This window comes from Saccharopolyspora flava (assembly GCF_900116135.1).
In the GTDB taxonomy this organism is placed as follows: domain Bacteria; phylum Actinomycetota; class Actinomycetes; order Mycobacteriales; family Pseudonocardiaceae; genus Saccharopolyspora; species Saccharopolyspora flava.
This window is the reverse complement of sequence record NZ_FOZX01000002.1, coordinates 227186-283501: the sequence shown is the minus strand read 5'-3', so window position 1 is coordinate 283501 and position 56316 is coordinate 227186. Positions and strand designations below refer to the sequence as shown.

Below are 56316 nucleotides of genomic sequence, written 5' to 3'. Positions count from 1 at the left end.
ATGAGCGGATCGCGGCCGCGGCGAAGCGGTTGGGTGCTTGATCCCGACAGTTTTAGCCATAATTGACCATGATCGAAGTCCCTTTTGTCCGGTCAATTATGGCTAAAACTGTCCTCACACCGCGTCCCCGGCGGAGCTGAGCGCCTCCCAGGACTCGGGCCACCGCGCACGGCGGTCCGCCTTGCGGAACTCCTCGCGCTCCACCAGCCGCCCTGCCGCGAAGGCGATCGAGGCGTCCGGGCGCGGCCCGAGACCGTCGAGCAGCGCGCGGATCCGCTCCTCGGCCACGCACGCGTCCTGGTGCTCCCCGAGGACGTCCTGGAAGCCCTTCGTGGCCTTGATCAGCCGCTTCACCGGGGCGCCGAGCAGCGGTTCGGCGAGCTCCGCGGTGTAGCGGAGCCGCTTGCCGTCGATGCGCAGCGCGTGCAGCTCGGCGTCGGCGGGTTCGGCGGGCAGCGCGCCGACGGCCTTGCCCAGCTTGCGGAACTCGCGCCGCACCAGCTTGCGCAGCTGGGCCGCCGCGTCCGCACCGGAATCCCGGCCGGGAAGTTCCCGCGTCGCCCGGGCGAGTCGTTCCAGCAGCTCGTCGTAGCGGTCGCTGTCCAACGCCGCCAGCATGTCGTCCCGGGCCCGCAGGTAGTCGCCGTCCAGCCCCGAGATGAGCCGTTCCGCGGCGCCGCGCTCGGACTCCGGCAGGTCGGCCGACTCCGCCCGGAGCCGTTCCAGCAGCACGTCCAGGTCCCGGACCGGGCCCAGAGCCCTGCCCAGCCAGCCCAGCTCGGCGCGCAGCGGCTCGGACTCCTCCCGGTCCAGGAACGGCCTCGCCGAGCGCAGCATCGCCCGCATCCGCCGGACCGACACCCGCATCTGGTGCAGCTCCTCGGGATCTTCCCCGACCCGAGTCCCGGCCTCGTGCGCGCGCAGCGCCCGCAACCGCTGGTCCAGCCCGGCGCGAACGTGAGCCGCGATCGGGGCCTTGCGCCCCACCTCGACCGGCTCGGCGGCGAGCACGTCCTCGAGAAGCCGGGTAGCAGCCATCCCCCATGCTAAACCGGACAACTCACCCCGAGGCTTGCTCCGAACGGGCCAAAATCAACCCGAAGGGCCCCTCCCACCTGCGGCGGAAGGGGCCCTCGCGAGCTAGCGGATGATCAGTCGTTGGCGTGCAGGGCGGCGTTGAGCTCGACCTTGCCGCCGGTCTTGTTGACGACCTCGACCGCGCCGGTCGTGGAGTTGCGGCGGAACAGCAGGCCGTCGTTGCCCGAGACCTCGGAGGCCTTGGTCAGCGTGCCGTCCGGCAGCGTGATCTTGGTGCCGGCCGTGACGTACAGGCCCGCCTCGACGACGCAGTCGTCGCCCAGCGAGATGCCGATGCCGCCGTTGGCGCCGATCAGGCAGCGCTCGCCGATGGAGATGACCTCCTTGCCGCCGCCCGACAGCGTGCCCATGATCGACGCGCCGCCGCCGACGTCGGAGCCGTCGCCGACCACGACACCGGCCGAGATGCGGCCCTCGACCATCGAGGCGCCCAGCGTCCCGGCGTTGAAGTTCACGAAGCCCTCGTGCATCACGGTCGTGCCGCTGGCCAGGTGCGCGCCCAGCCGGACCCGGTCCGCGTCGCCGATGCGGACGCCGGAGGGCACCACGTAGTCGACCATGCGCGGGAACTTGTCGACGCTGTACACGGTCACCGGACCGCGCGCCCGCAGCCGCAGCCGGGTCGCCTCGAAGCCCTCCACCGGGCACGGCCCGTGGTTGGTCCACACGACGTTGGCGAGCAGGCCGAACTGGCCGTCCAGGCTCACCCCGTGCGGGCGCACCAGGCGGTGCGAGAGCAGGTGGAGCCGCAGGTAGACGTCGTGCGCGTCGGCCGGGGCGTCGGCCAGCTTGGCGATGTCGACGCGGACCGCGATGACCTCGACGCCGCGGGCGTCATCCCGCCCGAGCAGCGCGACACCGGCCTCGCCGAGGGACTCGGCGGCCTGCTCGGCGGTCAGCTTCGTCGTGCCGGACTCGCCGGACTCGCTGAGCTTGACGGTGGGGAACCAGGTGTCGAGAACCGTGCCGTCGTCGGTCACGGTCGCCAGACCCACGCCGTGGGCACCCGTGGTCTGCGGGTCGGGGATGTTCGCGCTCATGCCCAAAACGGTAATCGGCAACACCCCGCTCGGCCCGCACGGGGTCAGGACTTCAGGGCGCTCGGCAGGTGGCATCCCGTGGTCAGCGTCAGGATCGTCGCCTTCGCGGTCCCGAAGGTGTAGACGGCGCCGTAGCCGTCGTTGCCGGTGACCTCGTGGTCGCCGGTCCGGTTGACGATGATCTCCGGCTCGCCGAAGCCGTACTCGGCGGTGATGGACCGGACGATGGACACCGCGCTCGGCCAGTCGCGGTCGGCGATCGGCTGCGCCGCCCGCCACGACTGCAACACCCGGCTCTCGGCGTCCGACCCGGCGAACTCGGTGCAGTCCACTCTCGTCTCCGGCGCCGACACCGCCCACCTGAGCGGTCCGACCAGCCGGTCGAGGAGGTCGCGCAGCCGGTCCTGCATCTGGTCGTACTGCGCGATGATCTGCTCGATGCTCGGTCGCTGCTGCAGCGCACTTCGCGGGTCCAACACCGGTACCCCCGTCAGAGACACACGTCTTAGCGGACGTCTTCGGATGATGCCGGACCGCTGTCACGGAGCCGTGACGGGACGACGCCACGGACGTGTGATGCCGCTCTCAGATGGCCAGACCGAGGCTCATCGCCCCCAAGGCCAGCAGCGGGGCGACGATCAGGGTGATCAACCCCGTCGCCACCGCGCCCCCGGTCGAGCCGGGCCGGACCACCCTGATCCACAGCAGGATCGGCGCGGCGAGCAGGACCAGCACGGCCACGATCGCAGCGACCCCGACCGGGAGGCAGGTGCCCGACGAGCCGGAATCGCACGGGACGGACGCGGCGAAGACGCCGATCACGCCGGTGAACCAGATCGCGGGGAACGCCGCGAGGGTGGCGATCACGGCGAAGATCACCGCAGCGGTCCGCCCGCTGGTGTCCACGTCGCTCATCCCTTCACCACCAGATGACACCCGGTGCGGACGCTCAGGACGGTGTTGGCGGCCGAACCCAGTTGGAGCTTCGCTCCGTAGGAGTTGTGCAGCTCGATCTTGTGGTCGCCGGGGCGGTCGGTCACCACGTGCAGTTCGGTGAACCCGCGCGTGCTGCCCACCTCGGTGGCGATCTGCAGCGCCCGCTCCCACTTCTCGTCCGGGATGCCACCTTCCTGCATCCACGTCGCGAGAGTGCGCTGCTCGGCGCCGGGCACGTCGGCGAAGTCCGTGCAGGCGGACTGGCCCGTGTTGCCCTTGTCGCTGAACTCCGGCAGCCCCAGCTCGGCCACCAACCGCTCTCGGAGCTCCTGCTGCATCCGGTCGTAGTCGGCGGTGACCTCTCCCAAGGTGGGACGCTGCCGCAGTGCGTTGAGCTGGTCTTCCATGCTTCCCCCGTCGGGCTGTCCCGCGCACCCCGTCAGGAGCGCGGCGGCCAGGATCAGTGGTGCGAGTCGCCTCATGAGAACAGGTCCTTGACGTCGGCAATGCGGTCGCTGCCCCAGTCGTGCACAGCCGAAGCGCCTTCCTGCACCTGGTGGGGGACGTAGGACAGGGCATCGCCGACGCCGTCGGTCTTGCCCTCCACCGCGTTCTCCGGCACGCCACCCACCACCGAGGCGATGTTGTGCTGGCTCGTCGTGTCCGGGTGGAGGTAGTCGCTGTGCCCGGTGACCTGCGCGCCTTCGTCGGACTTCTCCGTCGACAGATCGGTGAACCCGTCCATGTGCGACGGGTCGCCGCCGAACCGGGACAGGTCTGCGACGAAGTCGTCCTTGGCCTCCAACCGGTAGGTGTGGCCCTCCGGGACGTGCAGGTCCTCGATGTCGTTGGTGCCCACGCCGGGGGAGCCGTAGATGATCGCGTCATCCACGCCGTGCCCGCCTCCCTGCAACGCGTAGCCGGTGGTCGTGGAGCCGTAGGAGTGGCCGATGGCGGTCAGGTGCGGGTCTGTGTCGCGGGAGCTGTTGATGCCCTTGTAGAACTCGTTGAGCTTCTCCCCACCTTCCTTCGCCGATTCCGAGCTGACCACGGAATCGCCGGTCACATCCGCGGTTTCGTCCGTCTGAGGGGCCTCGTAACCCAGCCAGAACACGCCCGCGACCTCGCCGTCCTTGCCGGCGCGCATCATCTCCCGCTGCGACTCGGCCACCAGGTTCTGGGTCTCGGCGTCGGCCCCCTTGAGGCTGTCCGCGGCAGTGGTGGTGAAGCCGGGCGTGAACACCGAGACGTGGTCGGCGGTGTCCACGTCTCCGACGGCGACAGCCGTTTTCACCCGCTCGCCGCTCGCGTCGAGGACGAGCAGCTGCCGGTTGTCCCGGGCGATCGTGTCCTCGACGGCATCGAGGTCCTTGAGCTTCGCGTCGAGCTGGTCGGCTTCGGCCTGCTCGTCCTCGCTGATCCCACCCTGCGCCAGTCGGTTTCGTTCGTCGCGCAGCTGGGAGCGGGTCTTGTCGAAGTTCGCGCGGTTGGCCTCGTCCCGGACGACGGCGGGGATGCCGTCGCGGTTGCCGAGCCACGGTGGTGGGTTCTCGCGGAGCGCCGAGCGCTGCTCGTCCGACAGGGACTTCCACCACGCCGCGTTGGCCTTCGCGGTGTTGTGCGGTGGTTGACCGGCGGAGTCGGCGAGCGCGGTCAGATCTTCGGTCTTCGCCGCGCTGGCCAGGGTGGTGCCCGCGCCTGCTCGGACTTCGTCCTCGTCGGCCGCGTCGAGGGCTTCGGCGAGGGCCGCGTCGGTGGCTTCTGCCTGGTCGAGGATCTTCTCGATCTCGTCGACCAGGTCGTCGCGGACCCGGATGCGTTGCGCGCGGACCTGTTCCGCCTCGCCGGCCGGCACGTTCTCCGGTGGCTTGACGTCGCGGACGCCGCCTTCCTCGGTGATCTGGAAGCCGTGGCCCTCGGCCTCCCGGTCGGCCATCTCCACCCGGCGCTTGATCGCGGTGACCTCGTCGGCGGCGGTGGCGACGGCAGCGCGGACCGTGGCGACCTCGGCGACCAGCGAACGCATCCGCTCCACGAGCTCGCGGTGCTGCTCGGCGGAGCGCTGGGCGGCGTCGCCGTTCCAGCCGTCGGGGTTGCGGGAGGCGTCGAGCTCGTCCTGCAGGTTGACCAGGTCGTCGCGGCGGTTGCCGAGCTGCTGGTGCACGGCGTCGAGCTGCTCGGGCTTCCAGCGGCGCACGTCGGCGTAGCTGACCACGTCGTTCACCGCCCCGCCGCGTCGATGCCGCGGGCGTTCTCGCGGTCGCCGCGCTCGTACTCGTCGGCGGCGCCGGCCAGCGCCTCGCCGTGGTCGCGGGCGTCGCCGCCCCAGGTCTTGAGGGTGCGCTGCCAGCTCTGCGCGACCCGCTTGGCCGCGTCCTCGCTCTTGCCGCCGGGCATCGCCTCGGCGATGTCGAGAGCCGGGTCGCCGAGCCGGACCTGCTCGGCCTGCTCGCCGGCCAGCACCGCCTTCCGGCCCGCGGCGCGCAGCGCCTCCGGTTCCGCCCTGTACCCCATGTCCGCCTCCGCGCCGCCCGGTCCGATGCGGGAGCCTAGCCCGCTGATCTCGACTGTGATGGCGAGTCGGGCGATTCGGTTCCCACCGATGCAGGTCGCGCAGGTCACCCGAGTAGCCTGCCGGGCGTGACCGCTTCGTTGGACCTCACCTCGGACCCCGTCGAGCTGACCGCCGCGCTGGTCGACATCCCCAGCGTCTCCGGCTCGGAGAAGACCATCGCCGACGCCGTCGAGCAGGCGCTGCGTGCGCAGGCGCCGCACCTGGAGGTCGTCCGCAACGGTGAAGCCGTGCTGGCGCGCACGAACCTCGGCCGCGACGCGCGCGTGGTGCTCGCCGGGCACCTCGACACCGTGCCGGTCAACGACAACCTGCCGTCGCACCGCACCGGTTCCGGCGACGACGAGCTGCTGCACGGCTGCGGCACCACCGACATGAAGAGCGGCGACGCGGTGATGCTGAACCTGGCCGCCACGCTCACCGAACCGCGCCACGACCTGACGTTCGTGTTCTACGACTGCGAGGAGATCGAGGCCGAGCGCAACGGTCTCGGCCGCATCGAGCGCGAGCTGCCGGAATGGCTCGACGGGGACCTGGCGGTGGTGTGCGAGCCGTCGAACGCGTCGATCGAGGCGGGCTGCCAGGGCACGATCCGCGTCGAGGTCCGCACCACCGGCACGCGCGCGCACACGGCGCGCGCGTGGATGGGGGAGAACGCGATCCACGCCGCGCAGTCGATCCTGCGGCGGCTGGCGGAGTACGAGCCGCGCAACCCGGTGATCGACGGCCTCCAGTACCGGGAAGGGCTGCAGGCGGTGAAGATCACCGGCGGTGTGGCGGGCAACGTCGTGCCGGACGAGTGCGTGGTCACGATCAACCACCGCTTCGCGCCCGACAAGTCCGCCGAGCGGGCCGAAGCCGAGCTGCGGGAGCTGTTCTCGGGCTACGAGGTCGTGGTCACCGACCTCTCGGCCGGTGCCCTGCCGGGCCTGACGTCACCGGCCGCCGCCGAACTCGTCGAGGCCTCCGGTGCCGAACCGGTCGCCAAGCTCGGCTGGACCGACGTCGCCCGCTTCGCGGCCCGCGGCCTCCCCGCGGTCAACTTCGGCCCCGGCAACCCCACCCTCGCCCACACCCAGCAGGAACACGTCCGCACGGCGGAGATCCGCCACTGCGCCACCACCCTCCACCGCTTCCTCACCTGACCCACCCCGCCCGGGAGGTCCCCGAATACTCCGGTAATCCGTCCCCCGATTACGGCAGTAATCCGTGTCGTGCACGGAATACCGCCGTATTCAGGTACCGGATTACCGGAGTAATCGGGTCCCCGAATACCGCCGGAATCGGGTGTCGGATTACCGGAGTAATCGGGGACCCCCTGCGGGGCGGGAGGGGTTAGGCGGTGCCGAGGACCTCTGCGTCGGTGGGTTCTTCGGTGGCTCTTTGCTGGGGGAGGGCCGGGGTGGGCGTGGTTTCGGGTGGGAGTTCGGCGGCTTGGCGTTCGGCTTCGGTGAGTTCCTGGGGTTCGGGGTCGGGTTCGGTGAGTTGTTGGGGTTCGTTCTGGGGTTGGGACTTCGTGGGGGTCTCGCTGGAAGCCTGTTGGGTGCTCTGTTGTTGGATCTTGTCGACGAATTGGAGGAGTTCTACCGGGAACGGTAGGACCAGCGTGGAGTTCTTCTCGGCCGCTACCTCGACGACCGTTTCCAGCAGGCGCAGCTGGAGCGCGGCGGGGGTGTCGGACATGACGCGGGCCGCGTCGGAGAGCTTGCGGGAGGCCTGGAACTCGCCGTCGGCGGAGATCACCCGCGAACGGCGCTCCCGCTCGGCCTCGGCCTGGCGGGCGATGGAGCGCTTCATCGACTCCGGCAGCGAGACGTCCTTGATCTCCACCCGGTCGATGTGCACGCCCCACTCCAGCGCCGGGCTGTCGATCATCAGCTCCAGCCCCTGGTTGAGGCGCTCGCGGTTGGACAGCAGGTCGTCGAGGTCGCTCTTGCCGATGATCGACCGCAGCGAGGTCTGGGCGAGCTGGCCCATCGCGAACAGGTAGTCCTCGACGTTGACCACGGCCCGCGCTGCGTCCTCGACCCTGAAGTACACGACCGCGTCGACCCGGACGGTGACGTTGTCGCGGGTGATGCCCTCCTGCGCGGGCACCGGCATCGTGACGATCTGGAGGTTGACCTTCCGCAGGTGGTCCACCGCGGGAACGATCATGGTGATGCCGGGGCCGCGGGTGAGCTCCTGCAGCCGTCCGAAGCGGAACACCACGCCCCGCTCGTACTGCTTGATGATCTTGACGCTCGAGGCGACGTAGATGGCACCGAGCACGAGGATTGCGATGAGCAGTTCGATGAGCATGATCGGCTCCCGGGCTCGTGGGGGAACGGCCCGACGGCGCTGAGCGCCTGCGTAGATCAGGAGCGGATCTGCGGATGGCGCCCGGCTCGCGTCGCCGGCGCCGCTAGATCTTTTCTTCGTATCGTACGCCGCGATACGGCCCTGTGAATCCCCCGTGAACAGGCATTTCACCGTCCGCGTACAGCGGCGGGGCGACTCGGAGAACGATCGGCGGCTGCGTACGCTCGACGGCATGACAGTCGATGGCCAGTGGGGTGAACCCAACGGCGCGGAGCGCCCGCACGAGAAGCAACGCGGACCCGTGGTGCTGCGCCGCTCGAGACTGAGCGAGCCGACCACCACCGATCAGCGCCTGCTGGACTCCAGAGGCCCCTCCGACTGGGTGCACACCGATCCGTGGCGGGTGCTGCGCATCCAGGCCGAGTTCGTCGAGGGCTTCGGCGCGCTGGCCGAGGTGCCGCGCGCGGTCACCGTCTTCGGCTCCGCCCGCACCCCGCGCGAGCACCCCGAGTACGCCACCGGCGTCGCCCTGGGCAGGGCGCTGGCCGAGATCGGCTGCGCGGCCATCACCGGCGGCGGCCCCGGCACGATGGAAGCCGTCAACCGCGGCGCCTCGGAAGCCGGCGGGCTATCCATCGGACTGGGCATCGAGCTGCCGTTCGAGCAGGGCCTGAACCCGTGGGTGGACCTGGGCGTCAACTTCCGGTACTTCTTCGTCCGCAAGACGATGTTCATGAAGTACGCGCAGGCCTTCATCTGCCTGCCCGGCGGTTTCGGCACGATGGACGAGCTGTTCGAGTCGCTGACCCTGGTGCAGACGAAGAAGGTCACGAAGTTCCCGGTCGTGCTGTTCGGCAGCGACTACTGGCAGGGCCTCTACGACTGGATCCGGGACCGGATGCTCGAGGGCGGCAAGATCGGCGAGAAGGACATGGCGCTGCTGCACGTCACCGACGACATCGACGACGCGGTGTCGATCGTGCAGGAGGCCTACGAGGCGTGGGAGGCGACGCATTGAACACCCCTTCGGCGGACGTATCGGTCTGCGTCTACTGCGCGTCCGGGCCGGTGCCGCAGCACTACCTGGACCTGGCCGCCGAGGTGGGCCGCAAGATCGCCAAGCGCGGCTGGACGCTGGTCTCCGGCGGCGGCAAGGTCTCGATGATGGGCGAGATCGCCCGCGCGGCCCGCGCCGACGGCGGGCGCACCATCGGCGTCATCCCGCGCGCCCTGGTCGACCGCGAGGTCGGTGACACCGACTCCGACGAGCTGCTGGTCGTCGACACCATGCGCGAGCGCAAGGGCCTGATGGACGCCCACGCCAACGCGTTCCTGACGCTGCCCGGCGGCATCGGCACCTGCGAGGAGCTCTTCGAGATCTGGACCGCCCGCTACCTCGGGATGCACGCCAAGCCGGTGGTGCTGCTCGACCCGGACGGCCACTTCCAGGGCCTGCTGGACTGGCTCAACGGCCTGGTGGAGACCGGTTTCGCGTCGCAGCGCTCGCTCGACGTGCTGACCGTGACCGCCGACGTCGACGAAGCGCTGGACGCCCTGGTCGCATGAGCGCACGACCCCTGCGGTTCCGGGACAAGGAGATGCCGTCGGACCGGCCGCTGGTGATGGGCATCGTCAACCGGACCCGCGACTCGTTCTTCGACCGCGGCCGCACGTTCGCCGCCGACGCCGCGCTGGCCGCGGTCGACCGGGCGGTCGCCGACGGGGCGGACATCGTCGACATCGGCGGTGTCCGCGCCGGTGCGCAGGGCGAACGCGTCGACGCCGACGACGAGGCGGCCCGGGTGGTGCCGTTCGTGACCGCGGTCCGCGAGCGGCACCCGAACCTGGTGATCAGCGTCGACACCTGGCGGCACGAGGTCGCCGCCCAGGTCTGCGAGGCCGGTGCCGACCTGCTCAACGACACCTGGGCGGGCGCCGACCCGAAGCTGGCGGAGGTCGCCGCCGAGCACCGGGTCGGGGTCGTCTGCTCGCACACCGGCGGGCTCGCCCCGCGCACCGACGCCTACCGCTCCCGCTACGCCGACGTGGTCGCCGAGGTGACCGCGGAGCTCGTCGAGCGGGCCGAGCGGATGGTGGCACTGGGCGTTCCCGCCGAGGGCGTGCTCATCGACCCGACGCACGACTTCGGCAAGAACACCTGGCACGGGCTGGCGCTGCTGCGCCGGGCGGACGAGCTGGTCGCCACCGGGTGGCCGGTGCTGATGGCGCTGTCGAACAAGGACTTCGTCGGCGAAACCCTCGGCACCGAGGTCACCGAACGGCTGGAGGGCACCCTGGCCGCGACGGCCGTGGCCGCGTGGCAGGGCGCCCGCGTCTTCCGCGCGCACCAGGTGCGCGAGACCCGCCGGGTCGTCGACATGGTCGCCGGCATCGCGGGCACCCGGCAGCCGGACCAGGTGCTGCGCGGTCTGGCCTGATCAGGCCACGCCGAGCGCGGTGCGGATGAGGTGGGTGAGCGCGGGGAACGGGATGTCGGGGCGGACCTCGCGCAGGACCGGTTCGAGCCGGATCCAGCGCGACTGCACGCGCGGCGGGCTGGGCCGCTCCACGGCCAGCTCGTCGACGATCTCGGCGAGCCGCCACGAGGCCTCGTCCAGGTCCAGGCTGGGCACGGGGTGCTGGTCGAGGACGTCGACCAGCGAGTTCAGGTAGACGCGGATCTGATCGAGGGCGGCCTGGCGGTCGCTCTGGTCGGTGGCCCGCGGGGTCGGGGTGGCCGGGGCGGCCCGGTCGAGCAGGCCGGCGCCGTTGGTCGTTTCCGCTTCGCGATCGGGCACGGGGGATCGGCTCCTGGTCGGGGATTCGCAGAGGAAGGTCCTCCTCCGCTTCACGATCCCCGAGTGTGCTCGATTCAGCCGATCGTGAGCGTCCGTTCGGGGTCAGACCACCCGATCGGCCGACTCAAGATGCTGTGACTCACATCATGGGGGTCCTGATCGGGAAAGGACCTTGGTCCTCTTGTGTGGAGGCGGTGACACTGCGCGGAAATATCCGTAGAGTCGCTACCTGTGAAGGCTGATGCGCTCCGCGGCCACCTGGACGCCCTGCTCCTGGCCACCCTAGACGGCAGGGCGTTGCACGGTTACGCGATCATCGAGGCTTTGCAGGAACGCAGTGGTGGCGCTCTGGACCTGCCCACGGGAACGGTCTACCCGGCGCTGCGCAGACTCGAGCGAGCCGGATTCGTGCAGAGCACCTGGAGCACCGTTGGCGGCCGCCAGCGGCGCACGTACCGGCTCACCCAGGCGGGCACCCAAACACTCCAGGCGGAACGCCGCGCCTGGCGAGAATTCACCCACGCCATCGAAGGAGTCCTCGCGGCTCCTGCCAAGACCTGATCGTTCGCGGCCGCGAGGGCGGTTTGCACACCTCGCGGCTCCGGGCGTCTGCTCGGCGGTCGGTGGGGCGTGCCACGATTGCTCCGTGGCTAGTGCGCTCATCTACGTGTTCGTGGTGCTGGCGGTCGCGGCCGTCGTGTACCTGCTGGCTTCGCTGGTGTTCGGCCGGGGCGAGCAGCTCGCGCCGCTGCCGCCCGGCTCCACGCCCACCCGGCTTCCCTCGTCCGACGTCGAGGGTTCCGACGTGCGCGCGGTCCGGTTCCAGCAGGTCCTGCGGGGCTACAAGGTCACCGAGGTGGACTGGGTGCTGGACCGGCTCGCCGGCGAGCTCGACGAGCTGCACGGCCGCATCGCGGTCCTCGAGCGCCAGCTCGACGTCGCCGGGCAGGAGCTCGACAAGGCGCGCGCCCGGGGCGGTGCCGAGGATGAGTGACGGATCCGTGGTCATCGGCGAGGACGGCCGCGCCCGGTGCCCGTGGGGCGCCGCGCAACCCGACTACGCCGCCTACCACGACCAGGAGTGGGGAGTCGCGCTGCGCGGGGTCCCCGAGCTCTACGAGCGGATCACCCTGGAGTCGTTCCAGTCCGGCCTGTCGTGGCTGACGATCCTGCGCAAGCGGCCCGCGTTCCGCGAGGCCTTCGCCGGTTTCGACCCCGAGACGGTCGCGGCCTTCGGCGAGGACGACCGGCAGCGGCTGCTCGCCGACGCCTCGATCGTCCGCAACCGCGCCAAGATCGACGCCGCCATCACCAACGCCCGCGCGGTCCTGGACCTCGACGTCCCGCTCGACGACCTCCTCTGGTCCTTCGCCCCACCCCGCAGGCCGGAATCCGAACGCCCGGCCAAGCTCGGCGACGTCCCCGCCGTCACCGACGAGTCCAAGGCCATGGCCAAGGACCTCAAACGCCGCGGCTTCGTCTTCGTTGGCCCCACCACCTGCTACGCCCTCATGCAAGCCACGGGCATGGTCGACGACCACCTCCAGCACTGCTGGCGCGCCTGATCCAGGGTCAAAACCTGCGGTATTCGACCCGACAAAACCTGCGGTTTTTGACCCGACAAAACCTGCGGTTTTCGACCGGTCGAATACCGCAGGTTTTGTCGGGGGTGGTCGGTCAGCGGCCGGTGAAGTGGGGGGTGCGCTTGTCGACGAAGGCGGCGACCGCTTCCTTGTGGTCCTCGGTGAGGCCTGCTTCGTTCTGGGCGCCCGCTTCGACCGCGAGGGCTTCGTCGAGGGCTTCGGCGGAGGCCGCCTGGACGGCTTCCTTGATGCGGGCGTAGGCGAAGGTCGGGCCGGAGGCCATCCGGGTGGCCAGCTCCATCGCCACGCTCAGGGCGTCGTCGACGACCTGGTTGACCATGCCGATCCGCAGCGCCTCGTCGGCCTGCACCGGCTGGGCCAGCAGCAGCATCTCCATCGCGCGGCCGTAGCCGATCAGCCGCGGCAGCGTCCAGGACGCGCCGGAGTCCGTCGACAGGCCGACGTTGGCGAAGGCCATCAGGAACTTCGAGCCGGTCGCGGCGATCCGCAGGTCGCTGGCGTAGGCGATCGAGGCGCCCGCGCCCGCCGCGGTGCCGTTGACGGCGGCGATCACCGGCTTGGGCATGGTGGCCAGCGCCTTGGTGATCGGGTTGTAGTGCTCCTCGACGGTCTTCAGCGGGCTCGGGTCACCGCTGGAGAGGAGCTCGATGTGCTCCTTGAGGTCCTGCCCCGCGCAGAACGCCTTCCCCGCGCCGGTGATCACCAGCGCGCGCACCGAGTCGTCCGCCGCGGCTTCCCGCAGGGCCGTCAGCAGCGCCTGCTTGAGCTCGATGTTGAGCGAGTTGAACGACTCGGGGCGGTTCAACGTGAGCAGCCGCACACCAGCGGTGTCCTCGGTCAGCAGTACGTCGGTCACTCCCAGCTCCTTGCCTTGACGTCCGTTGCGGCGGGACGCGCGAACACCTCCACAGTGGACCGCGCGGCCGGCGCGCCGTCCCGGTTGGACGGTGTCCCCGCTGGTCGCCGGGACGGCCGCCGTGATGTCGGTGACACGCCGGAGTGGATCTGCTCCGCACGGTGATCGCGGACGGTGTCCGCGATGTGCCGAACGGCGCCGAAACACCCCACACGAACGGTGAGTCTGCCAGCCGTCGGCGATATTCGACCAGCGCACGGGCGACACGAGTTGATCGGTTCGGTTTCGTCCACGCCTCGGGATGGGGGAGAATGGGGGTGGACCCGAACTGGTTGTGGCGACCAGCGGGGGAAGATTTCACGGAGGGAGCACGCTATGGCGGCCATGAAGCCCCGGACCGGTGACGGTCCCCTCGAGGTGGCTAAGGAGGGACGCGGCATCGTGATGCGCGTCCCGCTTGAGGGTGGTGGGCGGCTCGTCGTCGAGATGTCGCTCGAGGAGGCCAAGAACCTGGGCGACGCGCTGGAGTCGGCCACCGGCTGAGGCCGCCAGGCGGATCGGGACGCGCTGCCCGCCGGGCCGATGCCGGTCGCGGCGCCTCCCGGTCGAGGCGACAACTGAAAATCACGTCGACGAGCGACGAGCGCGCTCGTCGGGCCCCGGTGCCGAGCGCGGTGCCGGGGTCTCTCGTCGGCGCCCCAGTTCGAGTTCGCACGGCCAGTCCGTGCAGGAAGGTCTTCTCGTGCCCGGTGCCTCCGTGTTCCGTTCCGCCCCGTCCTCCCGCGGCGGCCAGCCCGCTCGCGGCGTGGAGCCCGAGCTGCCCGTGGTCCCGACCGCTCTGGTCGAAGTGGACGTGGTGCAGCGGTGGCGGGACGGAGTGCCGGGCGCGACGGCGGTCTTCGACGGCGAGTCCGGCCCGGACCTGGCCGCTGCGGCCGAACGGTTCTCTGTGGACGCGGAGGTGCTCACCGCGCTCGGCGCTTCCGCCTCGGCCGGGGACGCGAAGGCGTTCCCGCTGCGCTCCGGCGACATCGGCTGGCTCGTCGGCGTCGGGTCCGGTGAGCCGGCGCAGTGGCGTGCCGCGGGTGCGGGCCTGGCCCGCGCGGTGCGCGAGAAGCTGACCGGTGCGGGCGACGCCGACTCCGAACCCGGGGACCTCGGCGACGCCTCCGACGCCGACTACCTGCAGGTCCGGTTGCCCGACGACGCCGGTGACGAGCTGATCGGCGAGCTCACCCTCGGGCTCGCGCTGGGCGGCTACCGGTTCAAGGTCACCGGTGAGCCCGCGCCGGCGCGCCTGCGCAAGGTCCTGCTGGTCGCCCCGGAGGGCGCCGACGTCGCCGCGCTGCGCGAGCCGGTGCGCCGCGCCCGCGAACTCGCGGCCGCCACCGCGCTGGCGCGCGACCTGGCCAACGCGCCCTCCAACGTCAAGGACCCGGCCTGGCTGACCGGGGTGGCCGCCGAGCTCGCCGGGCCGGTCGCGAACCTCACCGCGACCGTCCGGGACGAGAAGTGGCTGGCCGACAACGGTTTCGGCGGCATCCTCGCGGTCGGCGGCGGTTCGTCCCGCCCGCCCCGGCTGCTGCAGCTCGACTACCGGCCGCAGGATGCGACCGGTCCGCACCTGGTGCTGGTCGGCAAGGGCATCACCTTCGACACCGGCGGCATCTCGCTCAAGCCCGCCGAGGGCATGCACCTGATGCGCACCGACATGTCCGGTGGCGCGGCGGTCATCGGCGCGCTGCTGGCGATCGCCCGGCTGGGCCTGCCGGTCAAGGTCACCGGCCTGGTGCCCGCCGCCGAGAACCACGTCTCCGGCACCGCCTACCGGCCCGGTGACGTGGTGCGGCACTACGGCGGCAAGACCACCGAGGTCGGCAACACCGACGCCGAGGGGCGGATGGTGCTGGCCGACGCGATGGCCTACGCCGTCGACAAGCTCCAGCCCGACGTGCTCGTCGACGTCGCGACCCTGACCGGCGCGATGAAGGTCGCGCTCGGTCTGCGCACCGGCGGCCTGTTCGCCACCGACGACGAGCTCGCCGAGCAGATCACCGGAGCGGGCGAGCGGGTCGGCGAGACCTGGTGGCGGATGCCGCTGCTGGAGGACCACGCCGCGGCCGTCGAGGGCGCGCTCGCCGACGTCAAGCAGACCCCGGCCGGGCCGGGCGGCGTCACCGCGGCGCTGTTCCTGCGCGAGTTCACCGAGGGCGTGCGCTGGGCCCACCTGGACATCGCCGGACCCGCGCGGGCCGACAAGGACTACGCGGAGGTCACCGTCGGCGGCACCGGTTTCGCCGCCCGCACCCTCGCGGAGCTGGCGGCCCGGCTGGCCTGAGCTGAGTCGAGCGCCACTGGTGACGACCGGCACGCCTCCGGGCGCGAGTGATCCGGTGGTGTTTAACGTCTAAACCATGGTGTCGGCCGGACGTGTGCGCAGAATTCGGATCGCGCTGCTGCTCGGCGCGCTGGCCCTGTTCGCCCTGCTCTACGCGCCGCAGCCGGTGCTGCCGCAGCTGGCGGGCGAGTACGGGCTGAGCCCGGGTTCGGCGGCGCTGCTGGTGTCGGCGGCGACGCTCGGGCTGGCGGTCTCGGCGATCCCGCTGGGCACGCTGTCGGAGGCGGTCGGCCGCCGCCGCACCATGATCACCAGCCTGATCGTCGCCGAACTCCTCGGCCTCGTGCTGCCGTGGGTGCACTCGTTCCCGCTGATGGTGGGGCTGCGGCTGGTGCAGGGCGCGGCCGTGGCCGGGCTCGCCGCCGTGGCCACCGCCTACCTCGCCGACGAGACCGGCGGCGTGCGGCTGGGCGCCACCGTCGGGCTCTACGTCGCGGGCACCACCATCGGCGGCATGACCGGACGGCTGCTCGGCGGCATCGTCGGCGACTTCTGGGGCTGGTCCGGCGGGGTGCTCGCGGTGGGCCTGCTGGGCGCGGTGTGCACCGTCGCGTTCGTCGTCCTGCTGCCGTCCGAGCAGCACCACCAGCGGAAACCGCTGCGCTGGAGACCGCTGCTCAGCGGTCTGGGCGCCGCTCTGCGCGACCCCGGGCTGTACCCGCCGTACCTGGTCGCGGCGCTGGGCATGGGCAGCTTCGTGACGGTCTACAACGTGCTCGGGTTCCGGATCACCGCCCCGCCGCTGCTGCTCCCGCCGGCGCTGGCCGCGCTGGCCTTCCTCGCCTACGCGGCGGGCACGGTCACCTCGGCGCTGGCCGGGCGCGCCGCCGACCGCTGGGGACGCGTGCGGGTGCTGCTGACCAGCCTCGCGGTGGCGGTCGCCGGACTGCTGCTGATGCTGCCGGACTCGGTGCCGGTGATCCTGATCGGCCTGGTGGTGTTCACCGGGGGCTTCTTCGGCGCCCACTCGGTCGCCAACGGCTGGGTCGGCACCCGCGCCTCGAAGGAGGCCCGAGGCCAGGCCTCCGCGCTCTACCAGCTCGCCTACTACGGCGGCAGCAGCGTCGGCGGAGTCCTCGGCGGCATGGCCTACGGCGCCTGGGGCTGGCCCGGCATGACCCTGCTCCTCGGCATCTGGCTCGCCCTCGCCGCCCTCGCGGTCACCTTCTCCCGCCGCCAACCAGCACCACCCTGCTGATCGGAACCCGGAATACGGCCGCAATCCGGACCCGGAATACGGCCGCAATCCGGGGTGGCGACGGAAAACGCCCGTATTCCGGTGGTGGAATACGGGCGTAATCCGCGTCAGGTGACGGGCGTGCCCCTGCGGCCGGAACCGGTCATGCCGGTGAAGAGCCAGGTCAGGTGGCGTCCGTGTCGTACGGGGGACGCTCGCCGGGGGCGAGGGGGCGTTCGGCCGGCTTCGGCGGCGTGGGCGCCGGGGTGTGGCCGTTGGTGGACGGGGTGTGGCCGTTGAGCGGGGAGGAGTTCCTGGAGAACTCCTCGAACGGGTTCTCGCCGTCCAGCAGGTGCTTGGTGACGGCGGTCTTCGGGTTGAAGTTGCGGACGTTGCGGAGCTCTTCCAGCGGCTTCTTCAGCTCGTCGAACTCCGGGCCGACCTCCGAGCGGATCTGCTCGCGGGCCCCGGTCGCGTACTCCCTGACCTGCCGGATCGTCTTGCCCAGCCACGCGGCGCCCTGCGGCAGCCGATCCGGGCCGAGCACGAACAGCCCGACCAGGGCGAGAACCAGGAGCTCGGGCCAGCCGACGCTATCGAACACCTCTCGACTCCTCTGGGATTCTCGTGGCTCGGGGACCGACACCGAGCTGCCGACAGCACCAGAGTACCGACCGGGTGACACGGATCGAGTACGGGAACTGGCGGAAACACGCCCCGTGCTCGAGTGGTGTCCGGCCGTTCACGCCGATGTGATCGGTCATTTCAGCGTCACGTCGAGCACCAGCTCGCGGCCCTGCCGGACCACGGTCACGGGGACGCGCTCGCCGACCTGGTGCCGGTCCACTGCCACGATGAGTTCGTCGGCGCTGCCGACCTTGCGGTCGCCGACCTTGATGATGACGTCTCCTTCGGCCATCCCGCCTCCTGCGGCGGAACTGCCGTCCTGCACGTTCTGCACCTGCGCACCGTCGGCCAGCCCGTCGCTCACGGACTTCGCGTTGACGCCGAGATCGGCGTGCCGGACGGTGCCGGTGCGGATCAGCTCCTGAGCGATCCGCCGGACGTCGTCGATCGGGATCGCGAACCCGAGACCGATCGAACCGCCCTCGCCGCCCGAGCCGAGCGTGCGGATCGCGCTGTTGATGCCGACCACCGCACCCGTCCCGTCGACCAGCGCGCCACCCGAGTTGCCCGGGTTGATGGCCGCGTCGGTCTGGATCGCGTCGATGACGGCGTTGGTGTCGGTGCCCTCCCCGGCCAGCCGGACCGGCCGGTGCACCGAGCTGACGATGCCGGTGGTGACGGTGCCCGCCAGGCCCAGCGGCGAGCCGATGGCGATCACGTCGTCGCCGACCTTCAGCTTGTCCGAGTCGCCGAGCTGGGCGACGGTCGGGTTGGAGACCTCGACCTTGAGCACCGCCAGGTCGGTCTTGACGTCCCGGCCCACGACGCGGGCCGGAGCCCGGGTGCCGTCGTGGAAGACCGTCGAGACCTGCGCGTTCGGGGTGTCGGCGGCCATCGACACCACGTGGTTGTTGGTGACCACGTAGCCGTTGCCGTCGATGACCACGCCCGATCCGGAACCGCCCTGACCGCCGATGCGGACCTCGATGGACACCACCGCGGGCACCACCCGCTGCGCCACCTGCGACACCGATCCGCGCGGCCGGTCGGTCGCGCCCTGATCGACCTCGGCGAGCGTGACGTCCGGGTTGACCAGCGGGTTCCCCTCCTCGGCGGTGATCCGCCCGAGGAAGCCGCCCGCCACGCCCACCAGCAGCGCGACCACGCCGAGGATGGCCAGCGCGCGCGGGTGCACGCGACGGCCGAAGAGCACTTCGCGAGCGCTGAGCAGCGGGCCCGCCGCGCGCTCGCCGTCGTCGTCCGACTGCGGCTCGGGCACCGCGGGCGGGCCGAGGATCGCGCCCGCCGCCGGGTTCCGCCACGGATCCTGATCACCCGACCGCCACAGCGGCGGGTCCGGCTCGGTCTCCGGTGTCATCGGCTGCTCGCCCGGGGCGCGCTGCAGCGACTCGCCGTCCTGCGACGGGCGGCCGAAGGCCTGCACCAGCGCGTCCGGCGGAGGCGGTGCCTGCTCGATCCCGCGCGCGGGCAGGCCGTGCTGGTCGGGGTCGAAGCTGCCGGACACGCCCCGCGGGCGGGCGAAGGCGTGCTGCTGAGCGGGGTCGACCTCGGGGCGCTCCAGCGGACGCGGCGCGAGCCGATCCGCCGGGTGACCGTTGGTCGGGGGCTGCTCGGGAGCCGACTGCTCGGGCGAGCTCGGTGCGGGTGCGAACCGGTCCGCGGGCACGCCGCGACCGGTCATGGTGCCGCCCTGCCAGGGGTGCACCGGCTCGGAGTCCTGCTGACCCGGCGCAGGGGAGTCCCGGCGCGCGTCGGGACCCTGCGCGGGCGTTCCTGGCTGGTCGCTCATCGCTCCCCGGGCTGTCCGATCGGGCTCGTCGCTTCGAGTGGATCACACGGGCGCGCGGCCCGCCTCACCGGCATGGTGCCGACGCCCCCATTTTGCCCGCAGCGCGGTGAAGTCGGTGTGGAGTGGGCGCGAACTCGCCAGTTCGTTACCCGGCGGGAGGGGCGCTCGCCGCGGTGGACGGCAGCGCGGCCGAGGGATCCGGCGGCGCGTCGGGCAGCTGAGGCGTGTCGGGGACCCGGGGAGCGTCCGGGACCTGGGCGGGAGCGGTCTGGCTGGAGACGGGCGTGCTCTCCGACGGCAGCGCGGTGTTGCCCGCGGCCGGGATGACGGCGTTGGTGAACGATCCGCCGGGCATCGGCATCGGCGCGCCCTGCAGCGGCTGGCCGTCGTCGTCGGTGACCGGGACGTTCAGCAGCGTCAGGGCCCCGAGGACCAGGCCGGAGAAGACCACGCCGGCGCCCTGCCGGGTGCGGCGGGCGGCCCGGCGCTCGCCGTCCTCGGAGTCGTCGTAGGAGGTCACTGAGGTGCCCAGCGGCTGCTGCGAGCCGCCGAGCGGGGTGGACGAACCCAGCACCGGCCCGCTGCCGAAGCCCTTCACGCGGTTCGGGCGGGACACGGTGACCAGCTGACCGTCGTCGGTCAGCGCGAGGTTCTCAGGTTGTGCGGGGAGCTCGGCGCTGGAGGGGATGGCCTGCAGCGCCTGCAGGAGCTGCGGCGAGACCGAGGGCGCGTCGGCGGCGCGGACCGCCGCGCGGGCCTGCCGCTGCGCGGCGGCGTCCGCCGCGCACGCGGGGCACCCGGCCAGGTGGGCCACCGCGCGGTCGTGGGCGCTCGGGCTGAGCTCACCGTCGACGAACGCGACGAGAGCGTCCAGCGCGAGGTGCTGCTCGGACAGCCCCCACCCCCGCAGAACCGTCATCCGTCTTTCCTCCCGGCTTGTTCTCGGGTCGCCTCGAGGGAGCTCTTGAGCATCTGGCGACCGCGGTGAATCCTGCTGCGCACGGTACCCAGCTTCACTCCCAGGGTGGTACCGATCTCCTCGTACGACAGGCCCTCGACGTCGCAGAGCACGATGGCCGCGCGGAACTCCGGCGGGAGCTTGTCCAGCGCCGCCTGCAGGTCCGGGTCGAGGTGGGTGTCGTGGAACACCTGCTCGGGCGTCGGGCCGCCACCGGGCAGCCGGTCGGTGTCCTCGGGCAGGCCCTCCATGCGCAGGCGGGACCTGCGGCGGGCCATGTCCAGGAACAGGTTCGTGGTGATGCGGTGCAGCCAGCCCTCGAACGTGCCCGGCTTGTACGAGGCCAGGGAGCGGAACACCCGGATGAAGGTCTCCTGGGTGAGGTCCTCGGCGTCGTGCTGGTTGCCGGACAGTCGGTAGGCGAGCCGGTAGACCCGGTCCGCGTGTTGCCGGACCACCTCGTCCCAGCTGGGCGGGGTCCAGGCCGCCTCCTCCGCGCCGGGTGAGACGGGACTCGGCGAAGCGCTGCTCTCGTGGGTCCGGTCGGTGCCGGGGGCCACGCTCATCGGCTGTGTTGCCATCGGGCGAAGAGCCACCTCCTGTGGGCTTGCATCTACCAGAACGAGCGGCGCTGGAGCGTTGTTCCCGCGACCCGCCCACCGGTGAGACGCCGATGGGTGTCGGTGTATGACGTCCACTGTCGTCCTCCCTGGTGAAGTGGGCATGAAAGCCGCCTGAGAAGGGCCTGAGAGTCCGGGTGAGCCACCCCTCACCCACTCGGCCGCGCCGCGCTGGTCACTCAGGGTGAGGAAATGTCGCGCATGGAAACGGGCTTCTAACGATGTCGCCCGGAAACATCATTTGTGCGCGCGGCGCCGATAACCTTTCGCGTTGTGATACCCGAGAGGTCGGTGGCCCGCTACTCGATGGGCGGCTATGCGATGGGGGAGCGGACGCGCGCTCGCCCGGTCGGCGACGGTCCGCAGGACTCGCCGGTCGGTGCGTCGTCGCTGCACGTGCTGCGGTTCCTCGCGGCCGCGCTGCGGGCCAAGGCCGTCGTCGAGATCGGCACCGGCTCCGGCGAGAGCGCGGGCTGGCTGCTCCGCGGGATGCTGCCCGAGGGCGTGCTGACCTCGATCGACGCCGACCCGGTCAACCAGCGGATCGCCCGCGCCGCGCTGCGCGAGGAGGGCGTCGCCCCATCCCGCACGCGGCTGATCACCGGCTGCGCGGTGGAGATGCTGCCGCGCTTCACCGAAGGCGGCTACGACCTGGTCTCGGTCGGCGTCGCGAGCACCGACTACCCCGCCTACCTGGAGCTGGGCACCCGGCTGCTGCGCCCGGGCGGCGTCATCGTCTTCGCCGGCGTCCAGCTCGGCGGCGACCCCGACGACGGCCGGAGCGCCCTGGCCACGGCCATCCGCGACCTGGTCAAAGCCGTCCAAGACGACGAAAGCCTGGTCCCGGTGACATTACCCACCGGACCAGGCCTTCTCGCCGTCGCGAAGGTTTAAGCGGGCGACACCGACAGGAGCTTGCCCGCGAGGCCCCGGGCTCGGGTGCCGAGGCGCTTGGCGATGTCGTTGAGGGCCGCGCCCGCCGGGGAGTCCGGCTCCTGCAGGACCAACGGCTCGCCCGCGTCGCCGCACTCGCGGAGCCTCGGGTCGAGCGGGATCTGGCCGAGCAGCGGCACCTCGGTGCCCAGCGAGCGGCTCAGCGAGTCGGCCACGATCTGGCCACCGCCGGAACCGAAGACGTCCATGCGCTGGCCGTCGGGCATCTCCATCCAGGACATGTTCTCCACGACGCCGGCCAGCCGCTGGCGGGTCTGCATGGCGATCGCGCCCGCGCGCTCGGCCACCTCGGCGGCGGCCTGCTGCGGGGTGGTGACCACCAGGATCTCGGCGTTGGGGATGAGCTGGGCGGTCGACAGCGCGACGTCACCGGTGCCGGGCGGCAGGTCCAGCAGCAGCACGTCCAGGTCGCCCCAGAAGACGTCGGCGAGGAACTGCTGCAGCGCGCGGTGCAGCATCGGCCCGCGCCAGACCACCGGGGTGTTGCCGGGGGTGAACATGCCGATCGAGATGACCTTCACGCCGTGCGACTGCGGCGGCATGATCATCTTCTCGACCTGGGTGGGCTTGCCGCCCGCGCCCAGCATCCGCGGCACGGAGTGGCCGTAGATGTCGGCGTCGACGACGCCGACCGACAGGCCCCTGGCGGCCATCGAGGCGGCCAGGTTGACCGTCACGCTGGACTTGCCGACGCCGCCCTTGCCCGAGGCCACGCAGTAGACGCGGGTCATCGAGCCGGGCTCGGCGAACGGGATGCGGGGTTCCTCGGAGTCGCCGCGCAGGCTGCGGCGCAGCTCGGAGCGCTGCTCGTCGCTCATCACGTCGAGCTCGACCTGCACCGAGGACACGCCGTCGACCGCGGCGACGGCGTCGTTGACCCGCTGCGTGATCGTCTCGCGCATCGGGCAGCCCTGGACCGTCAGGTAGACCTCGACCGTCACCGCGCCGCCGTCGCCGACGGACACGCTCTTGACCATGCCCAGGTCGGTGATCGGCTTGCGGATCTCCGGGTCCTCGACCTTGGTGAGCGCCTGGCGGACGGCGTCCTCGGTCGGTGCGGACTGCGTACTGGTCACGGTTACCTCGACAAGCGTTGGTGAACGTGGTGGGGACGGGACGCGTCCCGCCGAACCAGAAAAGGGTCTCACACCCGATTCCGGCAATCCCATGTTACGGACCAGTAGCCCACCATCTGCGCCGGTAGGGCGATCGCTCGCCTCTAAACCGGGGGCGCTGCGAAGTCAAGTGCGTGCGGACAGTAATATCCGTCACGTGGCCGAGACGGCTTTGGACCGATTACCCACTCGAAGCGAACTGCTGGCGTACCGCAGCTTCCTCCGCGCGCACGCCCGGGTCACGCGCTGCCTGGAAGGCGACCTCATCGCGGAGCAGCGGCTCACCCTGGCCGCCTACGACGTGCTGGAAGCGCTGGCCGAAGCACCGGAGCAGCGGCTCCGGATGACCGAACTCGCCGATGTCGTGCTGCTGTCCCGGTCCGGGGTGACCCGGCTGGTGGACCGGCTCGAACGGCTCGGGCTGGTGCGCCGCGTGCGCGTGGACTCCGACGGGCGCGGCGTGCAGGCCGTGATCACCGAGCGTGGTGAGGGACGGCTGCGGATGGCCGCGGCGACCCACCGGCACGGTGTCGCGCGGTACTTCCTCAACGCCGCCGACGGAGAGCTCGAAACCCTGGTGCGCGCCTGCGAACGGCTGGCGGACGGGGGTGTGCCCTCGCCACCCGGTCAGCGTGCGCAAGCATGAGCGGGTGAGCTCACTGATCAAGGCGGTCGGCCTGGTGCGGTTCTGCGACCGGCGGTTGCTGCTGGTCCGCTCCGCCGACCAGGAGGCCTTCTACCTGCCCGGCGGCGGCATCGAACCGGGCGAGACCGAGCGCGAGGCGCTGCACCGCGAGGTCGCCGAGGAGCTCGGCGTCGTCCTGGGCGAGGCCGAGTTCTACGCCCGCTACTTCAACGACGCCGTCGGGCGCGGCGAGGGCGTGAAGGTCGATCTCGCCTGCTACACGGGCACTTTCGACGGCGAACCGGTCGCCTCGGCGGAGATCGCCGAGCTCGGCTGGTTCACCCGCGCCGAGTACGAGCGGCACCACGTCACAGCCCCGGCGATCCTCGACCTCTACGCCGACCTCGACCCCACGTGATAGACAGCTAGCGCTGCTCTTAGAGATGTGGAGGTCGACGTGGACGGTCGTCGTGCCCGGCGCAGTTGCCTGGCGGTGCCCGGTTCGAGCGCGAAGATGATCGACAAGGCTCGCGGGCTGGCCGTCGACCAGTTCTTCCTCGACCTGGAGGACGCGGTCGCGCCGCTGGCCAAGGCCGAGGCGCGGGAGCGGATCGTCGGCGCGCTCACCGAGGGCGGCTGGGACGGCAAGGTGCGGTCGGTGCGGGTCAACGCCCTGGACACCGAGTGGACCTACCGCGACGTCGTCGCCGTCGTCGAGGGCGCGGGCGCGGACCTGGACACGATCATCCTGCCGAAGGTCTCCACCCCGGATCACGTGCGCTGGCTGGACCTCACGCTCACCCAGATCGAGCGCGCGATGGGCCTGGAGATCGGGCGGATCGGCATCGAGCCGCAGATCGAGGACGCGCGCGGCCTGGTCGAGATCGACGCGATCGCCCGCGCTCCCCGCGTGGAGGCGCTGATCTACGGGCCGGCGGACTTCATGGCCTCGGTGAACATGCGCTCGCTGGTCGTCGGGCATCAGCCGCCCGGCTACGACGTCGGCGACGCCTACCACTACACGCTGTTCCGCATCCTCACCGCGGCGCGCGCCGCCGACGTGCAGGCCATCGACGGGCCCTACCTGCAGATCAAGGACGTCGACGGGCTGCGCGAGGTCGGAGGTCGTTCCGCCGCGCTCGGTTTCGACGGCAAGTGGGTGCTGCACCCCGCGCAGGTCGACGCGGTCAACGAGCTGTTCTCGCCGCGCCAGGCCGACTACGACCACGCCGAGAACATCCTCGACGCCTACGAGTGGCACACCTCCGCCGCCGGTGGCGCGCGCGGTGCGGCGATGCTCGGCGACGAGATGATCGACGAGGCCTCCCGCAAGATGGCCCTGGTCATCGCCGGGAAGGGCCGGGCGGCGGGCATGTCCCGCACCGACCGCTGGACTCCGCCGGAAGGCTGATCACGTCTTCAGGTGTGGGACTCAGCTTGCACCGCCGCGGGTTCTGAGCGCTTTCGTGGCGAGTACGCCGGGACGCCGTGTATTGGCATACATCAGGAGCGGCGCACGGAGTCCACGGAAGCGCTCAGGTTCCGCTACCCGCACCGCTGAGCAAAGTGAGTCCAGCAGTCTCTGAAAAGCGCTACGTTGGTGATCGTGGGCGACGGTGATGAACTGCGTCTGGCTCTTGCCATGCGCGGGGGCGCGAGCATGGCGGTGTGGATCGGCGGCGCGGTCGCCGAGATCAACCGGTTCCGGGAGTCGCTGGAGGGCGAAACCGACCACCCCTGGGCGGCTTTGGCGCGCGCGGCCGGGTACCGGTCGGCGAGCGTGGACGTGCTGGCCGGGGCGTCGGCGGGCGGGCTCAACGCCGCGCTGATGTCGGCGACCCTGGTCTACGGCCTGCCGTTCGACCTGATGCGCCGGATGTGGGTGCAGCTGGCCGACCTGAAGGCGATGTCGCGGCCGGTGCCGAAGTTCTGGCAGCGCGGCCCGGTCTCGCTGCTGGAGGGCGACGAGTACTTCCGCACCGAGCTCGCCCGCATCATCCGCGACAACGTCCCGCCGGTCGAGGAGCACCCGGGCCGCCGCGCGGACATGCTGCTCACCGCGACCCTGCTGGACCCGCTGGTGGAGCGGCGCTACGACGCCCGCGTCGGGCCGATGCCGCTGGAGAAGCGGGCCGCGCGGTTGACGTTCCACCACGAGGGCCGGGCGGGCGATCCGCTGTCGGACTTCGGCGACGTCGGCGACACCGCGCTGCGGCTGGCGCACGCGGCCCGCGCCACCTCGTCGTTCCCGTTCGCCTTCGAACCGGCGCAGGTGCGCTCCGGGCCCGGCGCACCCCCGGCGGGGGAGCCGGACATGCTGGGCCTGTTCTCCGAGACCAGCACGGGCGCAACGCCGTTCCGCGTCATCGACGGCGGGGTGCTGGACAACATCCCGGTCGCCGCCGCCATCGAGGCGATCGCCGCGGCACCCGCCGACCGCCCCACCAAGCGCTTCCTGCTCTACCTCAACCCCGATCCGGTCGTCTCGCACGGCCAGCGCGGGTCCGGCCGCGCGCTGCCGGTGACCGCGGCGGCGCTGCGCGGCCGGTTCACCCAGGAGTCGCTGCTGTCGGACCTGGACGTGCTCGCCGACCACAACCGGGCCGTGGAGCGGAACGCGCTGCGCCGCAGGGCGTTGTTCGCCCCGCTGCGCGAGAACCCCAGCGCTCTGGGCGAACTCAGCTCGGCGGTGGCCTCGGACAACGCGGTGGTGCGCGCGGAGCTGGACGCCCAGGCCGTGCACGAGCTGCTGATCGACCCGGCGGGCAGCGAGGACGGCACGCTGCTGCCGCCGGTGATCGGTGATCCGCTCGCGGAGTGGTCCGCGCAGGCCCGCGACCGGCTGCCGCAACGGCTCTCGGCGCTGGCCGCCGAGACCGGGCTGGAGATCTTCGACGACGCGCACGGGCTGCGGGCGGCGATCGCCGAATGCCTCGGCTGGTCCTGGGACGTCGAGCGGTCCGCCCAGGTGGGGCCGTGCAAGGCGCAGCTGTACCGGCTGCGGACGTTCGCGACCGTGCTCGCCGGGCACGCCGACCGGTACTGGATCAACGGCGCCCGGCTGGAGCCGATCGTGGAGACCGCGGAGCTCGACGACTGGATCCGCCGGGTGCGGCGCCGCCGGGAACGTCTCCAGCACCGGCTGCCGTCGCCGATCGAACCGCTGCTCGGCGCGGTGCTGCGCGCGGTGGCCGACGGCGAGGGGTTCCAGCAGGCCCTGGCGGAGTTCGCCGCCGAGCTCCAGTCCATCGTGGACTCCTCGGGCGCCGATGCGGCCCCCGACGCCGAGGGCGTGGACGCGGTCGCGCGCGCCCGCGAGGTGCTGCACGACATCGCCCGCCGCCTCGCCGAGGCCGCGCCGCCGCGCGCGGAACCCGTCGAGGCCGAGCGGGTCGGATACGCGCTGCTGGAGACCACCGACCGGATCCCGGAGGTGCTGCGGCAGCTGGTGGTGCTCACCGCCCCGCTGGACGTCGGTCGCGTCCCCACCAACCGCATCGACCTGCTGCGCGTGGTCAGCGACGAGCACACCCCGCTGCCGTTCACCGCGCTGCGCCGGGACGGCCGGTTGCGCATCGAGGACAAGATCCGGGGCCTGGACCTGGGCAGCTTCGGCGCGTTCCTGTCGGCGAAGTGGCGCGCCAACGACTGGATGTGGGGCCGGATGGACGCCGCCGCCACGCTCGTCGGGATGCTCGCCGACCCGGAACGCCTGACCCGCCACGGCGACGCGGACGCCCTCGGCGACGTCCTGCAGTCGGTGGTCAGCAGGCCGACCGAGGCCGAGCTGGGCGCGCTCGACGAGGAGCAGACGCGGCAGTGGCGCGGGTTCCTCGCCGAGGTGTGGGCCCGGCACGCGGGCGAGGTGCGCGGCGAGCTCGACGCGCTGTTCGCCGCCCCCGACGACCGGCACCCGCTGACCGAGACCCGCGCGCTGCTCACCGAACGTCTGCAGTGGACGATCGTCGCCGCCGAGATCCCGCACGTGGCGTCGGTGCCCTCCGGCGCCGACCCGTCGGGCGGGACCGATCCCGCCCCGCCCGCGCCGAGCGAGCTGTCGCGGTCGGTGGAGCGCTTCGACGTGGGCCGCCAGCGGGTCCGCGACCTCGGCGAACCCCGGCTGCTGTCGCTGGCCACCCGCGTGGGCCTGGTGGCGCAGCGCGCGATCCGGCCGCAGGGCAACGGAGTCCTGCGGGTGCTCGCCCGCGCCGCGTTGGTGCTGGTCAAGCCGCTGCTGCTGCTCGTCGCCCACGCGATCGCCGCACCCGCCCGGACCGCGCTGCTCGGCTTCGCCGCAGCGGTGTCGGTCGCGCTGACCAGGACCGGCGCGATGCCGGACACGGTCTCCGGGCTCCTGCCGGGGGACTGCCCGCCGGGCGCGATGTGCCTGGGCGGACCGGGCAGGCCCTGGTGGGCGCCGGGGGACTTCTCCGCCGCGCCGACGACGGCCTGGACGCCGTGGGCGGTGCTGCTCGCGATCGGCTGCGCCGTCTGGGCCGGACGTCGCCTGGCCAGCCGCTTCGGCACCGGACTCGCCCGCTGGGCACCCGCCCTGGCGATCGCCGGACTGCTGCTGGCCGCCGCGTTCGCCCTCGACCAGACCGGCTTGCGCCTCGGCCCGCTCGGCGTCCTGCTCGTCGCCACCGCGCTCACCTGGCCCGCCGCGGTCGCCTACCGGAGCCCGGCGCGGATCTGCGCGGTGCTGGTGACCCTCGTGCCGGGCCTCGTCGCCCTCGCCGCGTGCGCCGACGCCGGACTCGGCGCCGGGACGTGGCTGGCGGTGACGGTCGTGGTCCTGGCCTTCGCGCACGCGCTGCACGTGAGCGCCGTCGACGTCCTCGCCCCGCGGCCCCGGCCGCAGCGGGAGGCGCCGCGCGGCGAGAAGCCACCCGTCCGGGTTGCGGCTGCGCATCGTTGAGAGAACGTTCATGATCCCCGGGGAGTGCTGCGCGGTAGCCTGGGGGAGCGGACATTGCGCCGGAATCGGGCCACGGCCCCCGCGCGGTCCCCGGGATCAAGCTCAACGGAGGTGTCAGCGGTGTCCAACCCCTTCCCCGGCTCCAGCCGGCCGGCGCCGGGCACACCGAACCTGCCCACGCCGCCGACCGGGTGGCCGATCGGTTCCTACGGCACGTACGAGGAGGCGCAGCGCGCCGTCGACCACCTGGCCGACAGCGACTTCCCCGTGCAGGAGGTCACCATCGTGGGCGTCGACCTGATGCTGGTCGAGCGCGTGACCGGCAGGCTCACCTGGGGACGCGTGCTCGGCGGCGGTGCCGCCTCCGGCGCCTGGTTCGGCCTGTTCGTCGGCCTGATCATGGGCATGTTCACCCCGCAGGGCAGCTGGATCGCCCCGGTGCTGGCCGGTCTCGGCGCGGGCATCGTGTTCGGGCTGGTCTTCGCCGCCGTCGGCTACGCCTCCACGCGCGGTCGCCGCGACTTCTCCTCGGCCAGCCAGCTCGTCGCAGGGCGTTACGACGTGCTCGCCCAGCCCAAGCACGCCGAGCAGGGCCGCGACCTGCTCGCGAAGCTGGCGATGCGCCCGCAGAACCCCTGAGAACCCCTACCGGTCGGTAGCGAAACCCCTGGTCCAGCCCCCGAATCGGGTAAGCGGGGTGCGGCTGACGGGGGAGCCGGTGCGCCTGTTGTTCCCGCTTTCTTCACGGGTTGGCAACAAGGCGCGAGAGCGCTTGCCCTCCGTGATCATCGCGCCTAGCTTTCCAGCCACCGGCTGACCGCCGGTGTCCGCGATGCGACGGAGCGTTGGCGAATCCCGGGAGCTCGGTCGCGTCCGCGGCCAGTGCACCGGAAGGACCGAGAGTGAAAGTTCGCCGCGTTCGCACGGCGGCGCTGCTGGGCGCGTCACTGGTCTGCGCGTCGGCGCTGACCGCGTGCGGCCAAGCCAGCAGCGCCAACACGATCAACCTCTACAGCGCGCCCGAGGAGAACCTGCAGCACAACGTCGACCGCTGCAACGCGCAGTCCGGCGGCAGGTACGACATCGTCTACCACAAGCTGCCGCGCGACGCCGACGGTCAGCGCGAGCAGATGGTGCGCCGGCTCGCCGCCGGTGACACCGGCATGGACCTGCTCTACCTCGACGTCACCTGGACCGGCGAGTTCGCCGAGGCGAACTGGGTCCGCGAGTGGACCGGCGCCGACAAGGCCGAGGTCGAGCGGGACACCCTCCCCGGACCGCTGGAGACCGCGACCTGGCAGGGCAAGCTCTACGCGGCGCCGAAGAACACCAACGTGCAGCTGCTCTGGTACCGCAAGGACCTGGTGCCCGAACCGCCGAAGACCTGGAACGAGATGATCTCGACCGCCCAGCGTCTGAAGCAGGAGGGCAAGCCGCACTGGATCAGCCTCACCGGCGCCCAGTTCGAGGGCCTGTACGTGCACTACAACACGCTGCTGGAATCGGCGGGCGGGCACGTGCTCAGCGAGGACGGCAAGAATGCCGTGGTCGACCAGGGCGCGGTGCGCGGGCTGGAGGCGCTGCGCGACCTCGGCACCGCGGGCGTCACCAGCCCCGGCATGAACAACGCCGAGGAGGACGACGCCCGCCAGGAGTTCGAGACCGGGCAGTCGGCGTTCGAGCTGAACTGGCCGTTCGTCTACGCCTCCATGCAGGAGGACAAGCCCGAGCTGGCGAAGAAGGTCGGCTGGGCGCGGCTGCCCGGGCTCGACGCCGGCGTGCCCAGCAAGTCCACCATCGGCGGCGCCAACTACGCGGTGAGCAGCTACTCCACCAAGCCGGAGCTGTCCTTCGAGGCCGCGAAGTGCCTGCGGGACAAGGAGAGCCAGAAGTTCTCCGCCATCAACGACGGCGTGCCGCCCACCATCGAGTCGCTGTACTCCGACCCGGAGCTGCAGGCCGAGTACCCGATGCACGAGACGATCCTGCAAGCCCTCAAGGACCCGGGGATGCGGCCGGTGACCCCGGCCGCGCAGAACGTCTCGACGGTGCTGTCCAACATGCTCAGCCCGATCGGCGAGATCGACCCGCAGGCCACCGCCGAGCGGATGCGCCACGAGGTGCAGAACGCCCTGGAGTCCAAGGGAGTGATGCCCTGATGGCGACCGGCACCTCCCTCAGCGACGGCAAGAAGGCCGAGCGCAGGCTCGGTCTCGCGCTGGCCGCGCCCGCGGCGCTGGTGATGATCGCGGTCACCGGCTGGCCGATCCTCTACGCGTTCTGGTTGTCCTTCCAGCGCTTCGACCTGAAGTACCCGGACCAGCGCGAGTTCATCTGGTTCGACAACTACATCACCGTGCTGAGCAACGGCTACTGGTGGAACGCCTTCGCGGTCACGGTCCTGGTGACCGCCGTGTCGGTGCTGATCGAGTTCGCGCTCGGCATGGGCCTGGCGCTGATCATGCACCGGGCGCTGGTCGGCAGGGGACTGGTGCGCACGGTCAGCCTCATCCCGTACGGCATCGTCACCGTCGTCGCCGCGTTCAGCTGGCGCTACGCCTGGACGCCCGACACCGGCTACCTCGCCAACGCCATCGCCCCGAACGGGGCGCCGCTGACCGAGTACGGCAGCGCGCTGGCGATCGTCATCGTCGCCGAGATCTGGAAGACCACGCCGTTCATGGCGCTGCTGCTGATGTCCGGTCTCGCGCTGGTGCCCGACGACCTGCTCAAGGCCGCGGCGATGGACGGCGCGGGCGCCTGGCAGCGGTTCGTCAAGGTCATGCTGCCGGTGATGAAGCCGGCGATCCTCGTCGCGCTGCTGTTCCGCACCCTCGACGCCTTCCGCGTCTTCGACCACATCGTGGTGCTCACCGGCGGAGCGCAGGACACCTCCTCGGTGTCGGTGCTCGCCTACAACAACCTGATCAAGGGCCTGAACCTGGGCATCGGCTCGACCATGTCGGTGCTGATCTTCATCGCGGTCGCGCTCATCGCGTGGATCTTCGTGAAGCTCTTCGGCACCGCCGCCCCGGGCAGCGACGAGGAGGGGAGGCGCTGATGGCCGGTCTCGGCGGAACACCGACGCCCGCGCGCAAGGCCAAGTGGGCCGCGCTCAACGTCATCGTGGTGGCCTACGCGCTGCTGCCGGTGCTGTGGATCCTGTCGCTGTCGTTCAAGACCTCCGACACCCTCTCCGACGGGAACCTCATCCCGCGCGAGTGGACGCTGGAGAACTACGCGGCGATCTTCACCACCACCGAGTTCACCCGCGCGCTGCTGAACTCCATCGGCATCGCGCTGATCGCCACGGCGATCGCCGTCGCGCTGGGCACCATGGCGGCCTACGCCATCGCCCGGCTCGACTTCCCCGGCAAGCGAGCGCTGGTCGGGGCGTCCCTGCTGATCGCGATGTTCCCGCAGGTCTCGCTGGTCTCGCCGTTGTTCGACATCGAGCGGACCGTCGGGCTCTTCGACACCTGGCCGGGGCTGATCCTGCCCTACATCACCTTCTCGCTGCCGCTGGCGATCTACACGCTGTCGGCGTTCTTCCGGGAGATCCCCTGGGAGCTGGAGAAGGCGGCCAAGATGGACGGCGCCACGCCCGCGCAGGCCTTCCGCCGGGTCATCGCCCCGCTGGCCGCGCCGGGCGTGTTCACCACCGCGATCCTGGTGTTCATCTTCTGCTGGAACGACTTCCTGTTCGCCATCTCGCTGACGTCCACGGAGAACTCGCGGACGGTTCCGGTGGCGCTGCAGTTCTTCACCGGCGACTCGCAGTTCGAGGACCCGACCGGGACGATCTCGGCGGCCGCCGTGGTGATCACCATCCCGATCATCCTGTTCGTGCTGTTCTTCCAGCGACGCATCGTGTCCGGGCTGACGTCCGGCGCAGTGAAGGGGTAAGCAAGTGGCCGACATCGTGCTGGACAAGGTGACCAAGCGCTACCCGGACGGGGCGCTGGCGGTCGACGAGGTCGACCTGGAGATCGCCGACGGCGAGTTCGTGATCCTGGTGGGCCCCTCGGGCTGCGGGAAGTCCACCACGCTCAACATGATCGCCGGGCTGGAGGACATCAGCGGCGGCGAGCTGCGCATCGGCGGCGAGCGGGTCAACGAGCGGGCGCCGAAGGACCGCGACATCGCGATGGTGTTCCAGTCCTACGCGCTCTACCCGCACATGACCGTGTTCGAGAACATGGCGTTCCCGCTGCGACTGGCCAAAGTGGACGACGCGACGGTGAAGGACAAGGTCACCGAGGCCGCGAAGATCCTCGACCTGTCCGGTCATCTGGACCGCAAGCCCGCGAACCTCTCCGGCGGCCAGCGGCAGCGGGTGGCGATGGGGCGGGCGATCGTGCGCAGCCCCAAGGCCTTCCTGATGGACGAGCCGCTGTCCAACTTGGACGCCAAGCTGCGGGTGCAGATGCGGACCTCGGTGTCGAAGCTGCAGAAGCGGCTGGGCACCACCACCGTCTACGTCACCCACGACCAGACCGAGGCGATGACCCTCGGGGACCGGGTCGTGGTGCTGCGCGGCGGCGTGGTGCAGCAGGTCGGTCCGCCGCAGCACCTCTACGAGAACCCGGCGAACCTGTTCGTGGCCGGGTTCATCGGGTCCCCGGCGATGAACTTCGTGCCGGTGGAGCTCGCCGACGGCACGCTGCGCAGCGCCCTGGGCGACGTGCCGCTGCCGGACCGGCTGCGCAAGGCCGTCGAGGCCGCCAACGCCCCTCGCGAGCTGGTGCTGGGCATCCGCCCGGAGCACTTCGAGGACGCCGCCCTGGTCGACGACGCGGCCAAGTCCGCGGGCGCGACGTTCACCGCCGAGGTGGACGTGGTCGAGGAGATGGGCTCGGACAAGTACGTCTACTTCACCCTCGCCGGGGCCAAGGCCAGCAGCGATCAGCTCGACGAACTCGCCGCCGACAGCGGCAGTTCCGAGGTCCCCACCGACGAGGGCCAGGTGGTCACCCGCCTGTCGGTGCCCTCGCGGGCCAGGGAGGGGGAGCCGCTCACGGTCTGGTTCGACACCGGCAAGATCCACCTGTTCGACCCGGCCACGGGCGACACGATCCGCTGACGGTCCTCGGACGCCGTCGTGGGGTGGGGGAAGTTTTCATGAAAACTTCCCCCACCCCACGACGAACACCAGTTTTCGGTTGAAACTGCTGCGCTTCGCGCCGCTACAGCTGGTTCGCGATGAGCACGAACTCCGTGGCGATCCAGCCCGCGAGCAGGGCGACGAGGAAGGTGAGCTTGCTGGAGAGCAGGCGAGTCATGGCGGTGCCTCCCAACGGGAAAACGAGAGTCTGGTTGCTGCAGATCCGTTTTCACGATGCGGGCCCGCGGTCTACCCGGGCAGGTGCCGTCAGCGCGCGGACGCGCTCGGCGCGGGGACCACGTCCCACATCGCGCCGGGTTTTCGCTGCACCCAAGCGGAGTGCCGGAACAACTTCTCGGCGGTCTGCCGGCGCGACACCGGGGACCGCCGCGAGTTGAGGAGCCGCTGCCGCATCGGCGCGCAGACGTTCAGCGCTTGCATGTCGGTCCTCCTCACTGTCAACTGGAACATCGTCTCAGCGGCCGGAATCGTTACAGCCACTTGTTCTTCCGGAAGATCTTGAACAGCACGATGCAGGCCACGAGCATCACGACCATCACCATCGGATAGCCGAACTTCCAACCGGTTTCGGGCATGAAGTCGAAGTTCATGCCGTAGATCCCGGCGATCATCGTCGGCGTGGAGATGATCGCGACCCAGGCCGAGATCTTGCGCATGTCGGTGTTCTGCTGGAGCGTGATCTTGGCCAGCGTGGCGTCGACCAGCGTGGTCAGCAGCTCGTCGAAGGAGCCGACCATCTCCGAGACCCGAGCCAGGTGGTCCTCGACGTTGCGGAAGTAGGAGCGGACGTCCTCGGCGATCATCGGCGTGTAGCCCTCGGCCAGCCGCTGCATCGGCTTGGACAGCGGCTGCACCGCCCGCCGCAGCTCCATCACCTCGCGCTTCATCAGGTAGATCTGCTCGGCGTCGATCTTGGTGCGGGGTTCGAAGACCTCGGCCTCGATCTCGTCGATGTCGTCCTGGATCGCCTCGGTGACGTCGAGGTAGTTGTCGACGACCGTGTCGGCCACCCCGTGCAGCACCGCCGACGGGCCCAGCGCCAGCTGCTCCGGGTCCTGCTCCAGCCGGCAGCGCAGCTCGCCCAGCTCGGCGTGCTTGCCGTGCCGGACGGTGATCACGAAGTCCCGGCCGAGGAAGACCATCAGCTCACCGGTGTCGACGATCTCGCTGGTCGCCGTGCGGGTTTCGGTGTCGGCGTAGCGGACCGTCTTGAGCACCATGAACAGCGTGTTGTCGTAGCGCTCCAGCTTGGGGCGCTGGTGCGCGTGCACCGCGTCCTCGACCGCGAGCTCGTGCAGCCCGAAGGTCTCGGCGATGCCGTTGATCTGCTCCTCGGTCGGCTCGTGCAGGCCGATCCAGACGAACCCGGTCCCGCGCCCGCGGACCTCCTCGATGGCGTCGGCGTGGTTCCAGGTGCCCTCCAGCCGGTGGCCGTCGACGTAGACGCCGCAGTCCACCACGTAGGCGGACACCGGCGCGGGCGCGCGGGTGGCGGCGGGCTGGGCGGCGCGACCGGTGCGGTTGCGCAGGCCGAGCGAAGGCAGGTTCGGCACGACGGCCTCCAGGGGGTTCCGGGGCCCGGGGCGTGCACGGCGGGACCGGTGGTCCGGTCGACGGTCATCCGGACGGCGGTCCGGACTCGCGCGCCGCAGCGGTGCTCCCTCGGGCGGAGATCACTCTCGCTTGCGGGGGTCGCATCCCGGCCCGGGGAGAAGAACAACCGCGCTGGATCAGCGGCAGGCCTTCACGGCGGGGATGCGGTTGGTACTGCACGGAAGCGCGCTGTCGGTACTACTGCTCACGATCCCTCACCTCCCGAAGGTCATCCACCGCGCGGGTGGGCCCACTCTGGGTGGGCGCTGCATCAGCCAACCGGCAACGATACTCCGTCCGAGTGGGCAGGTGACAACCGCGTCGTGCGCACGTCACAGGTGGCAGCGATCGCGCCGCGCGAAAGCGGACCAGTCGACTGATTCGGGCATCCGGAAAAGGGGTCCGGACGGGGGTTGCGCCACCGATCGTCACGAACTCGGCCGGAGTCGGGTAACCCGCCGGGATTCGCGCTCACTCGTTGCGGGGTAAACAATCCCAGGACCGCAGAGCGTCGGCCAATCCGTCCGTCAGGGCTCCATTCCGGTCGAGTGTGGCGAAAGTCGCACTGTCCGCCCACATTGCGTCCGCAGCGTCGTCACCAGGGGAAAGTTCCCATTCTTTGCTCCAGCAGGAGTAGTCGAGGATCTCGAAGGTTCCCCGGGGTGCGGGGCGCTCCACCCGGCCCACAAGATCACCGACCGTGACGACGAGACCGATTTCCTCGAAAACCTCGCGCCGTACCGCCGAATGATCGGTTTCTCCGTGCTCCACCCGGCCCCCGGGGATCGACCACTTGCCCCTCCCCGGCTCGTTGGCGCGTTTGACCAGGCACAACCGGCCGCGCGGATCAAAAATGAGAGCTCCGACGCAGCGGATCACGGGATTCTCGGATACGATCATCAACACGGAGGGTAGTTGGTCCGGGCCTGCCCGGAAACGACTGACCCAAGTGCGGTACAAAGCTGCCGTTAAGGGGCGGAGTGCGGTACAACGGATCAGCAGGCGCCTGTGCTACTCAAGGGCTTTTTCGGACGGGGTGCGTCACAGTGAACATGAAGAAAATCCTCACCTGGGCAGTGGTTGCGTTCCTCCTGTTCTTCTTGTTTTCCGCGCCGGACCAAGCCAGCAATGTCGTGAACGGCATCCTGGCGAGTCTTCGTGGTGCTGCAGAAGCCGTCATCACCTTCATGCAGAACCTCTTCCAGGCTTAAAACGAGAACCGGGAGGCGGGTGCCATGTTCGCTCCTAGGGATCCCGACGAGTACCTGCTGGACTCCGAACGCCGGGTGATCCGGGTTCGGCGTCACTGGGCAGCCCTGGTGTGGGACCTGTTCGAGGCGGCGGGTCTTCTCGTCGGTCTCGTCCTGGTGTCGTACCTGTTGCCCGCCGGCAGCTCCTGGTTGTTCCAGAACATCCTCTGGTACGCCGGGTTGGTCGTGCTGATCCGCTTCACCTACCAGGTCCTCGACTGGTACGTGGAGCGCATCGTCGTGACCGACAAGCGGTTCCTGATCACGACCGGGATCTTCACCACCAACGTGGCGATGATGCCGGTCACCAAGGTCACGGACCTCACCTTCCACCGCTCGCTGATGGGGCGCATGATGGGTTACGGCACGCTGATCGTCGAATCAGCGGGTCAGATCCAGGCGCTCAACCGGATCGAGTACGTCCCGAACCCGACCGAGGTGGAGGACGCGATCTCCGGCCTGGTCTTCGGCGACAAGAAGGGCCAGCAGCAAGACCGCTTCTCGATGCTCAAGGCTCGCCGAGCCGCGGTGGGCAAGCGGAAGACGGCCAAGCTGTAGTCCTCGGGGACCGGTGGTCCCGGCGTGTCCGGGATCACCGGCTCGAGGCTTCCTCGCAGTCCGTCATGGGTCACACTGAGGTGTGCTCATCGACCTGCACGCGCATTCCACCGAGTCCGACGGGACCGACACGCCGTCCGAGCTGGTGGCGACGGCCGTCGCGGCCGGGCTGGACGCGATCGCGATCACCGACCACGACACGACCGCCGGCTGGGCGGAGGCCGAGCGCGCGGTGCGCGAACTCGGTCGTCCCGGAACGTTCCGGCTGGTCCCGGGTGCGGAGCTGTCCTGCTCCAGCCCCGACGGCAACGGCGGCAAGGTCACCGTCCACCTGCTCGCCTACCTCTTCGACCCGGCCTCGCCCGCCCTGGTCCGCGAGCAGTCGCGGCTGCGCGCCGAACGCCGCGAGCGGCTGCACCAGATGGCCCGGCAGATGGCCGACGACGGCTTCCCGATCGACCCCGAGGCGATCATGGCGGGACTGCCGCCGGACTCGCCGGGCGGACGCCCGCACCTGGCCCGCGCGCTCGTCGCGGCCGGCACGGTCGCCAGCGTCGACGAGGCCTTCGCCAAGTACCTCAGCAGCGGCGGCAGCTACTACCTGCCGCGCACCGACACCCCCGTGCGGCGGGCGATCACGATGATCGCCGAAGCCGGCGGGGCGACCGTGCTGGCGCACCCCTTCGCCTACAAGCGGGGACCGGTGGTCAACGCCGAGGTGATCGCCGAACTGGCCGATCACGGCCTCGCCGGGGTCGAGGTCGATCACCCCGATCACGACGAGCCGACCAGGGCGAAGCTGCGCGAGCTCGCCGCCGAGCTGGACCTGATCCCGACCGGCAGCAGCGACTACCACGGCACCAACAAGACGATCCGGATCGGCCAGGAGACCACCGCCCCGGACTCGCTGGAGCGGATCATCGCGCGCTGCACCGGGAGCAAGGTGATCAGCTGAACCCCGCGTCGGCCGTTCTGCGTAGTGTGGTCGGCGTGCAGCAGCAGCTCGGCCTGGAAGGCATCCCCGACAAGCTCGTGCGGGTCACCCCGGCCCGCCTGTCGACGTGGGCGGGATGCCCGCGCCGCTACCGGATGGCCTACCTCGACAGACCAGCGCCGAAACGCGGTGGGGCCTGGGCGAACGCCACTCTCGGCGCGGTCGTGCACAACGCGCTCAAGGCCTACTTCGAGCTGCCGCGGGACCAGCGCACCCCGCAGCGCGCCGAGCTGCTGGTGCACCGGTGCTGGAAGTCCGACGGGTTCGCCGATTCCGAGCAGGCCGCCGAGCACCGGCGGCGCGCGCAGCGCTGGGTCCACGACTACGTGTCCGCGCTGCCCGCGGACTTCACCCCGGTCGCCGTCGAGCGCTGGGTGTCGGCGCCGGTCGGCGAGATCATCGCCGAGGGCCGGGTGGACCGCGTCGACGAGCGCGACGGCGAGCTGGTGATCGTCGACTACAAGACCGGCAGGCACGGTCTCCGGGTCGACGACGCGAAGAACTCGCTGGCCCTGGGCCTGTACGCGATGGCGGTGCGCAAGACCCTGCGCCGGCGGTGCAACCGGGTGGAGCTGCACCACCTGCCCACCGGTACGGTCACGGCCTGGGATCACACCGCCGAATCCCTCGACGGCCTCCGGGAGCGGGCCGAACGGCTGGCGGGTGAGATCCAGGAAGCGACCGACGCGCTGGACTCGGCGAACGCGAACGACGTTGCGGAGGAGGCGTTTCCGGTCCGCACCGGACCGCACTGCTCGTGGTGCGATTTCCGGGCACACTGCACTCGGGGACAGCAGGCCGCGCCGGATCTGCGGCCCTGGGCGCTGCTGGGGGACGGATGAGCTTTCGACCGGAGGACGGGCCGATGCACGCACCAGCCCCGCAACGCCGCACCCCGCCGCGCACCCGGCACATGCCGCCGGACGACGGCGCGCGCCGCATGACACCCCCTCGACCCCGCCGCACGGCCCCGCAGGCCCAGCGGCCCCGGCCGCCCTACGCGCGGCACGAGCTGTCCCGGCCGAGCCGGGTGAGCCCCGCCGGGACGGCGCTGCGCAGCTTCACCGGTGCGCTGGCGATGGGTTCGCTGGTGCTGGCGCTGATCCTGGTCGGCGTCCAGTTCTGGGCCACCGGCCAGGGGCAGCAGGGCCCGGGCGTCGCCGCGGTGATCTCGCAGGTGGTCGCGGCTCTCGTGGCGCTCGCGCTGCAGACCTACGCCGACCGCCACCGCGATCGCAACGGCGGTCTCGCCGTGGCCGGGGTGCTGATCGTCGTGCTCGGTTCCCTCTGGTTCTGGTGGTGGTGACAGTTTTAGCCATAATTGTCCCGACATTTCGGACATTGATCATGGGTGATTATGGCTAAAACTGTCCTCCCCAGAAGTTCCCCGGAGAGGCGACGGACCAAGCTCAGCGCAGGGCCCCGCAGGATCAGCGGAGGGCGACGAGGGTGTCGCCGCGTTGCTCCAGGACGACGGGGCCGACGGAGTTGAGCCGCACCGGACCGCTGTAGCCGCCGCGGTCGACCGGGATGACGCGCTCGCGGACACCGGTGGCCGGGTCGACGACGGCCATGCCGCCCTGCACCGGGATCACCAGCCGGTCGGCCAGCGAGGTCCCCGCGCCGAGGGTGTCGGGGACGGTCCACAGCGGGGCCAGCGTCACCGGGTCCAGCGCGATCGTGTCGACGCCGGTGTGCCAGTAGACGCGGCTGCCGATCGCGGTGCTCTCCACCCGCACGTTGTCGTCGCCGGTGAGCGGTCCGAGCCGGACCGGGTGGCTGGCGACCATCCGCCCCTGGTCGTCGAACAGCAGCAGCTGCGAGGTGTCGCGCATGACCACGGCGGTGCGCTTCTCGGTCACCGCCACCACGGAGGCGTCGCGGCTGCCGAGGACGACGCTGAAGACCTCCTCGGGCTTCTCGTCGTCCTCGGGATGGGTCTTGATCGTGGTGATCCTGCCGGTCTCGCCGGGGCAGTTCTCCACGGCGGCGGCCCGCTCGTGCCCGACGGCGATCGAGCCGTAGGTGCAGTTCGGGCGCTCGATGTTGTTGTCCGGGTTCTTCAGCTGCGGCGGGATGCCGAACTGCTGGGTGCGCACCAGGTCCGAGCGCCAGGACTCGAAGGAGCGGGTGCCGGTGGCGGTCAGGTACGTGCCGTCGCCGAGCAGCCGGGTGCCGAACTCGGCGTCGGAGTTGCGCTGCGGCCCGCGTTCCCCGGTCGGTCCGCGCAGCGAGGTGACCTCGCTGCAGTTGTGCGACTTGCGGTAGACCGCGACGGCCCGGTCCCACTCGGTGCCGATGGTGCACAGCGGGATGTCGCGGGCGTAGCGCCAGGCGACGCGGCCGGTCATCGGGTCGTGTCCGACGACCTCGTTGCCGCTTCCGGTGACGACGGCGGGCGGCGCGATCACCGGCACCGGGGTGACGGTGCTGGGGGCGCGCCACGCCTCGTGCAGCGCGGGCGGGACGGCCGCCGGCTCCGGCGGTTTCGGCAGCGGTTCGGGGGAGGTCTCCGAGATCGTCGCGCGCGCGTCGCTGTGCAGCCACAGCACGCCTGCGCCGACGAGCACGGCCACCACGATCACCACGACCGCGGCGATGTCACCCCGAGTGCGCCGCTCAGGCCGGACCACAACCAACTCCCCATCGCTCAGGCGTCCCGGCGGAAGCTTACCCGCGCGCTGAACGGGCCTCGCACGAAGAAATCTCGACCCCCGCCGGGGAGGTCGAGATCTCCGGATGTGCGCTGATCAGGCGTTGTCCGAGGACTCCGAGGAGCCTTCGCCGCCACCTCCGCCGCGACGGCGGCGACGACGGCGGCGCGGGCGGTCACCCGCGTCGGACGAGCCGGTCTCGGCGGCGGGGGTCTCCTGCTGCTGGGCGCCGACCTCGGCGCTCACCTCGCCACCACCGCGGGTGCGGCGGCGGTTGCGGCGACGCGTCGGGCGGGTCTCGGCGTCGGAGTCCTGCCGCGGGCCGGTGCTGTTCTCGGCGCCGCCCTCGGACTTGCCGCCGCGGGTGCGGCGACGGTTCCGGCGCGGGCGCTTGGCCTCGCCCGACTCGCCCTCCGGCTCGGCGTCCAGCCCGGCGCGGGTGCGCTTGGCCAGCGGCAGCCGACCGGTGACGTCGGTCGGGATGTCCAGGTCGGTGAACAGGTGCGCGGAGGTGGAGTAGGTCTCCACCGGCTCCGGCTTGCCCAGGCCGAGGGTGTCGCTGATCATCTTCCAGCGCGGTTCCTCGTCCCAGTCGACCAGCGTGATCGCCACGCCCTCGCGCCCGGCGCGGCCGGTGCGGCCGATGCGGTGCACGTAGGTCTTCTCGTCGTCCGGGCACTGCAGGTTGATCACGTGCGTCACGCCGGCGACGTCGATGCCGCGGGCGGCGACGTCGGTGGCGACGAGGATGTCGACCTTGCCGGAGCGGAACGCGCGCAGCGCCTTCTCCCGGGCGCCCTGGCCCAGGTCGCCGTGCACGGCTCCGGCGGCGAAGCCGCGCTCGGTGAGCTCGTCGGCGAGCTTCTGCGCCTGCCGCTTGGTGCGGCTGAAGATCATCGCCAGGCCGCGGCCCTCGGCCTGCAGCGCCTTGGCGATCAGCTCGGGCTTGTCCATCGAGTGCGCCCGGTAGATGAACTGCCGGGTGCGCTCGTGCACCGCGCCCTCGTCGGCCTGCTCGGCGCGGATGTGCGTCGGCTGGGTCATGAAGGTGCGGGCCAGCGTCAGGATCGGGCCGGGCATGGTGGCCGAGAACAGCATGGTCTGCCGCTGCTCGGGAACCATCCGCAGGATGCGCTCGATGTCGGGCAGGAAGCCCAGGTCGAGCATCTCGTCGGCCTCGTCGAGCACCAGCCCGGAGACCTTGCCCAGCACCAGGTGGCGCTGCTCGGCCAGGTCCAGCAGGCGGCCCGGGGTGCCGATGACCACGTCGACGCCGTTGCGCAGCGCGGAGATCTGCTCCTCGTAGGGGCGCCCGCCGTAGACGGCGAGGGTGCGCACGCCGAGGTGCTTGGCCGCGTCGGTGAGGTCGCGGGTGACCTGCAGGCACAGCTCGCGGGTGGGGACCACGACGAGGGCCTGCGGGGTGCCGTCGCCGGGACCGCCGACGCGGTGCAGCAGCGGGACGCCGAAGCCCAGGGTCTTCCCGGTGCCGGTGCGGGCCTGACCGATGAGGTCCTCGCCGCGCATGGCCAGCGGGAGCGTCAGCTCCTGGATGGCGAAGGTCCGCTCGATGCCGCCCTCGTCGAGCGCCTTGACGATGTCCGGGTGGACGTCGAGCTCGGCGAAGGTCGGCGGCAGGTGCTCCGCGGTCGTGCTGTTGAGGTCGGGGGTGCCGCCCCCGGTCTGATCTTCGAGGCCGCCGGGGGCCTGGCTGTTGGTGAACGTCAGAATGATCGCCTCTCTCGGTACCTGCGCGCCCGCGTCCCGGTTCGGGCCGATCCCGTGGCGACGTCCTCCCGGCACACGGTGGCCGCGTGGTCGCGGCCGCTCGGAGTGCTCGTGGTCACCGACGTAATGGTGCGCGCCTTCGTTTCGCTACAGCGGCGAGTACCCCGCTGGCTGGTTCGTTGTCTCATCGACGTCGCATGCGCGCCAAGGCCGTCGAGCCGTTCGCTCGAGCCGCGTCGCGCCGACATGTCCCGGGGCCGTCCCGCTCGGGCGCCCGTCGCCCGGATCGTGACGTTTCGGGGAGCCGACCCCGCGGTGGTTGTACCGCGCCGTCAGGACGCCGATTGCTCCTCCGAGGCCGAGGATACCTGTTCTGAACGCGAAACTGACGTGGCGCGTATAACTCGGGCGTGCCGACGGTTACGCTCGCAGCCATGAACGAGGCTGACCAGCGGGCCACCACACCGGGTGAGAGTGACGAGCGTTACCAGGAAGGCGTCGTGGATCTGCTCGCGGCGCTGGCCTACGGCGAACTGTCCGCCTTCGACCGGCTCGCCGAGGACGCGCGCACCGCGCCGACGCTGACCGGACGCGCCGCGCTGTCGAGCATGGCGGCCGCGGAGATCGGCCACTTCCGGATGCTGCAGCAGGCGCTGGCCGACCGCGGGGTCGCCGTCGAGGAGGCCATGCAGCCCTTCGCGCAGCCCTTCGACGAGTTCAACGCCTCGACCGCCCCGCACTCGTGGCTGGAATCGCTGGTCAAGGCCTACGTGGGCGACGGTCTGGCGGCGGACTTCTACCGCGAGGTCGCCGAGTGGCTCGACGCCGACACGCGTGAGCTGGTGCTGGCGGTGCTGGCCGACACCGGTCACTCGGCCTTCGCCGAGCGCGAGGTCCAGGGGGCCTGCGCCGACGACCGCTCGCTGCGCGACAAGCTGACCCTGTGGGGCCGCCGCCTGCTGGGCGAGGCGATCACCCAGGCCCAGCACGTCGTGGTCGAGCGGGACGCGCTGGCGGAGCTGATCATCAAGGGCTCGGGGGACCTGACGGGCGTGGGCGCGATGTTCCGGCGGCTGCAGAACAACCACACCAAGCGGATGGGCAACCTCGGCCTGGGCTGACGATTCGCTCTGAGCGAATGGGCAGATCCGGTGGGCTGCGGTGGGGCTGGGATAGCCTTGGCCCGTCACATCGTTTCTAGTGCCCTACGGAGGTTCGGCGTGGAGGTCAAGATCGGCGTCGTGGACAGTCCGCGCGAGCTGACGGTTGACAGCGGACAGTCCCCGCAGGAGATCGAGTCGCTGGTCTCGGACGCGCTGAAGAACGACGCGAGCGTGCTGGCGCTGGACGACAGCAAGGGGCGGCGCATCATCATCCCGTCCACCAAGATCGCCTACATCGAGATCGGGCCGGCGGACGTGCCGCGCGTGGGCTTCGGGGTCGGCTGACACCTGATACGTGCTGGTCGAGGGGCATCCGGGAGCGTCCGGGTGCCCCTCGTCGCGCATCAGCCCAGGTCCTCGTCGGGGACGATCTCCAGGTAGGCCTCGTCGAGCAGGTCGAGGTTCTCGTCGGGGTCCAGCTCCAGGCCCGCCGAGCGCAGCACGCCGTCGATGGCGGACCAGATGACCTGGGCGAGGTAGTTGGTGAGGTCGTCGCGGCTCATGGTCTGCCGGTCGAGCCACCAGTCACCGCTGGCCTGCACGAGCCCGACCAGGCCGTGGCTCCACACCTCGACGCCGCCGGAATCCAGGCCCAGCGCGCGCATGTAGCGGCCGAGCAGCCGGGCCAGCGAGTTGGCGATGACGGTCTTCTCGTCCGACACCGGGTCGCTGGCCACCGGGCGGTCGGTGAAGTTGCGTTGCACGACGAACCGGTAGAGGTGCGGGTACTCCTCGATCAGGCCGAGGTAGGCGTCGAGCAGCCGGTGGATGAGCTCGTTGGCGGAGCCGTTGACCCGGAACAGCGGGGTGAGCCGCTGCATCAGCAGGTCGGTGCCCCACTCGCCGACGGCGACGTAGAGGTCGCTCTTGTCGCTGAAGTGCCGGTAGAGCACGGGTTTGCTGACACCGGCCTCGGCGGCGATGTCGTCCATGCCGACCTCGGCGCCGTGCTCGCCGATGGCGCGGACCGCGGCCTGGACGAGTTCGGCGCGGCGGGCCAGCCGGTGCTCGCGCCACCGCTCCTTGCGGGCGTCGCCCTTGTGCTCGTCGTTGCGGACGGCCTTGACATGCCGGGCGTTCTGACTCACGCTACCCGAGATTACTGTTACCGACGGTAACACGCAAATTTTCGGGGAGTGGAAGTGCAGACGGTTGCTGCCGCCGAGTTCACCACCAGCGACGGAGCCCGCCTGCGGCTGATCGACGAGGGTCCTGCGGACGCGCCGGTCACCGCGGTCTTCGTGCACGGCTGGACGCTGAGCAAGCACACCTGGGACCGCGTCGCCGCCGGCCTGCCCGCGGCCTCCGGGCACAACGTGCGCACGCTGCGGTTCGACCTGCGCGGCCACGGCGGCAGCACCCCGGCCGCGCCGGGGGAGGCCACCATCCGCCGCTGCGCCGACGACCTCGCCGAACTCCTCGCCGAGCGGGTCCCGGAGGGGCCGATCGTGCTGGCCGGGCACTCGATGGGCGGCATGACGATCATGGCGCTGGCCGAGCAGCACCCGGAGATCTTCGACCGGGTGCGCGGCATCGCGCTGGTGGCGACCTCCTCGGGCAACCTGGCGGCGCCGAGCTTCCGGCTGCCCAAGCCCGGTGCGGACGTGTTCAACGCGGGCGAGCGGCTGCTGCGCCGCTACCTGGCGAGCTCGAAGGGCGAGCGGGTCAGCCCCGCGTCGGGCTGGCTGCGGCCGGGCGTGCGGTGGCTGCTGTTCGGCAAGGCCCCGAAGGCCGACGACGTCGCCGCCACGGCCTCCTGGCTCGCCGGGTGCCACCCGGTCAACATGGCGGGCTACCGGGAATCCCTCGCGGTCCACGAGCGGTTGGGCGCGCTGGAGCGGCTGCGCGGCATCCCGACGATGATCTTCGCGGGCGGCTCCGACCGGCTCACCCCGCCCGACCACGCCGAGCGCATCGCCGAGGCCCTGCCCGACGCCCGGTACTACCTGTACCCGGGCGCGGGGCACATGCTGCCGCTGGAGCGCACCGACGAGATCACCACCCGCCTGGCGGGGCTCCTCTGACGATCAGGAGCTCTGCAGCGGGAAGCCCGCCAGGCCCTTCCAGGCGAGGGTGGCGATGAGGCTGACGGCCTCGTCGCGGGGGATCTTCTGCTGCTCGTCGAGCCAGTCGCGGGCCGTGACCTGCGCCAGGCCCACGAGGCCGACCGCCAGCAGGCGGGCTCGCGCGGCGTCCAGGCCCGCGTCGGCGGTGACCGCCTCGGTGATCGCGTCGATGCAGCCGGACAGCGAGTTCTCGACGGCCTTCTCCACGGCGGGCTCGCCGCGCAGGTCGGACTCGAACACCAGCCGGAACGCCTGGTCCTCGCTGGCCACGAACTCGTAGAACGCGCCGATGGCCGCGCGGACCCGCAGCTTGTTGTCGGAGGTCGACTCTATGGCCGTGCGCACCCGCCGGACCAGCTCGTTGCCGTGGGTCTCCAGCAGCGCCAGGTAGAGCTCCAGCTTGCCGGGGAAGTGCTGGTAGAGGACCGGCTTGCTGACGCCCGCGCGCTCGGCGATGTCGTCCATCGCCGCCGCGTGGTAGCCGTTGTGCACGAACACGTGCTGGGCCGCCTCCAGCAGCTGCGCCCGGCGCGCGTCGCGGGGCAACCGGATTCCCTTACTCGGCTGCGCGGTCCCGGTCATCCTCGCCTCTTCCTTCCGCCGCGATCGGTGGCCATGCAGCCCCCAAACTTCCCCGACTCTACTCGCCAGTAAAGCCACCTACCGCAATCCGCCCGGTTCGCACTGCATCCTGGTGCGATGACGACGCGTGCCACGGAGTACCCGCCGCAGCGCTCCACCCGGCGCACCCGGCTCGACCGCGACGCCCTGACCAGGGTTCCGATGGTCGACGGTCTGCCCGAGCTCGATCCTTACCGGCGTTCGCCGGAGAGCCGCCGGATCGATCTGGCCGCCACCGCCGAGGCCCCGGCCGCGTCGCTGCACGTCCGCGAGACCGACGGCCCGGTGGGCGCGGAGACCGCCGTTCACCTGCACGGACTTGCCGGGTCGTCGACGAACTGGACCGACCTGTCGGCCCAGCTGTCCGGGCACCTGCGCAGCGTGGCGGTCGACCTGCCCGGCTTCGGCCGCTCGGAGCCGCCCGAGGGCTTCGGCTTCACCCGCCAGGAGAACGCCGACCTGGTCATCCGGCTGCTGACCGAGCTGGGCTCGGGCGCGGTGCACCTGACCGGCAACTCCTTCGGCGGGGCGGTGGCCGCCGAGGTCGCCGCGCGCCGCCCGGACCTGGTCAGCACGCTCACGCTGATCTCCCCGGCGGTGCCGGACCTGCGCCCGAGCCCGAGCCGGATCTCCGATCCGCGGCTGTTCTTCGCGCTGCTGCCGCTCGTCGGCCCGCCGACCCGCCGCAGGCTCGCCCGGGTCACGCCGAGGGAGCGCGCCGAGCAGCTGTTGCGGGTGTGCTTCGCCGAACCGGACCGCATCCCGCCGCACCGGCTCGACGAGGCCGCCGCGGAGTTCGCCGAGCGGGCCGGGCTGCCGTGGGCCGCCGCCGCGCTGGCGCGGACCACGGTGCAGCTGATGCGGTCGTGGGTGGTCGCGCCGGACCGCTCGCTGTGGCGGCTGCTGGCCCGCGTCGACACGCCCGCGCTGGTCATCTGGGGTGACAACGATCGAGTGGTTTCGGTCCGCAAGGCACCACGCACGGCGACGCTGCTGCCGCGCGGGCGGCTGCTGGTGATCCCGCGGACCGGCCACGTGGCGCAGATGGAGCGCCCGGCCGTGGTGGCCCGCGCGGTCCTGGGTCTGGCGCTGTCCGACACCTGGTGAAACACCCGGTTGCGCAACACGAGTGATCTTCCGGGCGATGCTCACGCGCAGTGGCCGGTGTGACGAAGTGGGCTGGTCGGGCTGTGGCACGCTAGTGGGGTGACGCGCCCGCCGCAGCCTCCCCGCGACCCCGATGACCGCCACCCGGCGGAACGGTCCGCGAGCGAGTCGCGTGGTCTGTCGGACCGACCGCGCCGGCGCGGCGAGGCGCCCCGGGGGGAGCCGCTGGCCGCGTCCTGGAAGCCGGAGGGCCGCTACCGGGCCCGGCACCGCAAGAGCGTGCTCGGCCGCTACGGCTGGCGGGTCTACGCGCTGCCGCTGCTGGTGGTGATCACCGCGCTGGCGGTGCTGCAGACCGTGCGCCCGGGCGACGTCAACGCGGCCCTGACCGGACCGCCGCCGATCGCCGAGCAGGGACCGGGCGAGCCGCTGGTGCGCGAGGCGCCGCCGAGCCAGACCTTCCCGGTGAACATGTTCTCCGCGGACCTGCCGCCGGGCGGTCCGATCCCGGAGACCGGCGCCCGCACCTACCAGGTGCTGCCCGGGACCTCGCCGGTCGTGGGCACCGGCCAGCTCTACCGCTACAGCGTCGAGATCGAGGTCGGCGTGCAGATCCCCGACCCGAACGCCGACTTCGGCAACCTGGTGCAGACGACGCTGTCGGACCCGCGCAGCTGGACCAACCCGCAGGCAGGCGGCATCTCGCTGCAGCGCGTCGACGACAGCGGCCCGCGCCCGGACTTCCGGGTGATCCTGGTCAGCCAGCAGACGGCCCGCGAGGCCTGCGACTACACCGACGGCGTGCCCTACGACAGCTCGTGCCGCAAGGGCGACATGGTCTACCTCAACGCGGCCCGGTGGGTGCGCGGCGCGGTGGCCTTCGAGGGTGACATCGGCAACTACCGCCGGTACCAGATCAACCATGAGGTCGGCCACGTCTTCGGTAACAAGCACGTCGGCTGCCCCGGTCAGGGCGCGCTGGCGCCGGTGATGATGCAGCAGACCTTCAGCGTGTCGAACAACGAGCTGCACGACCTCAACCAGGTCGCCGACCAGGGGACTCCGATCGACGCGAACGGCTTCGTCTGCCGTCCGAACGCCTGGCCGTTCCCGGTCGCCCCGGGCTTCTGATTCGCCCGTCCGGGGCGTCCCGGATGCTGGGAGCCGCTTGGGTTGGGGAATCGGATCGTTCAGGCTGGCGTTGCAGATTCCGTGTTACTTCTTGAGTAACACGTGGACGCTTTTGAAGGCATCGGCCGCGCCTCGCGATCGGTGCCGCCACCGGAGGAGGAGCTGGGAATGTCCGGCGCAACGTCGCTACCGCCGCTGGTCGAGCCGGCGTCGGAGCTGACCAAGGAAGAGGTCGCGCGCTACAGCCGCCACCTGATCATCCCGGACGTCGGGATGGACGGGCAGAAGCGGCTGAAGAACGCCAAGGTCCTGGTGGTCGGCGCCGGCGGGCTCGGCAGCCCGGCGCTTCTGTACCTGGCCGCAGCGGGCGTCGGCACGCTCGGCATCGTCGAGTTCGACGAGGTCGACGAGTCGAACCTGCACCGCCAGATCATCCACGGGCAGTCCGACCTGGGCCGTCCCAAGGCCGAGTCCGCCAAGGACTCGATCGCCGAGGTCAACCCCTACGTGCAGGTCAACCTGCACAAGACGCACCTGACCTCGGACAACGCCCTGGACATCTTCCGGGACTACGACCTGATCCTGGACGGCACGGACAACTTCGCCACCCGGTACCTGGTCAACGACGCGGCCGTTCTGCTCGGCAAGCCGTACGTGTGGGGCTCGATCTTCCGCTTCGAGGGTCAGGCCAGCGTGTTCTGGGACCAGTACGGCCCGAACTACCGCGACCTCTACCCCGAGCCCCCGCCGCCCGGGATGGTGCCGTCCTGCGCCGAGGGCGGCGTGCTGGGCGTGCTGTGCGCCTCCATCGGTTCGATCATGGTCAACGAGGCCATCAAGCTGATCACCGGCATCGGTGAGACGCTGCTCGGCCGGCTGATGATCTACGACGCGCTGGAGATGAGCTACCGCACCGTCAAGATCCGCAAGGACCCGAACGCCACCCCGGTCAGCGAGCTGATCGACTACGAGGCGTTCTGCGGCGTGGTCTCCGACGACGCGCAGCAGGCGGCGGCCAACAGCACCATCACGCCGCAGGAGCTCAAGGACATGTTCGATCGGGGCGAGAAGTTCGAGCTGATCGACGTCCGCGAGCCGCACGAGTACGAGATCGTCAAGATCGAGGGCTCGAAGCTGATCCCGAAGGACCGCATCCTCTCCGGTGAGGCGCTGTCCGAGCTGCCGCAGGACCGCAAGATCGTCCTGCACTGCAAGTCCGGTGGGCGTTCCGCCGAGGCCCTCGCGGCCCTGCACAAGGCCGGGTTCTCCGACGCCGTGCACGTCGGCGGCGGCGTCCTGGGCTGGGCCAACCAGGTCGACACCAGCCTGCCGACCTACTGATCGAGACCGTCGAGAGCGGTGCGCCGGTTCTGCCGACCGGCGCACCGCTCTCGCGTTTTCGCGGAGCGCCTGCTGCCGAAACGCCGATCTTCGAGGTAGCGTCTGGCGCGTGAGTGCTACGCCGGAGCCGCCACCGCCGCACGTGTGCGCGGCGTTCGGCGCGCGAGTCGAGGAGCCGGAGGCGCTGGAGGGCGCGGTCGCGTGGCGATGCGGCGAGATCGTGCTCAAGCCGGCCGCCAACACCGCCGAGGCCGCGTGGGTGGCCCAGACCCTCGACGTGCTCGAACCCGACGACATCCGGGTCTCGCGCCCGGTGCGCTCCACCGACGGGCGCTGGGTGGTGTCGGGCTGGTCCGCCAGCCGCGACGTCATGGGCCGTCCCGAGCCGCGGCACGACGAGGTCGTGGCCATGTCGCTGCGGCTGCACGCGGCCAGCCGGTACCTGTCGCGGCCGCGGTTCCTGCAGCTGCGGCAGGACATCTACGCCCTGGCCGACCGGATGGCGTGGGGCGAGGAGGAGTACGTGCTGCCGCAGGAGAAGGGCGGCAGGCTCTACGACGTGCTGGCCGGCTCGCGGCGCCCGGTGCAGCTGCAGCCGCAGGTGGTGCACGGCGACCTGTTCGGCAACGTGCTCTTCGCCGGGGACGCCTCGCCCGGCGTGATCGACTTCAACGCCTACTGGCGGCCCGCCGAGTGGGCCGCGGCCGTGGTGGTCGTGGACTCGCTGGCGTGGGGCGGCGCCGACCCGGCGATCGTGGAGCGCTGGTCGCACCTGACCGACTGGCCGCAGGCGCTGCTGCGCGCCCTGCTGTTCCGGCTCGCGGTCCACTCGCTGCACCCGCGCTCTTCTGCGAAAACGCTCACGGGACTGGAACGCGCGTCCCAAATGGTGCTGGAAGTCCTGTAAGTCACGATTTTCTCGGCCCGGTGGCCGGGTGTGTGACGATAAGCGCGTGCAGGACGTGTTGAGCGGTTTCACGATCGGGATCACGGCGGAGCGCAAGGCCGAGGAGATCGGCAACCTGCTGGCCCGCCGGGGTGCCCGCGTGCTGTTCGGCGCCGCCATGCACACGGTTCCGCTGCCGGAGGACGGCGAGCTCGCGGCCGCGACGCGGCGAGTGCTGTCGGCTCCGGTGGACTTCGTCGTGGCGATCACCGGCATGGGTTTCCGGGGCTGGTTCGAGGCGTCCGGCGACGAGCTGGTCGAGCACCTGCGGGACTCCCGCGTGGTGGCGCGCGGCGCGAAGGCCAAGGGCGCGGTGCGCGGCGTCGGGCTGCGCGAGGAGTGGACGTCGCCGACGGAGGAGTCCGCGGAGATCCTGGCCCACCTGCTGGAGCAGGGTGTCGCGGGCAAGCGGGTGGTGCTGCAGGTCCACGGCGATCCGATGCTGGAGTTCCGCCGGGTGCTCACCGACGCCGGGGCGGAGGTCGTGCCGGTGACGGTCTACCGCTGGACCGACCCGGTGGACCTGGACGCGCTGGACCGGCTCATCGACGCCGTCATCGCCGGCGAGGTGGACGCGCTGCCGTTCACCAGCGCCCCGGCCGCGACGAACTTCCTGGCCCGCGCCGACCGCACGGATCGCGGCGAGGCGCTGCGGAAGGCGTTGCGGGAGAACGTCCTCATCGCCTGCGTCGGCCCGGTCACGGCCGCCCCGATCGCGAAAGCCGGTCTGCCGCACGAGATCCCGGACCGCTCCCGGACCGCGGCGCTGGTCAAGCTGGTGGAGGAGCGGCTTCCGCGGCGCTAGTCGCGCCAGCGGTACCGGCTCATGGGGACCTTGCCGCCGTCGGCGAGGACGCCCTCGGCGCGGAGCAGCTCGAGCTGGCGGTGGCGCAGGTGCTCGGCGACGGTCCCGTTCGACCGCAGCACCCGGTACCAGGGCAGATCCGCGGTGTCCTCGGCCATGATCCGCCCGACCAGGCGCGGGGTCTTCAGCCCGGCGAGCTCGGCGACGTCACCGTAGGACAGCACGTGACCCGGCGGGATCGACGCGACCACGGCGCGCACCCGCTCGAAAGTCTCCTCGTCCACGCCGCGAACCTACCGCAGCACCAATACCCACGACTCACCGCCGGAGCCCAGGACAGCGGACAGTTTTAGCCATAACTGTCCAGACATTTCGGACGCCACCCTCGGGCAGTTATGGCTAAAACTGCCCCCTCCGCAAGGAGCGCCCCCATGCCGCACCCAAGCCACGGCACCCAACTGCCACCCCTGCTCTGACGCAGGAGCCCCCACCCCTGCCCTGCATCGGAGCTGCTGCCGATGTCCTGCGACGGCTCGCCTCCGGAGTCCTAGGCAGTGGGCAGTTTTAGCCATAACTGTCCGGACATTTCGGACATCGGCAGTGGACAGTTATGGCTAAAACTGTCCGCTCCGCAGGGGCGGCGTTCCGCGACCACGGCCCTGCAGCGAGACGGCCCGCCCCTGGGAGGGGCGGGCCGTGTCCGGGGGTGCCTGGGGGAGGTGCCGCCCCTGGGTCAGCCCTGGAAGCCGGCGACGATCTTGGAGAAGTCCCAGTCGCCCTGGTCGATGCCGCTGCAGGAGTCGACGGCGCCGCCGCTGCAGGGGCGGTCGCGGTTGACCGACCAGAAGGTGAAGCGGCCGAGGCCCTTCTCCTTGGCGTAGTCGGCCATCTTCTGGAACGCGGCCTGGTCGACGATCTCGCCCTCGACGTCGGTCTTGCCGTTCATCGACGAGATGCCGGAGTGCGCGTAGGCGTCGGCGTCGTCGTACCCGAACGCGGCCTTCAGCGCCTCCTTGAGACCCTCGGTCGCCGAGATGGTGTCGGCGCCCATGTCGGTGCCGTTGAAGTCGAACGGCATCTGCGTCCAGACGTCGATGTTCGCGCCGATCTCGGCGGCCTTGGCGAACATCGCCTTGCCGTTCTCGTTCGGGCCGGTGGTCGTGGTCGGGAAGGTGACCACGGTCTGCACGTCGGGGTTGGTGTCCTTGACGATCTTCAGCGCCTCGACGACCTTGTCGCGGGAGGCCTGGCCCTCGAACTCGGTGGCCTCGATGTCGACGTCGATGGCCTTGAGCCCGTAGGCGTCGATCAGCTTCTGGTAGGCCGCGGCCAGCTGCTGGCCGTCGGCGCAGACCTCGCCGAGCTTGGTGCCGGAGTAGCCGCCGATGGACGGGATCACGTCGCCGCCGGCACCGCGGATCGCGTCGATGGTGGCCTTGTCCTGGCCGTCCAGCGGGCGCTGCCCGTCCCAGGCGGGGTTGCAGCCGCCGTCGGAGTTGATGAAGGCGAGGGTGAAGTCCTTGATGCCGGTCGCGTTCATGACGTCGGCGGGCGCGGGCGGGCTGCCCCAGCCGTTGTACAGGTACGGCGAGGCGGCGACCGGGCTGGTGGCGGCCGGGCTCGGGCCGTCGGCGGGCGCTTCGGCGCTCAGGGCCGGAGCGGCTCCAGCGGCCAACGTGCCGAGGACGGCGGCGCCGGCGAGCAGACTCGTGCGGATCTTGCTCACGATTCCTCCTTCTTCGGGGTGCGTCGCGCTGTCGGGGTGCGCGAATTCGCAGGTCACAGGCGGGGGAGGCCGGTGACGGAAGGAAATCTGCCAGACCGCAAAATTGGTATGTACCACCAAACGCCGGAGTCCGATCCCAGCATTCACAGTTGGAAATCCCAGATAACCGGGCCACACACCGGCGTGCCCAGCAGTGATCTTGTCGCGCTGACGTGGTTCCATTCGGTGCGTGCCTGCAGCGACCTCGCCCGTTCTCGTGCGCCGCGCCGGGACCGCGCGCCGCGCCACGACGTGGGACGAAGCGGGTCGTCGCGCGCTGGAGCACTCCTTCGGATTCCTGCGCGTGCTCGGCGGTCCCGGCACCGGCAAGTCCACGCTGCTCGCCGAGATCGCCGCCGACCGGATCCGCAACCGGGGCGTGTCCCCGGAGAACGTCCTGGTGCTCACCTCCAGCCGCCGCGCGGCGTCGTGGATGCGCACCGAGATCACCCGGCTGCTCACCGGCTCCGGCGAGGACGTGCGCACGGCCCCGGAACCGCTGGTCCGCACCGTGCACTCCTACGCCTTCGCGGTGCTGCGGCTGCAGGCCGTGCGCGACGAGCTCCCGCCGCCGCAGCTGCTCAACGGCCCCGACCAGGACGCCCTGGTCCGCGAACTCCTCCAGGGCGACGTTGACGAGGGCGCCCGCGACTGGCCGGAGACGCTGCAACCCGCGCTGACCGTGCCGGGTTTCGCCGAGGAGCTGCGGGACCTGCTGCTGCGCGCGGCCGAACGCGGCGTCGACCCGGACCGGCTGATCGCCCTGGGCCGCGAGCACGGCCGTCCCGAGTGGGTCGCCGCGGGCCGTTTCGGCCGCCAGTACGAGCAGGTCACGCTGCTGCGCGGCGCCGGGGGTTCGCAGGCCGCGGCGCTGGACGCCGCCGAGCTCGTCGGCTCGGCGCGGCTGGCGTTCGCCACCGATCCCGGGCTGCTGCGCGCCGAGCAGGACCGGGTCCGGTACGTGCTGGTCGACGACGCGCAGCACCTGGACCCGCAGCAGTTCCAGCTGATCCGCACGCTCGGCGACACCGCCACCGAGTTCGTCCTGGCCGGCGACCCGGACCAGGCCGTCTACACCTTCCGCGGCGCCGACCCGCGCTGCCTGCTCGACTCCGATCCGGGCGGCGAGGACACCACCGTGCTCACCGTGGACCACCGGATGTCGAAGTCGGTGCGAGAAGCCGTGCAGCGCTTGGCCTCCCGGCTCCCGGGGCACGGGCCGCAGCGCCGCCTGGCCGAACCGGAGTCCGACGAGGACGAGACGGCCGGGGCCGTGCAGGTGCGGTTGCTGGCCACCGAGGCGCAGGAGGCGGCGTGGGTCGCCGACCAGCTGCGCCGCGCGCACCTGCTCGACGAGATCCCCTGGTCGCGGATGGGCGTGGTGGTGCGCTCGACGGGCCGGTCGCTGCCGGTGCTGCGGCGCGCGCTGCTGGCCGCCGGGGTGCCGATCGCGCTGCCGGTCGACGACGTGCCGCTGTCGCAGCGCGCCGCGGTCCGGCCGCTGCTGACGTTGCTGCGCTGCGCGGTCCGGCCGCACGAGCTCGACGCCGACGCGGCGGCGCTGCTGCTGTCCTCGCAGCTGGGCGGTGCCGATCCGCTGGCGCTGCGCCGGTTGCGGCGCGGTCTGCTGCGGCTCGAATCGTCGTCGGGCGCAGCGCGTCCCAGCGGTGAGCTGCTGGTGGAGGTGCTGCAGGACGGCGACCGGCTGGCCGCGCTGGAGGACTCGGCCGCGGAGCCGGCCCGCAAGGTCGGCGCGCTGCTGCGGGTCGCGCGCGAGTCGGTCGACAAGGGCCAGACCGTCGAGGAAACCCTGTGGCGGGTGTGGAAGGCCTCGGGTCTGGAGAAGCGCTGGGTCGCCCAGTCCGAGCGGCACGGCGTCACCGGCGCCCAGGCCGACCGGGACCTGGACGCGATCGTGGCGCTGTTCGACGCCGCCGCCCAGTTCGTCGACCGCTCGCCCGGTAACGACGCGGCCGGTTTCGCCGACTACCTCACCGAGCAGCACATCGCCGGGTCCTCGCTGGCTCCGACGGCGCCGCGGGACAACGCGGTGCAGATCCTCACCGCGCACGCCGCCAGCGGCCAGGAGTGGGACGTGGTGGCGGTGCCGGGCGTGCAGGAGGGCAGCTGGCCCGACCTGCGGTTGCGCGGGTCGCTGCTCGGCGTGGAGCAGCTGGTCGACGTGCTGTCGGGGATGTCCGGCGAGCGCGTGTCGGCGACCGCGCCGCTGCTGGCCGAGGAGCGCCGGCTGCTGCTGGTCGCCGCCAGCCGCGCGCGGCGGAGCCTGCTGGTCAGCGCGGTGCGCGGGGAGGACGAGCAGCCGTCGCGGTTCCTCGACGAGCTCGACGGCGTGGACAGCGACCCGGATTCCGCGGAGCGCCCGATCGCCCGCCCGGAGCGGGGTTTGACGCTGGCCGACCTGGTCGGCGAGCTGCGCCGGGTGGTGTGCGACCCGGAGGAGCCGGAGGATCGCAGGCGTCGCGCCGCGACGCAGCTGGCCCGGCTGGCCGCCGACGGCGTGCCCGGCGCCGACCCGGACACCTGGTACGGCCTGCCCGCGCCGTCCACCGACGCTCCGCTGGTCACCGGCGACGACCCGGTGAAGGTCTCTCCATCCACAGTGGACATCCTCGCGAAGTGCCCGCTGCGCTGGCTGGTCGAGCGCAACGGCGGGCAGGACACCGCCGAACTCGCCGCCGTGACGGGCACTCTCGTGCACGCGCTGGTGCAGGCCGCCGCCGACGGCGCCGACACCGCGCAGCTGCACCAGGCCCTGGACGAGGCGTGGCAGACCGTCGACGCCGGGGCGCCGTGGTTCTCCCGCAAGGAGCGCAAGCGCGTCGAGGGGATGCTCAACGCGTTCGTCGTGTGGCTGGTGCAGTCCCGCGCCGAGCTCACCCAGATCGGCGTGGAGCGCGACCTCGACATCACGGTGCAGGGCCGCGAGGGCGGGCCGTGGCTGCGGTTGCGCGGCCGGGTCGACCGGCTGGAGAAGGACGCCGAGGGCCGCCCGGTCGTCGTCGACGTCAAGACCGCGAAAGCCCCGGTCAGCAAGGGCGATG

59 protein-coding genes (2 of these 59 only partly in view) are annotated in these 56316 nt (G+C 71.3%); 35 read left to right on the top strand and 24 right to left on the bottom strand.

The window, feature by feature from the left end; genetic code table 11:
* Positions 1-41, top strand: partial view of a succinyldiaminopimelate transaminase gene (gene dapC, locus BM424_RS08195; protein WP_093415074.1) — the final stretch only. 1075 nt of this gene lie to the left of the window's left edge; the window shows 41 of its 1116 coding nt (coding positions 1076-1116); the start codon falls outside the window, past its left edge; it ends in the stop codon at positions 39-41.
* A gap of 73 nt (positions 42-114) precedes the next feature.
* Here the strand turns inward: dapC and BM424_RS08190 are convergent, their stop codons facing one another.
* From BM424_RS08190 to BM424_RS08160, 7 genes are all read right to left on the bottom strand, one after another.
* Positions 115-1038 (bottom strand): CHAD domain-containing protein, encoded by a 924-nt coding sequence (locus BM424_RS08190; RefSeq protein WP_093415073.1) that lies wholly within the window; start codon positions 1036-1038, stop codon positions 115-117.
* Between the two features lie 113 nt (positions 1039-1151).
* A complete protein-coding gene (dapD, locus tag BM424_RS08185; protein ID WP_093415071.1) occupies positions 1152-2138 on the bottom strand; it encodes a 2,3,4,5-tetrahydropyridine-2,6-dicarboxylate N-succinyltransferase in 987 nt (328 codons plus the stop codon).
* 44 nt (positions 2139-2182) lie between these two features.
* A complete protein-coding gene (locus BM424_RS08180) occupies positions 2183-2617 on the bottom strand; it encodes an LppA family lipoprotein (RefSeq protein WP_093415070.1) in 435 nt (144 codons plus the stop codon).
* Between the two features lie 106 nt (positions 2618-2723).
* A complete protein-coding gene (locus tag BM424_RS08175; RefSeq protein ID WP_093415069.1) occupies positions 2724-3053 on the bottom strand; it encodes a hypothetical protein in 330 nt (109 codons plus the stop codon).
* On the bottom strand, positions 3050-3556 hold the full coding sequence (locus tag BM424_RS08170; RefSeq protein WP_093415067.1) for an LppA family lipoprotein: 507 nt from the start codon (positions 3554-3556) through the stop codon (positions 3050-3052). Before BM424_RS08170 ends, BM424_RS08175 begins: the two co-directional genes overlap by 4 nt.
* Complete coding sequence (locus tag BM424_RS08165) at positions 3553-5298, bottom strand: alpha/beta hydrolase (protein WP_245775707.1); 1746 nt, start codon at positions 5296-5298, stop codon at positions 3553-3555. Before BM424_RS08165 ends, BM424_RS08170 begins: the two co-directional genes overlap by 4 nt.
* Complete coding sequence (locus BM424_RS08160) at positions 5295-5588, bottom strand: hypothetical protein (protein WP_139274026.1); 294 nt, start codon at positions 5586-5588, stop codon at positions 5295-5297. Before BM424_RS08160 ends, BM424_RS08165 begins: the two co-directional genes overlap by 4 nt.
* A gap of 126 nt (positions 5589-5714) precedes the next feature.
* Between BM424_RS08160 and dapE the strand changes: the two genes are divergently transcribed.
* Positions 5715-6791, top strand: coding sequence for a succinyl-diaminopimelate desuccinylase (gene dapE / locus BM424_RS08155; RefSeq protein ID WP_093415064.1), 1077 nt, complete (start codon positions 5715-5717; stop codon positions 6789-6791).
* A gap of 190 nt (positions 6792-6981) precedes the next feature.
* On the opposite strand, the gene BM424_RS08150 is transcribed toward dapE, so the two are convergent.
* Complete coding sequence (locus tag BM424_RS08150; protein WP_093415063.1) at positions 6982-7947, bottom strand: slipin family protein; 966 nt, start codon at positions 7945-7947, stop codon at positions 6982-6984.
* Between the two features lie 232 nt (positions 7948-8179).
* Between BM424_RS08150 and BM424_RS08145 the strand changes: the two genes are divergently transcribed.
* The 3 genes from BM424_RS08145 to folP are packed head-to-tail and all read left to right on the top strand — an operon-like array spanning position 8180 to position 10385.
* Positions 8180-8965 carry an LOG family protein gene (locus BM424_RS08145; protein ID WP_093415062.1) on the top strand — a complete coding sequence of 262 codons (786 nt, stop codon included), beginning with the start codon at positions 8180-8182 and terminating at the stop codon, positions 8963-8965.
* Entirely contained in the window at positions 8962-9513 is a 552-nt protein-coding gene (locus BM424_RS08140; protein WP_093415060.1) for an LOG family protein, read from the top strand. The genes BM424_RS08145 and BM424_RS08140 overlap by 4 nt, the downstream gene beginning before the upstream one ends.
* On the top strand, positions 9510-10385 hold the full coding sequence (gene folP, locus BM424_RS08135; protein WP_093415059.1) for a dihydropteroate synthase: 876 nt from the start codon (positions 9510-9512) through the stop codon (positions 10383-10385). The genes BM424_RS08140 and folP overlap by 4 nt, the downstream gene beginning before the upstream one ends.
* Here folP and BM424_RS08130 read toward each other — a convergent pair whose 3' ends face one another.
* A complete protein-coding gene (locus BM424_RS08130; protein WP_093415057.1) occupies positions 10386-10745 on the bottom strand; it encodes a hypothetical protein in 360 nt (119 codons plus the stop codon).
* Positions 10746-10976: 231 nt separating this feature from the next.
* Here BM424_RS08130 and BM424_RS08125 point away from each other — a divergent pair, with 231 nt between their 5' ends.
* The 3 genes from BM424_RS08125 to BM424_RS08115 all read left to right on the top strand — a co-directional run bounded on the left by BM424_RS08125 (position 10977) and on the right by BM424_RS08115 (position 12310).
* The gene (locus BM424_RS08125) at positions 10977-11306 is read left to right on the top strand and encodes a PadR family transcriptional regulator (RefSeq protein ID WP_093415056.1); all 330 of its coding nucleotides are present in this window, start codon (positions 10977-10979) and stop codon (positions 11304-11306) included.
* Positions 11307-11391: 85 nt separating this feature from the next.
* Positions 11392-11739: a DivIVA domain-containing protein gene (locus BM424_RS08120; protein ID WP_093415054.1), complete on the top strand. Its 348-nt coding sequence runs from the start codon at positions 11392-11394 to the stop codon at positions 11737-11739.
* Positions 11732-12310 carry a DNA-3-methyladenine glycosylase I gene (locus tag BM424_RS08115; RefSeq protein ID WP_093415053.1) on the top strand — a complete coding sequence of 193 codons (579 nt, stop codon included), beginning with the start codon at positions 11732-11734 and terminating at the stop codon, positions 12308-12310. Before BM424_RS08120 ends, BM424_RS08115 begins: the two co-directional genes overlap by 8 nt.
* A gap of 112 nt (positions 12311-12422) precedes the next feature.
* Here the strand turns inward: BM424_RS08115 and BM424_RS08110 are convergent, their stop codons facing one another.
* Positions 12423-13205, bottom strand: coding sequence for an enoyl-CoA hydratase-related protein (locus tag BM424_RS08110; RefSeq protein WP_093415051.1), 783 nt, complete (start codon positions 13203-13205; stop codon positions 12423-12425).
* Positions 13206-13580: 375 nt separating this feature from the next.
* Between BM424_RS08110 and BM424_RS08105 the strand changes: the two genes are divergently transcribed.
* The 3 genes from BM424_RS08105 to BM424_RS08095 all read left to right on the top strand — a co-directional run bounded on the left by BM424_RS08105 (position 13581) and on the right by BM424_RS08095 (position 16801).
* Positions 13581-13748 (top strand): DUF3117 domain-containing protein, encoded by a 168-nt coding sequence (locus tag BM424_RS08105; protein ID WP_093415050.1) that lies wholly within the window; start codon positions 13581-13583, stop codon positions 13746-13748.
* A 262-nt stretch (positions 13749-14010) separates the two neighbouring features.
* Positions 14011-15543, top strand: coding sequence for a leucyl aminopeptidase family protein (locus tag BM424_RS08100; RefSeq protein ID WP_425441991.1), 1533 nt, complete (start codon positions 14011-14013; stop codon positions 15541-15543).
* A gap of 94 nt (positions 15544-15637) precedes the next feature.
* The gene (locus BM424_RS08095; protein WP_245775705.1) at positions 15638-16801 is read left to right on the top strand and encodes an MFS transporter; all 1164 of its coding nucleotides are present in this window, start codon (positions 15638-15640) and stop codon (positions 16799-16801) included.
* Positions 16802-16964: 163 nt separating this feature from the next.
* On the opposite strand, the gene tatB is transcribed toward BM424_RS08095, so the two are convergent.
* The 4 genes from tatB to sigE all read right to left on the bottom strand — a co-directional run bounded on the left by tatB (position 16965) and on the right by sigE (position 20756).
* Positions 16965-17384: a Sec-independent protein translocase protein TatB gene (tatB, locus tag BM424_RS08090; protein WP_093415049.1), complete on the bottom strand. Its 420-nt coding sequence runs from the start codon at positions 17382-17384 to the stop codon at positions 16965-16967.
* 156 nt (positions 17385-17540) lie between these two features.
* Complete coding sequence (locus tag BM424_RS08085) at positions 17541-19217, bottom strand: S1C family serine protease (RefSeq protein ID WP_245775704.1); 1677 nt, start codon at positions 19215-19217, stop codon at positions 17541-17543.
* A gap of 145 nt (positions 19218-19362) precedes the next feature.
* Positions 19363-20136, bottom strand: coding sequence for a zf-HC2 domain-containing protein (locus BM424_RS08080; protein ID WP_175547984.1), 774 nt, complete (start codon positions 20134-20136; stop codon positions 19363-19365).
* Positions 20133-20756, bottom strand: a complete 624-nt coding sequence (gene sigE / locus BM424_RS08075) for an RNA polymerase sigma factor SigE (protein WP_245775703.1) — start codon at positions 20754-20756, stop codon at positions 20133-20135. Before sigE ends, BM424_RS08080 begins: the two co-directional genes overlap by 4 nt.
* Positions 20757-21068: 312 nt before the next feature.
* On the opposite strand from sigE, the gene BM424_RS08070 reads away from it, so the two are divergent.
* Complete coding sequence (locus tag BM424_RS08070) at positions 21069-21689, top strand: O-methyltransferase (RefSeq protein WP_245775702.1); 621 nt, start codon at positions 21069-21071, stop codon at positions 21687-21689.
* Here the strand turns inward: BM424_RS08070 and BM424_RS08065 are convergent.
* Positions 21686-22825 carry an Mrp/NBP35 family ATP-binding protein gene (locus BM424_RS08065; protein WP_093415046.1) on the bottom strand — a complete coding sequence of 380 codons (1140 nt, stop codon included), beginning with the start codon at positions 22823-22825 and terminating at the stop codon, positions 21686-21688. The two genes, BM424_RS08070 and BM424_RS08065, sit on opposite strands and share 4 nt — an antisense overlap.
* 196 nt (positions 22826-23021) lie before the next feature.
* On the opposite strand from BM424_RS08065, the gene BM424_RS08060 reads away from it, so the two are divergent.
* The 9 genes from BM424_RS08060 (at position 23022) to BM424_RS08020 (ending at position 33490) form a co-directional block, all read left to right on the top strand.
* Positions 23022-23510 (top strand): MarR family winged helix-turn-helix transcriptional regulator, encoded by a 489-nt coding sequence (locus tag BM424_RS08060; protein ID WP_175547983.1) that lies wholly within the window; start codon positions 23022-23024, stop codon positions 23508-23510.
* A 4-nt stretch (positions 23511-23514) separates the two neighbouring features.
* Positions 23515-23907, top strand: a complete 393-nt coding sequence (locus BM424_RS08055) for an NUDIX hydrolase (RefSeq protein WP_093415044.1) — start codon at positions 23515-23517, stop codon at positions 23905-23907.
* Between the two features lie 39 nt (positions 23908-23946).
* Positions 23947-24900 (top strand): HpcH/HpaI aldolase/citrate lyase family protein, encoded by a 954-nt coding sequence (locus BM424_RS08050; RefSeq protein WP_093415690.1) that lies wholly within the window; start codon positions 23947-23949, stop codon positions 24898-24900.
* Positions 24901-25095: 195 nt separating this feature from the next.
* The gene (locus tag BM424_RS08045) at positions 25096-28407 is read left to right on the top strand and encodes a patatin-like protein (RefSeq protein ID WP_245775701.1); all 3312 of its coding nucleotides are present in this window, start codon (positions 25096-25098) and stop codon (positions 28405-28407) included.
* 120 nt (positions 28408-28527) lie between these two features.
* Positions 28528-29046 (top strand): YflT domain-containing protein, encoded by a 519-nt coding sequence (locus BM424_RS08040; RefSeq protein ID WP_093415041.1) that lies wholly within the window; start codon positions 28528-28530, stop codon positions 29044-29046.
* Between the two features lie 263 nt (positions 29047-29309).
* Complete coding sequence (locus BM424_RS08035; RefSeq protein ID WP_175547982.1) at positions 29310-30566, top strand: ABC transporter substrate-binding protein; 1257 nt, start codon at positions 29310-29312, stop codon at positions 30564-30566.
* A complete protein-coding gene (locus BM424_RS08030; protein ID WP_093415039.1) occupies positions 30566-31468 on the top strand; it encodes a carbohydrate ABC transporter permease in 903 nt (300 codons plus the stop codon). Before BM424_RS08035 ends, BM424_RS08030 begins: the two co-directional genes overlap by 1 nt.
* On the top strand, positions 31468-32313 hold the full coding sequence (locus tag BM424_RS08025) for a carbohydrate ABC transporter permease (RefSeq protein ID WP_093415038.1): 846 nt from the start codon (positions 31468-31470) through the stop codon (positions 32311-32313). The genes BM424_RS08030 and BM424_RS08025 overlap by 1 nt, the downstream gene beginning before the upstream one ends.
* Before the next feature lie 4 nt (positions 32314-32317).
* Positions 32318-33490, top strand: coding sequence for an ABC transporter ATP-binding protein (locus BM424_RS08020; RefSeq protein ID WP_093415036.1), 1173 nt, complete (start codon positions 32318-32320; stop codon positions 33488-33490).
* Between the two features lie 288 nt (positions 33491-33778).
* Here the strand turns inward: BM424_RS08020 and BM424_RS28750 are convergent, their stop codons facing one another.
* The 3 genes from BM424_RS28750 to BM424_RS08005 all read right to left on the bottom strand — a co-directional run bounded on the left by BM424_RS28750 (position 33779) and on the right by BM424_RS08005 (position 36025).
* Complete coding sequence (locus BM424_RS28750) at positions 33779-33952, bottom strand: hypothetical protein (RefSeq protein WP_175547981.1); 174 nt, start codon at positions 33950-33952, stop codon at positions 33779-33781.
* Between the two features lie 50 nt (positions 33953-34002).
* On the bottom strand, positions 34003-35085 hold the full coding sequence (gene corA, locus BM424_RS08010; RefSeq protein WP_093415033.1) for a magnesium/cobalt transporter CorA: 1083 nt from the start codon (positions 35083-35085) through the stop codon (positions 34003-34005).
* A 511-nt stretch (positions 35086-35596) separates the two neighbouring features.
* Positions 35597-36025 carry an NUDIX domain-containing protein gene (locus tag BM424_RS08005; protein ID WP_175547980.1) on the bottom strand — a complete coding sequence of 143 codons (429 nt, stop codon included), beginning with the start codon at positions 36023-36025 and terminating at the stop codon, positions 35597-35599.
* 146 nt (positions 36026-36171) lie between these two features.
* Here BM424_RS08005 and BM424_RS28745 point away from each other — a divergent pair, with 146 nt between their 5' ends.
* The 5 genes from BM424_RS28745 to BM424_RS07985 all read left to right on the top strand — a co-directional run bounded on the left by BM424_RS28745 (position 36172) and on the right by BM424_RS07985 (position 39233).
* Positions 36172-36336 (top strand): cytochrome c family protein, encoded by a 165-nt coding sequence (locus BM424_RS28745; RefSeq protein WP_175547979.1) that lies wholly within the window; start codon positions 36172-36174, stop codon positions 36334-36336.
* Between the two features lie 24 nt (positions 36337-36360).
* Positions 36361-36933, top strand: a complete 573-nt coding sequence (locus BM424_RS08000) for a PH domain-containing protein (protein WP_093415030.1) — start codon at positions 36361-36363, stop codon at positions 36931-36933.
* An 82-nt stretch (positions 36934-37015) separates the two neighbouring features.
* On the top strand, positions 37016-37888 hold the full coding sequence (locus tag BM424_RS07995; RefSeq protein ID WP_093415028.1) for a PHP domain-containing protein: 873 nt from the start codon (positions 37016-37018) through the stop codon (positions 37886-37888).
* A gap of 35 nt (positions 37889-37923) precedes the next feature.
* On the top strand, positions 37924-38769 hold the full coding sequence (locus tag BM424_RS07990) for a RecB family exonuclease (RefSeq protein WP_093415687.1): 846 nt from the start codon (positions 37924-37926) through the stop codon (positions 38767-38769).
* A 23-nt stretch (positions 38770-38792) separates the two neighbouring features.
* A complete protein-coding gene (locus BM424_RS07985; protein WP_245775700.1) occupies positions 38793-39233 on the top strand; it encodes a hypothetical protein in 441 nt (146 codons plus the stop codon).
* Between the two features lie 124 nt (positions 39234-39357).
* Here BM424_RS07985 and BM424_RS07980 read toward each other — a convergent pair whose 3' ends face one another.
* Both BM424_RS07980 and BM424_RS07975 read right to left on the bottom strand, forming a co-directional pair.
* Positions 39358-40560, bottom strand: coding sequence for an Rv3212 family protein (locus BM424_RS07980; protein ID WP_093415026.1), 1203 nt, complete (start codon positions 40558-40560; stop codon positions 39358-39360).
* Positions 40561-40677: 117 nt separating this feature from the next.
* Positions 40678-42219, bottom strand: coding sequence for a DEAD/DEAH box helicase (locus tag BM424_RS07975; protein WP_093415684.1), 1542 nt, complete (start codon positions 42217-42219; stop codon positions 40678-40680).
* 524 nt (positions 42220-42743) lie between these two features.
* Between BM424_RS07975 and BM424_RS07970 the strand changes: the two genes are divergently transcribed.
* Positions 42744-43430: a ferritin-like fold-containing protein gene (locus BM424_RS07970; protein WP_093415024.1), complete on the top strand. Its 687-nt coding sequence runs from the start codon at positions 42744-42746 to the stop codon at positions 43428-43430.
* 99 nt (positions 43431-43529) lie between these two features.
* On the top strand, positions 43530-43757 hold the full coding sequence (locus BM424_RS07965; RefSeq protein WP_093415023.1) for a DUF3107 domain-containing protein: 228 nt from the start codon (positions 43530-43532) through the stop codon (positions 43755-43757).
* 59 nt (positions 43758-43816) lie between these two features.
* Here the strand turns inward: BM424_RS07965 and BM424_RS07960 are convergent, their stop codons facing one another.
* The gene (locus tag BM424_RS07960) at positions 43817-44560 is read right to left on the bottom strand and encodes a TetR/AcrR family transcriptional regulator (protein WP_093415021.1); all 744 of its coding nucleotides are present in this window, start codon (positions 44558-44560) and stop codon (positions 43817-43819) included.
* 54 nt (positions 44561-44614) lie between these two features.
* Here BM424_RS07960 and BM424_RS07955 point away from each other — a divergent pair, with 54 nt between their 5' ends.
* Entirely contained in the window at positions 44615-45496 is an 882-nt protein-coding gene (locus BM424_RS07955) for an alpha/beta fold hydrolase (RefSeq protein ID WP_245775699.1), read from the top strand.
* A 3-nt stretch (positions 45497-45499) separates the two neighbouring features.
* On the opposite strand, the gene BM424_RS07950 is transcribed toward BM424_RS07955, so the two are convergent.
* Positions 45500-46120, bottom strand: a complete 621-nt coding sequence (locus BM424_RS07950; RefSeq protein WP_093415018.1) for a TetR/AcrR family transcriptional regulator — start codon at positions 46118-46120, stop codon at positions 45500-45502.
* A gap of 117 nt (positions 46121-46237) precedes the next feature.
* On the opposite strand from BM424_RS07950, the gene BM424_RS07945 reads away from it, so the two are divergent.
* From BM424_RS07945 to BM424_RS07925, 5 genes are all read left to right on the top strand, one after another.
* Positions 46238-47266 carry an alpha/beta fold hydrolase gene (locus tag BM424_RS07945; protein ID WP_093415017.1) on the top strand — a complete coding sequence of 343 codons (1029 nt, stop codon included), beginning with the start codon at positions 46238-46240 and terminating at the stop codon, positions 47264-47266.
* 99 nt (positions 47267-47365) lie between these two features.
* Entirely contained in the window at positions 47366-48397 is a 1032-nt protein-coding gene (locus BM424_RS07940; RefSeq protein ID WP_245775698.1) for a DUF3152 domain-containing protein, read from the top strand.
* Positions 48398-48565: 168 nt separating this feature from the next.
* Positions 48566-49738 (top strand): adenylyltransferase/sulfurtransferase MoeZ, encoded by a 1173-nt coding sequence (moeZ, locus tag BM424_RS07935; RefSeq protein ID WP_093415015.1) that lies wholly within the window; start codon positions 48566-48568, stop codon positions 49736-49738.
* A gap of 109 nt (positions 49739-49847) precedes the next feature.
* Positions 49848-50645 (top strand): TIGR02569 family protein, encoded by a 798-nt coding sequence (locus tag BM424_RS07930; protein WP_093415014.1) that lies wholly within the window; start codon positions 49848-49850, stop codon positions 50643-50645.
* A gap of 46 nt (positions 50646-50691) precedes the next feature.
* Entirely contained in the window at positions 50692-51489 is a 798-nt protein-coding gene (locus BM424_RS07925) for a uroporphyrinogen-III synthase (RefSeq protein WP_093415012.1), read from the top strand.
* On the opposite strand, the gene BM424_RS07920 is transcribed toward BM424_RS07925, so the two are convergent.
* Together BM424_RS07920 and BM424_RS07915 are read right to left on the bottom strand one after the other, a co-directional pair.
* Positions 51486-51773, bottom strand: coding sequence for an MGMT family protein (locus tag BM424_RS07920; RefSeq protein WP_093415010.1), 288 nt, complete (start codon positions 51771-51773; stop codon positions 51486-51488). The two genes, BM424_RS07925 and BM424_RS07920, sit on opposite strands and share 4 nt — an antisense overlap.
* Positions 51774-52222: 449 nt before the next feature.
* Entirely contained in the window at positions 52223-53140 is a 918-nt protein-coding gene (locus BM424_RS07915; RefSeq protein WP_425441990.1) for a chitinase, read from the bottom strand.
* A 304-nt stretch (positions 53141-53444) separates the two neighbouring features.
* Here BM424_RS07915 and BM424_RS07910 point away from each other — a divergent pair, with 304 nt between their 5' ends.
* Positions 53445-56316, top strand: the 5' portion of a protein-coding gene (locus tag BM424_RS07910) for an ATP-dependent helicase (protein WP_093415007.1). It continues 311 nt past the right edge of the window; only the first 2872 of its 3183 coding nucleotides appear in the window; the start codon lies at positions 53445-53447; its stop codon lies beyond the right edge, outside the window.

Coding starts and splice junctions, on each gene's coding strand:
- BM424_RS08160 (WP_139274026.1), bottom strand. CDS start 5,588: ATGGGGTACAGGGCGGAACCGGAGGCGCTGCGCGCCGCGGGCCGGAAG.
- BM424_RS08105 (WP_093415050.1), top strand. CDS start 13,581: ATGGCGGCCATGAAGCCCCGGACCGGTGACGGTCCCCTCGAGGTGGCT.
- moeZ (WP_093415015.1), top strand. CDS start 48,566: ATGTCCGGCGCAACGTCGCTACCGCCGCTGGTCGAGCCGGCGTCGGAG.
- BM424_RS08150 (WP_093415063.1), bottom strand. CDS start 7,947: ATGCTCATCGAACTGCTCATCGCAATCCTCGTGCTCGGTGCCATCTAC.
- BM424_RS08175 (WP_093415069.1), bottom strand. CDS start 3,053: ATGAGCGACGTGGACACCAGCGGGCGGACCGCTGCGGTGATCTTCGCC.
- folP (WP_093415059.1), top strand. CDS start 9,510: ATGAGCGCACGACCCCTGCGGTTCCGGGACAAGGAGATGCCGTCGGAC.
- BM424_RS08030 (WP_093415039.1), top strand. CDS start 30,566: ATGGCGACCGGCACCTCCCTCAGCGACGGCAAGAAGGCCGAGCGCAGG.
- BM424_RS08005 (WP_175547980.1), bottom strand. CDS start 36,025: ATGATCGTATCCGAGAATCCCGTGATCCGCTGCGTCGGAGCTCTCATT.
- BM424_RS07945 (WP_093415017.1), top strand. CDS start 46,238: ATGACGACGCGTGCCACGGAGTACCCGCCGCAGCGCTCCACCCGGCGC.
- BM424_RS08025 (WP_093415038.1), top strand. CDS start 31,468: ATGGCCGGTCTCGGCGGAACACCGACGCCCGCGCGCAAGGCCAAGTGG.
- BM424_RS08085 (WP_245775704.1), bottom strand. CDS start 19,217: ATGAGCGACCAGCCAGGAACGCCCGCGCAGGGTCCCGACGCGCGCCGG.
- BM424_RS08080 (WP_175547984.1), bottom strand. CDS start 20,136: ATGACGGTTCTGCGGGGGTGGGGGCTGTCCGAGCAGCACCTCGCGCTG.
- BM424_RS08115 (WP_093415053.1), top strand. CDS start 11,732: ATGAGTGACGGATCCGTGGTCATCGGCGAGGACGGCCGCGCCCGGTGC.
- BM424_RS08000 (WP_093415030.1), top strand. CDS start 36,361: ATGTTCGCTCCTAGGGATCCCGACGAGTACCTGCTGGACTCCGAACGC.
- BM424_RS07985 (WP_245775700.1), top strand. CDS start 38,793: ATGCACGCACCAGCCCCGCAACGCCGCACCCCGCCGCGCACCCGGCAC.
- BM424_RS08190 (WP_093415073.1), bottom strand. CDS start 1,038: ATGGCTGCTACCCGGCTTCTCGAGGACGTGCTCGCCGCCGAGCCGGTC.
- sigE (WP_245775703.1), bottom strand. CDS start 20,756: ATGGCAACACAGCCGATGAGCGTGGCCCCCGGCACCGACCGGACCCAC.
- BM424_RS07950 (WP_093415018.1), bottom strand. CDS start 46,120: ATGACCGGGACCGCGCAGCCGAGTAAGGGAATCCGGTTGCCCCGCGAC.
- dapD (WP_093415071.1), bottom strand. CDS start 2,138: ATGAGCGCGAACATCCCCGACCCGCAGACCACGGGTGCCCACGGCGTG.
- BM424_RS28750 (WP_175547981.1), bottom strand. CDS start 33,952: ATGCAAGCGCTGAACGTCTGCGCGCCGATGCGGCAGCGGCTCCTCAAC.
- BM424_RS08170 (WP_093415067.1), bottom strand. CDS start 3,556: ATGAGGCGACTCGCACCACTGATCCTGGCCGCCGCGCTCCTGACGGGG.
- BM424_RS08145 (WP_093415062.1), top strand. CDS start 8,180: ATGACAGTCGATGGCCAGTGGGGTGAACCCAACGGCGCGGAGCGCCCG.
- BM424_RS07970 (WP_093415024.1), top strand. CDS start 42,744: ATGAACGAGGCTGACCAGCGGGCCACCACACCGGGTGAGAGTGACGAG.